Origin of the sequence: Bradyrhizobium sp. NBAIM18 (assembly GCF_020193825.1) — a bacterium.
GTDB classification, from domain to species: domain Bacteria; phylum Pseudomonadota; class Alphaproteobacteria; order Rhizobiales; family Xanthobacteraceae; genus Bradyrhizobium; species Bradyrhizobium yuanmingense.
Window position 1 is genome coordinate 733317 of sequence record NZ_JADYVO010000001.1, and the last position, 57377, is coordinate 790693.

At 61.7% G+C, this 57377-nt stretch carries 54 protein-coding genes (2 of these 54 cut by a window edge); 19 read left to right on the plus strand and 35 right to left on the minus strand.

Annotated features, from left to right (window positions below):
- The 5 genes from I6F17_RS03495 to I6F17_RS03515 form a co-directional block, all read right to left on the minus strand.
- On the minus strand, positions 1-885 hold the 5' portion of the coding sequence (locus I6F17_RS03495; protein WP_225123903.1) for an ABC transporter substrate-binding protein. It extends 273 nt beyond the left edge of the window; only the first 885 of its 1158 coding nucleotides appear in the window; it begins with the start codon at positions 883-885; its stop codon lies off the left edge, out of view.
- A gap of 73 nt (positions 886-958) precedes the next feature.
- Positions 959-1534 carry an alkylhydroperoxidase domain protein gene (locus I6F17_RS03500; RefSeq protein WP_036027469.1) on the minus strand — a complete coding sequence of 192 codons (576 nt, stop codon included), beginning with the start codon at positions 1532-1534 and terminating at the stop codon, positions 959-961.
- An 11-nt stretch (positions 1535-1545) separates the two neighbouring features.
- Positions 1546-2145, minus strand: coding sequence for a CMD domain protein (locus I6F17_RS03505; protein WP_225124034.1), 600 nt, complete (start codon positions 2143-2145; stop codon positions 1546-1548).
- Between the two features lie 38 nt (positions 2146-2183).
- Positions 2184-3221 carry a putative FMN-dependent luciferase-like monooxygenase gene (locus tag I6F17_RS03510; protein ID WP_225123902.1) on the minus strand — a complete coding sequence of 346 codons (1038 nt, stop codon included), beginning with the start codon at positions 3219-3221 and terminating at the stop codon, positions 2184-2186.
- Between the two features lie 160 nt (positions 3222-3381).
- Complete coding sequence (locus tag I6F17_RS03515; RefSeq protein ID WP_036027487.1) at positions 3382-4164, minus strand: MetQ/NlpA family ABC transporter substrate-binding protein; 783 nt, start codon at positions 4162-4164, stop codon at positions 3382-3384.
- A gap of 333 nt (positions 4165-4497) precedes the next feature.
- On the opposite strand from I6F17_RS03515, the gene I6F17_RS03520 reads away from it, so the two are divergent.
- Entirely contained in the window at positions 4498-6285 is a 1788-nt protein-coding gene (locus I6F17_RS03520; protein WP_225123901.1) for a peptide ABC transporter substrate-binding protein, read from the plus strand.
- Positions 6286-6570: 285 nt separating this feature from the next.
- Here the strand turns inward: I6F17_RS03520 and I6F17_RS37890 are convergent, their stop codons facing one another.
- From I6F17_RS37890 to I6F17_RS03575, 11 genes are all read right to left on the minus strand, one after another.
- On the minus strand, positions 6571-6849 hold the full coding sequence (locus I6F17_RS37890) for a DUF2934 domain-containing protein (protein ID WP_225123900.1): 279 nt from the start codon (positions 6847-6849) through the stop codon (positions 6571-6573).
- Positions 6850-6978: 129 nt separating this feature from the next.
- Positions 6979-7164, minus strand: a complete 186-nt coding sequence (locus tag I6F17_RS03530) for a hypothetical protein (protein ID WP_036037644.1) — start codon at positions 7162-7164, stop codon at positions 6979-6981.
- A complete protein-coding gene (locus I6F17_RS03535; protein ID WP_081493716.1) occupies positions 7161-7322 on the minus strand; it encodes a DUF2934 domain-containing protein in 162 nt (53 codons plus the stop codon). The genes I6F17_RS03530 and I6F17_RS03535 overlap by 4 nt, the downstream gene beginning before the upstream one ends.
- A 292-nt stretch (positions 7323-7614) precedes the next feature.
- Positions 7615-9639 (minus strand): S8 family serine peptidase, encoded by a 2025-nt coding sequence (locus I6F17_RS03540; protein WP_225123899.1) that lies wholly within the window; start codon positions 9637-9639, stop codon positions 7615-7617.
- Between the two features lie 47 nt (positions 9640-9686).
- Entirely contained in the window at positions 9687-9917 is a 231-nt protein-coding gene (locus I6F17_RS03545; protein ID WP_036037642.1) for a hypothetical protein, read from the minus strand.
- Between the two features lie 60 nt (positions 9918-9977).
- Positions 9978-11126: a hypothetical protein gene (locus I6F17_RS03550; protein ID WP_225123898.1), complete on the minus strand. Its 1149-nt coding sequence runs from the start codon at positions 11124-11126 to the stop codon at positions 9978-9980.
- Positions 11127-11223: 97 nt separating this feature from the next.
- Positions 11224-12048: a BTAD domain-containing putative transcriptional regulator gene (locus I6F17_RS03555; protein WP_050996197.1), complete on the minus strand. Its 825-nt coding sequence runs from the start codon at positions 12046-12048 to the stop codon at positions 11224-11226.
- 449 nt (positions 12049-12497) lie between these two features.
- On the minus strand, positions 12498-13673 hold the full coding sequence (locus I6F17_RS03560; protein WP_036037618.1) for a Gfo/Idh/MocA family oxidoreductase: 1176 nt from the start codon (positions 13671-13673) through the stop codon (positions 12498-12500).
- 15 nt (positions 13674-13688) lie between these two features.
- Positions 13689-14744 (minus strand): sugar phosphate isomerase/epimerase family protein, encoded by a 1056-nt coding sequence (locus I6F17_RS03565; protein ID WP_225123897.1) that lies wholly within the window; start codon positions 14742-14744, stop codon positions 13689-13691.
- A gap of 145 nt (positions 14745-14889) precedes the next feature.
- Entirely contained in the window at positions 14890-17010 is a 2121-nt protein-coding gene (gene mdoH / locus I6F17_RS03570; RefSeq protein ID WP_225123896.1) for a glucans biosynthesis glucosyltransferase MdoH, read from the minus strand.
- Positions 16998-18503, minus strand: a complete 1506-nt coding sequence (locus I6F17_RS03575; protein ID WP_036037612.1) for a glucan biosynthesis protein G — start codon at positions 18501-18503, stop codon at positions 16998-17000. Before I6F17_RS03575 ends, mdoH begins: the two co-directional genes overlap by 13 nt.
- A 153-nt stretch (positions 18504-18656) precedes the next feature.
- Here I6F17_RS03575 and I6F17_RS03580 point away from each other — a divergent pair, with 153 nt between their 5' ends.
- Positions 18657-18794, plus strand: coding sequence for a hypothetical protein (locus I6F17_RS03580; protein WP_225123895.1), 138 nt, complete (start codon positions 18657-18659; stop codon positions 18792-18794).
- A gap of 23 nt (positions 18795-18817) precedes the next feature.
- The gene (locus tag I6F17_RS03585; RefSeq protein ID WP_225123894.1) at positions 18818-19642 is read left to right on the plus strand and encodes an SDR family NAD(P)-dependent oxidoreductase; all 825 of its coding nucleotides are present in this window, start codon (positions 18818-18820) and stop codon (positions 19640-19642) included.
- Positions 19643-19876: 234 nt separating this feature from the next.
- Here the strand turns inward: I6F17_RS03585 and I6F17_RS03590 are convergent, their stop codons facing one another.
- From I6F17_RS03590 to I6F17_RS03605, 4 genes are all read right to left on the minus strand, one after another.
- Complete coding sequence (locus I6F17_RS03590) at positions 19877-21589, minus strand: tetratricopeptide repeat protein (protein ID WP_225123893.1); 1713 nt, start codon at positions 21587-21589, stop codon at positions 19877-19879.
- Positions 21590-21722: 133 nt separating this feature from the next.
- On the minus strand, positions 21723-22031 hold the full coding sequence (locus I6F17_RS03595) for a hypothetical protein (RefSeq protein WP_225123892.1): 309 nt from the start codon (positions 22029-22031) through the stop codon (positions 21723-21725).
- 1008 nt (positions 22032-23039) lie between these two features.
- Complete coding sequence (locus I6F17_RS03600; RefSeq protein WP_225123891.1) at positions 23040-23429, minus strand: hypothetical protein; 390 nt, start codon at positions 23427-23429, stop codon at positions 23040-23042.
- Positions 23430-24410: 981 nt separating this feature from the next.
- Complete coding sequence (locus I6F17_RS03605; RefSeq protein ID WP_225123890.1) at positions 24411-24632, minus strand: hypothetical protein; 222 nt, start codon at positions 24630-24632, stop codon at positions 24411-24413.
- A gap of 495 nt (positions 24633-25127) precedes the next feature.
- Here I6F17_RS03605 and I6F17_RS03610 point away from each other — a divergent pair, with 495 nt between their 5' ends.
- Positions 25128-25466: a hypothetical protein gene (locus I6F17_RS03610; RefSeq protein ID WP_225123889.1), complete on the plus strand. Its 339-nt coding sequence runs from the start codon at positions 25128-25130 to the stop codon at positions 25464-25466.
- Between the two features lie 78 nt (positions 25467-25544).
- Here the strand turns inward: I6F17_RS03610 and ftsH are convergent, their stop codons facing one another.
- Positions 25545-27386, minus strand: coding sequence for an ATP-dependent zinc metalloprotease FtsH (ftsH, locus tag I6F17_RS03615; RefSeq protein ID WP_225123888.1), 1842 nt, complete (start codon positions 27384-27386; stop codon positions 25545-25547).
- Between the two features lie 206 nt (positions 27387-27592).
- Between ftsH and groL the strand changes: the two genes are divergently transcribed.
- From groL to I6F17_RS03645, 6 genes are all read left to right on the plus strand, one after another.
- Positions 27593-29215, plus strand: coding sequence for a chaperonin GroEL (gene groL / locus I6F17_RS03620; RefSeq protein ID WP_036037603.1), 1623 nt, complete (start codon positions 27593-27595; stop codon positions 29213-29215).
- A gap of 69 nt (positions 29216-29284) precedes the next feature.
- Positions 29285-29488 (plus strand): ChaB family protein, encoded by a 204-nt coding sequence (locus tag I6F17_RS03625; protein WP_225123887.1) that lies wholly within the window; start codon positions 29285-29287, stop codon positions 29486-29488.
- Positions 29489-29601: 113 nt separating this feature from the next.
- The gene (locus I6F17_RS03630) at positions 29602-30123 is read left to right on the plus strand and encodes an Hsp20/alpha crystallin family protein (RefSeq protein WP_225123886.1); all 522 of its coding nucleotides are present in this window, start codon (positions 29602-29604) and stop codon (positions 30121-30123) included.
- 78 nt (positions 30124-30201) lie between these two features.
- Positions 30202-30345: a BON domain-containing protein gene (locus tag I6F17_RS03635; RefSeq protein WP_036037629.1), complete on the plus strand. Its 144-nt coding sequence runs from the start codon at positions 30202-30204 to the stop codon at positions 30343-30345.
- Positions 30346-30405: 60 nt separating this feature from the next.
- Positions 30406-30585, plus strand: coding sequence for a hypothetical protein (locus I6F17_RS03640; RefSeq protein WP_036037599.1), 180 nt, complete (start codon positions 30406-30408; stop codon positions 30583-30585).
- A gap of 150 nt (positions 30586-30735) precedes the next feature.
- A complete protein-coding gene (locus tag I6F17_RS03645; protein WP_225123885.1) occupies positions 30736-30936 on the plus strand; it encodes a hypothetical protein in 201 nt (66 codons plus the stop codon).
- 201 nt (positions 30937-31137) lie between these two features.
- On the opposite strand, the gene I6F17_RS03650 is transcribed toward I6F17_RS03645, so the two are convergent.
- From I6F17_RS03650 to I6F17_RS03660, 3 genes are all read right to left on the minus strand, one after another.
- Positions 31138-31323: a hypothetical protein gene (locus I6F17_RS03650; RefSeq protein ID WP_157785119.1), complete on the minus strand. Its 186-nt coding sequence runs from the start codon at positions 31321-31323 to the stop codon at positions 31138-31140.
- Positions 31324-31345: 22 nt separating this feature from the next.
- Positions 31346-32167 carry a universal stress protein gene (locus tag I6F17_RS03655; protein ID WP_225123884.1) on the minus strand — a complete coding sequence of 274 codons (822 nt, stop codon included), beginning with the start codon at positions 32165-32167 and terminating at the stop codon, positions 31346-31348.
- A 136-nt stretch (positions 32168-32303) separates the two neighbouring features.
- Complete coding sequence (locus I6F17_RS03660) at positions 32304-32753, minus strand: host attachment family protein (protein ID WP_225124033.1); 450 nt, start codon at positions 32751-32753, stop codon at positions 32304-32306.
- 129 nt (positions 32754-32882) lie between these two features.
- On the opposite strand from I6F17_RS03660, the gene I6F17_RS03665 reads away from it, so the two are divergent.
- Both I6F17_RS03665 and I6F17_RS03670 read left to right on the plus strand, forming a co-directional pair.
- On the plus strand, positions 32883-33569 hold the full coding sequence (locus I6F17_RS03665; protein WP_036037594.1) for a CBS domain-containing protein: 687 nt from the start codon (positions 32883-32885) through the stop codon (positions 33567-33569).
- Positions 33570-33611: 42 nt separating this feature from the next.
- Positions 33612-33824 (plus strand): hypothetical protein, encoded by a 213-nt coding sequence (locus tag I6F17_RS03670; protein WP_036037592.1) that lies wholly within the window; start codon positions 33612-33614, stop codon positions 33822-33824.
- 31 nt (positions 33825-33855) lie between these two features.
- Here I6F17_RS03670 and I6F17_RS03675 read toward each other — a convergent pair whose 3' ends face one another.
- Both I6F17_RS03675 and I6F17_RS03680 read right to left on the minus strand, forming a co-directional pair.
- The gene (locus I6F17_RS03675; RefSeq protein ID WP_225123883.1) at positions 33856-34104 is read right to left on the minus strand and encodes a hypothetical protein; all 249 of its coding nucleotides are present in this window, start codon (positions 34102-34104) and stop codon (positions 33856-33858) included.
- Positions 34105-35352: 1248 nt separating this feature from the next.
- A complete protein-coding gene (locus I6F17_RS03680; RefSeq protein ID WP_225123882.1) occupies positions 35353-36816 on the minus strand; it encodes a trypsin-like peptidase domain-containing protein in 1464 nt (487 codons plus the stop codon).
- 477 nt (positions 36817-37293) lie between these two features.
- Between I6F17_RS03680 and ppsA the strand changes: the two genes are divergently transcribed.
- Positions 37294-39705, plus strand: coding sequence for a phosphoenolpyruvate synthase (gene ppsA / locus I6F17_RS03685; protein ID WP_225123881.1), 2412 nt, complete (start codon positions 37294-37296; stop codon positions 39703-39705).
- A gap of 10 nt (positions 39706-39715) precedes the next feature.
- Here the strand turns inward: ppsA and I6F17_RS03690 are convergent, their stop codons facing one another.
- Positions 39716-41056 (minus strand): agarase, encoded by a 1341-nt coding sequence (locus I6F17_RS03690; RefSeq protein WP_225123880.1) that lies wholly within the window; start codon positions 41054-41056, stop codon positions 39716-39718.
- Between the two features lie 194 nt (positions 41057-41250).
- Between I6F17_RS03690 and I6F17_RS03695 the strand changes: the two genes are divergently transcribed.
- The 4 genes from I6F17_RS03695 to I6F17_RS03710 are packed head-to-tail and all read left to right on the plus strand — an operon-like array spanning position 41251 to position 45628.
- Positions 41251-42585: a GH1 family beta-glucosidase gene (locus I6F17_RS03695; RefSeq protein ID WP_225123879.1), complete on the plus strand. Its 1335-nt coding sequence runs from the start codon at positions 41251-41253 to the stop codon at positions 42583-42585.
- Positions 42582-43556, plus strand: a complete 975-nt coding sequence (gene glk, locus I6F17_RS03700) for a glucokinase (RefSeq protein WP_036037579.1) — start codon at positions 42582-42584, stop codon at positions 43554-43556. The genes I6F17_RS03695 and glk overlap by 4 nt, the downstream gene beginning before the upstream one ends.
- A 1-nt stretch (position 43557) precedes the next feature.
- Positions 43558-44508: a 1-phosphofructokinase family hexose kinase gene (locus I6F17_RS03705; protein WP_225124032.1), complete on the plus strand. Its 951-nt coding sequence runs from the start codon at positions 43558-43560 to the stop codon at positions 44506-44508.
- A gap of 34 nt (positions 44509-44542) precedes the next feature.
- Positions 44543-45628: an SbmA/BacA-like family transporter gene (locus tag I6F17_RS03710; protein ID WP_225123878.1), complete on the plus strand. Its 1086-nt coding sequence runs from the start codon at positions 44543-44545 to the stop codon at positions 45626-45628.
- Between the two features lie 67 nt (positions 45629-45695).
- On the opposite strand, the gene I6F17_RS03715 is transcribed toward I6F17_RS03710, so the two are convergent.
- On the minus strand, positions 45696-46883 hold the full coding sequence (locus I6F17_RS03715) for a methionine adenosyltransferase (RefSeq protein WP_225124031.1): 1188 nt from the start codon (positions 46881-46883) through the stop codon (positions 45696-45698).
- Positions 46883-47767, minus strand: a complete 885-nt coding sequence (locus I6F17_RS03720) for a formate/nitrite transporter family protein (protein ID WP_036037573.1) — start codon at positions 47765-47767, stop codon at positions 46883-46885. Before I6F17_RS03720 ends, I6F17_RS03715 begins: the two co-directional genes overlap by 1 nt.
- Positions 47768-49610: 1843 nt before the next feature.
- Here I6F17_RS03720 and I6F17_RS03725 point away from each other — a divergent pair.
- Together I6F17_RS03725 and I6F17_RS03740 are read left to right on the plus strand one after the other, a co-directional pair.
- On the plus strand, positions 49611-49997 hold the full coding sequence (locus tag I6F17_RS03725; RefSeq protein WP_225123877.1) for a hypothetical protein: 387 nt from the start codon (positions 49611-49613) through the stop codon (positions 49995-49997).
- A 1593-nt stretch (positions 49998-51590) separates the two neighbouring features.
- Complete coding sequence (locus I6F17_RS03740; RefSeq protein WP_346656602.1) at positions 51591-52496, plus strand: TauD/TfdA family dioxygenase; 906 nt, start codon at positions 51591-51593, stop codon at positions 52494-52496.
- Between the two features lie 187 nt (positions 52497-52683).
- Here the strand turns inward: I6F17_RS03740 and I6F17_RS03745 are convergent, their stop codons facing one another.
- The 6 genes from I6F17_RS03745 to trbK-alt all read right to left on the minus strand — a co-directional run.
- Entirely contained in the window at positions 52684-52914 is a 231-nt protein-coding gene (locus tag I6F17_RS03745; RefSeq protein WP_036006848.1) for a DUF2274 domain-containing protein, read from the minus strand.
- A 4-nt stretch (positions 52915-52918) separates the two neighbouring features.
- A complete protein-coding gene (locus I6F17_RS03750; protein ID WP_225123875.1) occupies positions 52919-54130 on the minus strand; it encodes a TrbI/VirB10 family protein in 1212 nt (403 codons plus the stop codon).
- Entirely contained in the window at positions 54127-55161 is a 1035-nt protein-coding gene (gene trbG, locus I6F17_RS03755) for a P-type conjugative transfer protein TrbG (RefSeq protein ID WP_225123874.1), read from the minus strand. Before trbG ends, I6F17_RS03750 begins: the two co-directional genes overlap by 4 nt.
- Positions 55158-55841 carry a conjugal transfer protein TrbF gene (gene trbF, locus I6F17_RS03760; protein ID WP_225123873.1) on the minus strand — a complete coding sequence of 228 codons (684 nt, stop codon included), beginning with the start codon at positions 55839-55841 and terminating at the stop codon, positions 55158-55160. Before trbF ends, trbG begins: the two co-directional genes overlap by 4 nt.
- A 93-nt stretch (positions 55842-55934) precedes the next feature.
- On the minus strand, positions 55935-57161 hold the full coding sequence (trbL, locus tag I6F17_RS03765) for a P-type conjugative transfer protein TrbL (protein WP_225123872.1): 1227 nt from the start codon (positions 57159-57161) through the stop codon (positions 55935-55937).
- A protein-coding gene (trbK-alt, locus tag I6F17_RS03770) for a putative entry exclusion protein TrbK-alt (protein ID WP_036006838.1) crosses the window boundary here: on the minus strand, positions 57158-57377 show its 3' portion. The gene runs 152 nt beyond the window's last position; the window shows 220 of its 372 coding nt (coding positions 153-372); its start codon lies beyond the right edge, outside the window — the gene reads right to left on this strand; its stop codon occupies positions 57158-57160. The genes trbL and trbK-alt overlap by 4 nt, the downstream gene beginning before the upstream one ends.

Consider the following 57377-nt stretch of genomic DNA (forward strand, 5'->3'; position numbering starts at 1 on the left):
AATGAACTTCCTCACCTCGGGCCGCGGATCTTGCGGAAAATAGCGCGTGCCGAGATGGACGTCCTCGACCGCCTCGCCCCCGAGCTCGATGAATTTCGGCGAATACACCGAGCTGGCCGCGCAGATCGTCTGCTTCAGGCCGACCTGTCGCGCCTGGCGCGCGATCAGCGCGCCGTCGGAATAATAGGAAATCAGGATCAGCCCGTCCGGGTTGGCGTCGCGCACGCGCACCAGAGTGGAGCGGAAGTCGCGTTCCTCGGCGATGTAGCCCTCGGTGATCGCGACCTCGGCGCCGTATTCCTTGGCCGCCTTGACGAAATGGTCGCGGCTGGTGCGGCCCCAATCGGTGTTGAGGTGCAGCACCGCAAGCTTCTTCAGACCGAGCCGCCTGACGGCGTAGGACGCCAGCAGCGGCTGCTCGTCGGCCTGGCTCACGGACGTGCTCCACATGAAGTCACCGCCCTTGGTGAAGTCGGGGTGCGAATTGGTGAAGCCGAACTGCACCAGGCCGCCGCGCTGATAGATCGGGGAGGCCGCCATCGAGGCGGGACTGGAGAAATCGCCGAGCTCCATGACGATGCGGGGATCGGAGACGAATTTCTGGGCGATCGCGACCGACTGGCGCGGATCGCTCTGGCTGTCCTCGAACTGGTAGGCGAGCTTGCGGCCGTTGATGCCGCCGGCGGCGTGAATCTCGTCGAGCGCGAGATCAAAACCCTGCTTCCACTGCGCGCCATATTGCGCGTTCGGTCCCGTGAGGGGGCCGCTGACGCCGAGCAGGATCGGCTCGGCGGATTGCGCCAGTGCGGCGCGCGAGAAGGCCGTGCCCGCCATCATGGCGGCGAGCGAGCCTTTGACCAGGGTACGACGATCGATGTTGCTCATTCACGGCTCCATCCATTCAATGTTGATACGAGTCAGTTGATGCGAGCAGCAATTCTCGTGCCGGTGAGATTGCCTATTTCGAGGGCTCGCCGAGCGACAGCATCAGCCGGTTCGCCCAGTTGAAGAACGCGGCGCCGTTGATGACGTCGACGATCTCGGCATCGTCGAGACCGGCGCGACGCAGCTCGGCGATATTGTCGGGGCCGAATGCGATCGGCGTTGCGGCCAGCGCCACCGAGGCCTTGACCACCGCATTCCAGCGCTCACCGAGATCGGCCCCAACGCCCTCGTCAAGCAGACGCTGCACGTCGTCGCGGCGCTTGGAATAGGTGCTGGCGAAGCGCGCATGCACGGAGGCGCAATAGATGCAGCCGTTGTAGCGCGAGGTCGCCGCAGCTGCGAGCTCGCGCTCGGCGCGCGGCAGGCCGTCGGCGACGTTGTAGAAGATGTCCTTGTCGGTCTTGGTGCGGGCTTCTAGCACTTCGGGATCGCGCACCAAGAGACGAAAATATTCCGACTTGGCGCGGGCGCGGTCGACGAGGCCGGCGTAGTGCCGCTCGGTCAGCTCGGCCTCGGGCAGAGGGTCGATCCACGAGACCCAGCCGAGCTCGTCCTGGGTGAAGGCGACGGGCGGATTGACGGTGCTCATGATTGGACCTCCTACGCGTTCGCTGCGGCGAGCGTGCGCAGGCCGCTGACGACGCGCACCTGGAACGACAGGAACGCAACGAGCTGGGACAACGTGACGATGCCGGTGGATGACCAGCCGGCAGCCAGTAGCGCCTTCATGTCGGCGGACGCGGCATCGCGCGGGTGGAAGACAAGCAGATGCGCGTGCTCCAATGCTGCGACCAGCCTGGCGCCGAGGACAGGCTTGCGCTCCGCGCTGACGCGATAGATCAAGCCGGCCTTGTTCTCGATCGACAACGGACCGGCCGGATAGGCGCCGTATGGGCCGGAGGTCTTGCCGCGCTCGATCTCGGCGTTGATCGCATCGAGCAGAGGCGCGCCATCCGCAGTCGCGGCAAGCTTGTCGCGATAGAAGGCGGCGACGGGGGACTCGCCATGGAGCCCGGTCGCGAAGGCCGCGACCACCGCGCGCTCGGCAAGCGAAAAATCGCCGGCCTCGATCGGCTCGAACAAAGCGAGATAGCTCTTCTGCGCATTCTCGCGCGCCTGCAGGCGGCGCGCGCGGATGGCGTCGAGTGTGGAGCCGGGCTCGATCCCGGCGAGCGTGTCGATGATGTCTTGCGCACCCATCATTCAGCCTCGTCCAACGCGATTTCTATTCATTCCGGCTAACCTGCGAGGGCAATGTCTTTGGCGGCCGTCCGGGTCCAGCCCAGCGCCGGGGCGACCTGGTCGGCGACGAGCTCGATCGAGCGCAGGACGTCAGGATGCGGCGCATCGACCGAATGCACCTGGAAGACGAGATCGGTCACCCGTTCCAGCGTGGCGTCGGTGCGGAGCGAGGCAATGACGTGGTCGGCATCGCCGACATGGGTGTCGAACGCGGTGATCATCTCCTCCAGCGTCTCGCCCGGAGGGGGATGTCCGCCCTTCATGAATTGCGGCAGCGCGCGGCGCAGTCCGATATTGGCGAGGCGCAGCGCCTCGCGATGGTCGTCGGCGACGAAGATGCTGCGCGAGGCCATGATGCGCGGCTCGCAGCCCGGCGGCAGCGCGGCGAGATAGGCGTCGATGATCGGGTTCTGGATCTCGGCGAGCGTCGCGTTCGGCGCGTCCTTGGCCCGTGGCTGCGTGCGCGAGAGCAGGAGGCCGTCGCCGGCCTTGCCGGCGCGGGCGCCGCCGGCAACGGAGAACGTCGCCTGCCAGATGCGCTTATCCAGTTGCGGCCGCTGCGGATAGAGCGTGTCGCCGCCATTGAGCGGCTCGCCGGTCAGGGCCTTGCGGACGATGTCCAAATTGCGGGCAAAGATCTCGTTGCGCTGGGCGCTGTCGAGGCCGAAAGCGGCGAAGGCCGACGGATTGCCGCCGGTGCCGACGCCGAGCTCGAAGCGGCCGTTGCAGAGAAGATCGAGCACCGCGGCGTCCTCCGCCACCCGCACCGCGTTCTCCAGCGGCAGCGTGACGATGCCGGTGCCGAGGCGGATGCGCGAGGTCTGCGCGGCGACATAACCCAGGAACGTGAAGGGCGACGGCAGGCCGCCCTCGCGCTCATGGAAATGATGCTGAGCGATCCACGCGGAATCGAGCCCGGCCTTCTCGGCGCGCACGATCTGCTCGGCGGCGAAGCGATAGCGGTCCGCCGCCGGCGCCTCGTCGAGCAGCCGCGTGAAGAAGCCCAGACGTTTCAGGTTGGCAAAGCGTTTCATACAGTCCCTGTCGGGCGAGGATGGGCCCCGATGATGTCGGTTGCCGCAGCTCCCGACAAGCGGGCATTACGCAGGGCACATACGCAAGATTCCTGCGCAAGGCTGATCGCAAGGCTGCCCGCCGGATCGCCTTGATGTGGACTCTGGGCGGGCAGATTGCCTACCAGCTCGGCAGCACCGCGCCCTTGAACTTGGTCAGGACGAACTCCTTGACCTCAGGCGTGTGGTAACTGTCCACGAGGATCTTGACCCAAGGCTTGTCCTTGTCGGCGCTGCGCACCGCGATCAGGTTGACATAGGGCCCCTTCGGGTCCTCGCGCAGGATCGGATCCTTGACCGGATCGAGGCCCGCCTGGGTTGCATAGTTGGTGTTGATCGCGGCGGCATCGACGTCGTCGAGCGCGCGCGGGGCCTGCGCCGCGTCGACCTCGATGAACTTCAGCTTCTTGGGATTGTCGGTGATGTCGAGCACGGTCGGCTTGAAGCCGGTGCCGTCCTTCAGCTTGATCACGCCCTTGTCGCGCAGCAGCAGCAGCACGCGGCCGCCATTGGTCGGATCGTTCGGGATCGAGACCTTGCCGCCAGCGGGGATATCGCCGAAGGCCTTGTGCTTCTTCGAGTAGACGCCGATCGGGAAGTTCACGGTCAGACCGACGGATTCGATCTTGTAGCCGCGGTCGGCCTTCTGGTTGTCCAGGTAAGGCTGGTTCTGAAACGAATTGGCCTGGATCTCGCCGGCATCGAGCGCGGCGTTCGGCACCACGTAATCGGAGAACTCGAGGAGCTGGATGTCGAGGCCCTGCTTGGCGGCGATCGGCTTCACGGCTTCGAGGATCTGCGCATGCGGCCCCGGCGTCACGCCGATCTTGATGGTCTCGGCCGCGGCTGCGGCGGACCATGCGGCCAGCACGGCGGAGAGAATCAGGGGAAGGCGAAACGGCATCTTGGTCTCCTTGGGTCTTGCGGCAACGGACCCGTATTCCCTTTTCTGCGGTGCGAAATCAATGAAATGGAAATCCATATTGTTCGCGGCTCGGGGCCAGCCTTTCTCCATTCGGCCGCAAACGGAAAACGAATGCAGAGTGCGACAAAGTGCGCGCGCGTAACCCGGATGAAGCGCCGCGCAAGCAGGGCTGCTGCCGCTCGTGGCAAGAATCCCGGATTGCACTTTCGTACCATCCGCACCCGGGCCGGCGTCCTTCTCTTTGACTCCACCACGCCCGACGTGCTGAGTTAGCGCGCACTGAGCCGGTGGCGACGAAGTGGGGATCATCCAATGAACGAGAACGAAATCCGCAATCTGGTCGCAGAGGTGAAGCAAGGCACGCTGTCGCGGCGCTCATTCATCAGGACAATGGCCGCGGTCGGAATCGCAGCGCCGATCGCCAGCCAAATCCTGGTCTGGCACGACGTCGCGATGGCTGACGCCACGTTGCCGTACAAGCCGGCCAAGGCCGGCGGCGGCGGCACGCTCAAGATGCTGCTCTGGCAGGCGCCCACCCTGCTCAATCCGCACTTCGCGCTCGGCACCAAGGACCAGATCGCCTCGCGCATCTTTTTCGAGCCGCTCGCCGGCTGGGACAAGGAGGGCAACCTCATCCCCTGCCTTGCCGCCGAGGCTCCGACCAAGGCGAACGGCGGCCTTGCGGCCGACGGCATGAGCGTGATCTGGAAGCTGAAGCGAGGCGTGACCTGGCATGACGGCAAGCCCTTCACCGCCGACGACGTCGTCTTCACCTGGCAATACGCCGCGGATCTCGCCACCGCGGCCTACACCACGGGCTCCTACAAGGACATCAAGGTCGAGAAGATCGACGACCACGCTGTCAAGGTGATCTTCCGGGCGCCGACGCCGTTCTGGGCGGATCCGTTCGTCGGCTCGGTCGGGATGATCCTGCCGAAGCATCATTTCGGCGAGTATGTCGGGGCCAAGTCGCGCGAAGCGCCGGGCAATCTGAAGCCGGTCGGCACCGGCCCGTACAAATTCGTCGAGTTCAAGCCGGGCGACATGATTCGCGCCGAGCGCAATCCCGACTATCACATCAAGAACCAGCCGCATTTCGACATGGTCGAGATCAAGGGCGGCGGCGACGCGGTGTCCGCGGCGCGCGCCGTGCTGCAGACCGGCGAGTACGACTTCGCCTGGAACATGCAGGTGGAGGAGGAGGTCCTCAAGCGCATGGAGGCCGGCGGCAAGGGCAAGCTCGAGATCACGCCTTCAGGCAATGTCGAGTTCATCATCCTCAACACGACGGATCCCTGGACCGAGGTCGACGGCGAGCGCTCGAGCGTCAAGACCAAGCATCCGACGCTGTCCGATCCCGCCGTTCGCCGCGCGATCAACTTCCTGATCGACCGCGATTCGATCCAGAAGTTCATCTACGGCCGCGGCGCCATCGCCACCGCGAGCTTCGTCAACGCGCCCAAGCAGTTCAAGTCGCCCAAGCTGAAATACGAGTTCGACATCGACAAGGCCAACAAGATCCTCGACGAGGCCGGCTGGACCAAGGGCGCGGACGGCATCCGGGAGAAGGACGGCAAGAAGCTCAAATACGTATTCCAGACCTCGACCAACGCCCCGCGACAGAAGACGCAGGCCATCATCAAGCAGGCGTGCCAGAAGGCCGGCATCGACATCGAGATCAAGGCGGTCACCGCCTCCGTGTTCTTCTCATCCGACGTCGGCAATCCCGACACCTACTCGAAATTCTATGCCGACATGGAGATGTACAACACCACGCAGCCGCAACCCGATCCGGAGCGCCTCTTGAACCAGTGCGTGTCCTGGGAGATCGCCACCAAGGACAACAAATGGCTCGGCCGCAACAATTCGCGCTATTCCGACCCCGAAGCCGACAAGGCCTACAAGGCCGCGCAGAACGAGCTCGATCCGGTCAAGCGCGCCGCGCTGCTGATGAAAGTCGACGAGATCTTCTGCGAGGCCAACGTATTCCTGCCCCTGCTCTCGCGCCACGTCGTCAACGCCGGCGCCAACAATTTGATGATCGACATCTCCGGCTGGGACACCATCACCTGGAACCTGGCGGCGTGGCATCGGACCTGAGGGGCGCGTGAGCGCGCCTATGGTTGCAGCGCAGCGCGGGATTCAGAACGAGACACCGAATCCTTTCCACTGTGTGCTCCAGAACACAGCGGAATCGCGCAACCTGGCCTACAAGGATCGGGCATGGCCGCAAACAAGGTAACGGCGGTACGCACGAGGCTGGGAAGACGATCAACAGCTACGGACTTTGTGACGCCGCCAGGGTGAAGAACCCGGCGGCTTTTTCCTTGCTCGCGCGACCGGCACCTGCGAACCGCGCGCAGAGGACGGAGATACCGCCTGGCGCTATGAAGCGCCCGAGCTCTTTCGCTCCTCCCGTTCATCTTCGATCTGACGTTCGGCTTCCAGCCAGAACTCCAGCTCGCGATTGCTCGGCCGTCCCGCCTGCTCCCAGAGCTCATAGGCGCGTGTACGCACCTTGCCACGCCGCATCATGCGAAGCAGCTTTCGTTTCAGTTCCTCCGCGAAGCTCCTGAAGCGTTGTCCGGTGGTTTCGTCCCTGACGAGCGAGGCCGCTCGCGTTGCGAGTTCGATCTGGTGCTCTAGCTTCTTCTGCTCGTCCACCACCGAAACTGCCGTGGAAAGAATTGTTGTCGGAGCCGTGCGGACACTAAATTCCTTTCCGGGATGGTCCGTTCCCTGAGGTGCAGCGTTTCGGAAGTGACCAGCCGAGCAGGGATCGGTTGGGCGCCGCTAGTGCCACGTCGTGTCGGCTTCGACGATCACCACCCTGATTTCAGGATCCTCAGTCGTGTTGCAGGTGCAGGGCATGCCTTCACCGCAGCGGCAGCCGCCGAGCTTCTCGCTCCAGACCCGGAGCGGATGGTTTTCGCAGACCCATCCGAGACCCTGGCAGAATGGGCAGGTCTTGTCGGTCACAGCGTATCTGGCGTCCGCAGCGTGTTCGACTTGTCCTCGTTGCGCAGCTCCTGCTCCGCCGCGTGCCAAAATTCCTCCTCGCGCCCTTCGGGCTTGCCCGCCTGCTCCCACAATTGGTGCGCGCGTTCTCTGATCTCTTGCTCGGTCGGCTCGGACAATGGCTCCTCCTGCTTGGAAGCACGGCCCCACCTTGGGGGGTATGGGGGGCTTGGAGGCGGGGCCGTGCAGGCCAGCGATCGGCGGCGATGCTGACCCGCGGAGTCAAGTTTCGATCGGGCGCGAGAGTTCCAAGCTGCGCCTGTGCGGCACGACGCCGCGAAGGAAAATCCAGGACGCGGCAAACAATCCACCATGTTCCCAAGGCGAGCGGCCGCAGCAATTGCCTCAAGGCAGTCGGCACTCGGGGCACAGCTGCTGCTGTGCCCCTTTCTGAGATGACAAGGACGCGCGTTAGAGCAATCCCACCCTGTGCATGATTTCCCGGATCTGCGCCGGATTCGGATCCACCATCATGGGCGCGACTGCCGCGCCTGCGGTCTGTGCGGGACCGTGAGCGACGGAGCTCGATCCGTTCTTGATCGGATCGACGGACTGCAGATTCATTGCGGCCGCCGTTTGTGCCGGACCGCGCGCCACGTGGATCGCACTGCCGTGCACGGGATCGGCGGACCGCGGCGGCGACCCCACGGGAACCATGCTCGGCGCTTCGACCGACTGCAATCCAAGCAGACGCCGCAACGTTGCCAGCGCAGGGTCGTTTGCGGTAGCGGCGGCGATCACCGGGGCGACGCCGGTTTCCAGGCCGAGTGCCCGCATCACGTTCGGCAATCCCGCGCCGGTCCGATTTGGGTCGCCAAACTGCAGCGGCGTCGCGGTTTCCTTCAGAATTTGGAACAGCCGCTCGACACGGCGTGCGTCGCGATTCTGAAAGTTGCCTTTGGTGAAGTCCGGATGATGCGCCAGCACCAGCGCGGCTAGGCCCGTTACATGGGGAGTCGCCATCGAGGTGCCGTCCCATGCTCCGAAGCCATCGGCGGGAAGCGACGAGACGATCGCCACACCAGGCGCGCAGACGTCGACCTCCGGACCGAAGCAGGAGAACTTTGCCGGAAAATATCCGTCGCGGCTCTGGAAGCCGTCGAGGGCCTGCTGCGAATGATAGCTGTCGTTGGGGAATTCGCCCCACTTGCCGATCGCGGCAACCGCCAGGCAATGCGGCGTCGACGCGGGAAACTGCACCGGCCCCGAGGAATTGCCCGCGGCGATGATGCAGGCCATACCCATTTGCTTGGCCCGGATGATGCGTTCCTCGATAATGCGCGAAGGCTCGCCGCCGCCCAGGCTCATATTGGCGACGTCGATGCCATGCTCCATGCAGTAATCGAGCGCGGAGACGAGATCGCTGAACCGGCCGCCGGGGAAGATGCGGCAGACGTGGATTTCCGCCGCGGGAGCGAAGCCGCGGATGCCGCCACCGGCGCCGACGGGTCCGCCAGCGATGATTCCAGCGCAATGCGATCCGTGGCCGATGGTATCGACGGTCCAGGCCGCCTTGTCGGTCCCGACGATACTGGTGCCTGCCGTGATGCCGTGCAGATTGCGATGGGTCGGCGCCAGGCCGGAATCGATGACTGCGATCTTCATGCCGGCGCCATCGAAGGACGGAGGCAGACGATCAAGGCCCATCGCGCGCTCACCCCATCCCATCAATTGCTGGCCGGGGAAATTCCGCAACACCGCGCCGAGCGCCCTGACAACGATCCGGTTGACGCTGTTAGGAACGAGCTGCGGACGATCGAGCCAGAAGGTCCAGTAGTCGATCTTCGGTTTGACCAGGATCGAGCGGATGGTCTCGGGTCTTTCGCCTTGCAGGGTCACTGTGGCGCGGCCGGTGGCGTCGGTGATGCCTTGGGCCGGCCACATGCTGCCGAACACATAAACCTCGGCTTCAGGCAGCGGACCATCCTGGCCCAGCACTTCGATCGTGGTCGTGAAGCCGTCGGCCAGCGGTGTCAGCACCCCCGGATTGGGCAGCTGCGGCGTGGTCGGATCGAGCATGTAGCTCAGCCGCTCGTCGCGCTCCACCGCGCAACGCTGTCCCGCCTGGGTCTGCAGCAACTTGGCCTTGTCAGGAGTCATCTTGGCGAGGACCAGCGGGCTGAGCGGCACTTGTCCGAGCTCTGCGCTCTGAAATCCGAACAGGCGCGGCGGAGAGACCGTTTTCACCACTTCGATGTCGGGACTGTTGCTGAGCTGCTGAGTCAGGAAATCGACGCTGAAGGTCGCAAGCCCGGGCTGCTGCTGCGGCGCGATCATGAATTGCGCCGGACGCGCTGCGATCGTTGCGGGCTCCTGCCCCCGTGACGATGATGGAGCGGTGCCCTGGTCCGGAACGGACCCGTTGCCGTTCATCGCGGCTTCGGTCGCGTCGTGCTCGCCCTGCGTGGAAGTTCCTGATTTGCCTTTCGTGGCCATCTGCGGCCTCCTTGATGTTTTGCGTGTCCAATGTTTGCCCACCGACGTCAGTCGGCATCAAATGGCTTCAGCGCTGAATCCGGTTCGACCACCAGCGTGGCAAACGTCGATTTCAGGCGATCGGCCTGTGTCGTCGTCATCGACAGGATGACGACATCGGGTGCGACTTGCGCGACTCGCTTCACGCCGGGTTCACGCTGCAAGTGTTCGTTGAGCTGACCGGATTGGACCGGCTCTCCCTGCACGATGAATTGCTGCGACGCGGTTGAATCGGCCATCTGGTTTCCATTCACGTCTAGGCGCAGAGGGCGGGCTTGCGCCCGCCCCAAGCGTTGGGTCTAGTGCATCGTGCCAGCGGGCTGGCCGGCGTTGAAGACTCCGAGTTGGCGGCCGATATCGAGACCGGTCTGGGCACCCTGACCGATCTTCTTCAGCACGCTCCAGAAGCCCTGCAGCTCCAAGTCGGAGACCTGCGCCGCCGCGGGCTGCAAGCCGGGCTGGGCGCTGAACACGCCGAGCTGCTTGCCGACATCCAAGCCGGTCTGCACGCCCTGGCCGATCTTCTTCAGCACGCTCCAGAAGCTCTGCAGTTCCATGTCGGAGACTTGCGCCGCCGCGGGTTGCAGGCCGGGCTGGGCGCTGAACACGCCGAGCTGCTTGCCGACGTCCAAGCCGGTCTGCACGCCCTGGCCGATCTTCTTCAGCACGCTCCAGAAGCCCTGCAGCTCCATGTCGGAGACCTCTGCCGCCGCGGGCTGCAGGCCGGGCTGGGCGCTGAACACGCCGAGCTGCTTGCCGAGGTCCAAGCCCGTCTGCACGCCCTGGCCGATCTTCTTCAGCACGCTCCAGAAGCTCTGCAGCTCCATGTCGGAGACTTGCGCCGCGGCAGGCTGACCGCCGGGGCCGGCACTGAACACGCCGAGCTGGCGACCGATATCGAGGCCGGTCTGGGCACCCTGGCCGATCTTCTTCAGCACGCTCCAGAAGCTCTGCAGCTCGATGTCGGAAACCTGCGCCGCGGCGGGCTCCAAGCCGGCCTGGGCGCTGAACACGCCAAGCTGCTTGCCGACATTCACGCCGGTCTGCACGCCCTGACCGATCTTCTTCAGCACGCTCCAGAAGCTCTGCAGCTCCATGTCGGAAACCTGCGCCGCCGCGGGCTCCAGGCCAGGCTGGGCGCTGAACACGCCGAGCTGCTTGCCGACATTCACGCCGGTCTGCACGCCCTGGCCGATCTTCTTCAGCACGCTCCAGAAACCCTGCAACTCCATGTCGGAGACCTGCACGGTACCTTGCATGTCCGGACCGGCTGAGAACGGCAGGAAGCCACCACCGATGTTGCCGATCGCGCCGCCGATCTGCTTCCCCTTCTTGCCGCCGAGCAGGTTGCCGATAACGCGTCCGGCCGCGCCGCCGAGGATCGAGCCGAAGATCCCCTGCGGGTCCAATTGGCCGTAGTCCTCAGTCTGTTGCTGAAATCCAGTCATGTTCAAAATCTCCTGATGAAGTGCTTGAGCCGTGAGCGACACGCGCTCCCCACAGGGAGGCGGGATCACTGCGCACGATTGTGCGAGCGGCTGAAGGCTACGACAGGGATCGTGATGCAGGCGTCACGTCGAGCGTGAAAGTTGCGTCAGAATTCTTATCGCGAGGCAATTTGAGTGAAGTAGATCTCACAGCGGCTCGGAACGTGTGCCGGATTTCGAGCTGCAGCCGTTCCGTCTCTCGCTCCGGCGCTGCGCGAACCTCGCGCCACAGTACGGAGCGGCAGAGATCGTACTGACGGAGCGCATCGGTCCGGCGGCCTTGCTGCGCGTAACAGCGCATCAAAATGCGATGGATCTCTTCCTGCAACGGGTCGATTGCGAGGATCCGTAGCGCGAGTGCGATCGCGATATCCATGTGTTCACGCCCGCCGGAGTCGAGCAGGCCCGCAAGCGCCCGCATCGCCTGGGTCCGCAGTCGCTGACGCTCGGCAGACAGCCAGGCCTCGAATTGGCATGATGTCGAGCCGATGCCCTCGAGAAGGTCGCCGCGATAAAGCACCGCCGCGCGGGCCAGACGTTCGGGATCCCCTCCCGTCAAAAGCCGCTCGAATTCCCCGACATCGGTGCTGATGCTGTTCGGACAGATGCGTATATCATCGCGATCGGCCAGGATCACATCCGAATATCGCGGCAGCTCACGCCGCAACGTGAGCAGGGCTTGCCGAAGACTGGCGCGCGCGCGATCGCCGAAATGACCGTCCCACAACAGCGTCGCGAGCTTGCCGCGCGAAATGGCGCGAGGAGAACTGAGCGCCACGTAGCCCAGGAGAGTTGCAGCCTTGCGACTGGGGATCAACACCGACTCGCCGGTCGCACACACGACCTCGACACCGCCGAAGAGATTGATCTGGAGCAGCGACATTGTCCTTTTCCTTCGGTCATTGTCTTCTGTCCCTCATTCTATCCAGGGGCGAACATTCTTCTTATGATCATGATCACTAGGACACGGACAGCGCCGATTGGCCGCACATCGTCGATCAGACCGGATGCTCTTACTGGCACCATACAATCTAGGTTAGACAAAGCAATGGAACTCGCCTTGGCTCCGCGTCAGCAATTTGTGAGAGCGGAAATTTCAGATGTGTGAGGTAGCCCATAGTCAGCATGCAAATTGCAGGCGCCACAATTGCTCGCATTTGATGCATCTTTCGTGCGGACGCCGGACGCCGCAAGCTGTCGCATGACGTGACGCACCGAATGCCGTGCAAGTTGTCTCACTCGGCGGTACTCGACAAAGCGAAGTCATGGGTCATGATTGCATCCATATAGAGCAGATCCGTCGGCAACGGGTTCCGCGGCTTCGCGACCGCCTTACGTCATCCGAACCCAGACGCCATTACCCGCGGACGACTTCACCGCAGCATCGATCAACTTCACGCCGGCGAGGCCATCCTCGACCGTCGGGAAGACGACATCGGGATGCGGCTTTTCACCGGCCGCTGCCGCGCGGATGGCGCGCGCCGCCTCGGCATAGATCGTCGCGAAGCCTTCAAGGTAGCCCTCGGGGTGCCCCGATGGAATGCGTGTGATTCGACCCGCCTCGCCCGATGCGCCGGCCCCGCCGCGGGTCAGGAGCTGCCTGGGCTTGCCGTAGGGTGTGAACCACAGGTGGTTCGGATTCTCCTGCGCCCATTCGAGGCCGCCTTTGCTGCCGTAAACGCGCAGCGTGAGCCCGTTCTCGTTGCCGACGGCGACCTGGCTCGCCCACAGCATGCCCTTGGCGCCGCCCTTCCACTTCAGGAGGATCTGGACATCGTCGTCGAGCCGCCGCCCCTCGACGAAGGTCGACAATTGGGCGAGCAATTCGTCGAGCTCGAGCCCGCTGACGAAGCAGGCAAGATTGTAAGCATGGGTGCCGATGTCGCCGATGCACCCGCCGGCGCCGGACCGGGACGGGTCGGTGCGCCATGCCGCCTGCTTCTGGCCGGTGGTTTCCAATGGCTCGGTCAGCCAATCCTGCAGATACTCGGCCTTGACGAGACGGATCTCGCCGAGATCGCCGTTCGCGACCATGGCGCGCGCTTGCCGGATCATGGGATAGCCGGTGTAATTGTGCGTGACGACGAAGATCCTGCCGGTCTTCCTGACCAGCGCCACCAGTTCCTCGGCCTCGGCTACGGTCGTCGTCAGCGGCTTGTCGCAGATGACGTGGATGCCGGCTTCAAGGAAAGCTTTCGCGACCGGGCTGTGCAGGTGATTGGGTGTCACGATCGAGACCGCCTCGATGCCATCCGCCCTCGCCGCTTCAGCCCGCGCCATCTCCTCGAAGGAGCCATAGGCCCGGCCGTCAGCGATACCGAGCTCCTTTGCGGACGTCTTGGCGCGAACCGGATCCGACGCGAGCGCGCCGGCGACCAGCTCGAACTGGTCGTCGATGCGCGCGGCAATGCGGTGGACCGCACCGATGAAGGCCCCCTGGCCCCCGCCGACCATGCCGAGGCGGATACGGCGATGGCCGCCGGTTTCATTGCTTGCTTCGATCGCCATGTTGCACCCTCTCTTTTAGGAGATGCCGAGCATCTTGCGGTTGGCAGCCGCGTCAGCGCCGCTGCCTGCGAAATCGTCGAAGGCTTTCTCCGTCACCCGGATGATATGGTTTCGGATGAACTCGGCGCCTTCGGCCGCGCCTTGCTCGGGATGTTTCAGGGCACACTCCCACTCGAGCACCGCCCAGCTGTCGTAATCGTATTGCGTGAGCTTGGAGAAAATGGCGCCGAAATCGACCTGACCGTCGCCGAGTGAGCGGAAGCGGCCGGCACGGTCGACCCAGCTCTGGAACCCGCCATAGACGCCCTGGCGGCCGGTCGGGTTGAACTCGGCGTCCTTTACGTGAAACGCCTTGATGCGCTGATGGTAGATGTCGATGTAGTCGAGATAGTCGAGCTGTTGCAGCACGAAGTGCGAGGGATCGTAGAGCAGGTTCGCGCGCGGATGATTGTTCACCCGCTCGAGAAACATTCCGTAGGAGACACCGTCGTGGAGGTCCTCGCCAGGATGGATCTCATAGGCGAGATCGACACCGTGCTCGTCGGCATAGTCGAGGATGGGCCGCCAGCGCCTGGCGAGTTCGTCGAAGGCGGTCTCGATCAGGCCGGCGGGACGCTGCGGCCAGGGATAGACATAGGGCCAGGCAAGCGCGCCGGAGAACGTCGCCTGCGCACTGAGCCCGAGCCGCCGGGACGCCAGGATGGCGCGCTTGACCTGATCGACGGCCCATTCCGTGCGGGCCTTGGAATTGCCACGCACGTCCGGCGCGGCGAAGCCGTCGAACGCCGCATCATAGGCCGGGTGAACGGCGACGAGTTGGCCTTGCAGATGGGTCGAAAGCTCGGTGATGGAAAGGCCGTGCCGAGCCGCAACACCCTTCACCTCGTCGGCATAGGTCTGGGACTCCGAGGCTTTGTTCAAGTCGAAGAGCCGCCCATCCCAGCTCGGAATCTGAATCCCCTTGTAGCCAAGCGAGGCGGCCCATCCGCATATCGCATCGAGCGAATTGAACGGCGGCGCGTCACCGGCGAACTGAGCGAGGAATATCGCAGGCCCTTTGATCATCTTCATCGCGTGCTTCCTTCCTTGGACGTTTTTGGGGCGCTTTTCCGCGCACACTTGGTTCGAGGATGCCGGCCATCAAGGGAGAGAGCAATACCGGACTATGCAACGAGAAAAGCTTCAAACGGCCGCAGGACAGATCCAGGCCGCAGCTTCATCGCTTCTGCAACACGGCGGAAAGCGCCGGACCGTCGTTCAAGATCGAGAAGATTTCCCGCGAGGATAGATGCTCTGCGGCCTCCTCGAAAGTTTCGCTTGCATCGACCTTGGCACGGCCGACCGCCAGGTTGGCGTCGACCGTATCGGGCCTGGTGGCGCGAGGAGGCAGCAGCTGCGCGAGGTGGAAGGCCAGGAGCGCGGGGTCTTGGCGCAGCTCCACCAAGGCGGGGCTGCCCCCTACGTCTGCCGACGCGCTGAGTTCGTTCGCTCGCCGCAGCACGGAAGGCGGCTCTCGTTCTTCGGGAGTAACAAACAATCTTCCGGAGGCGGGCATGGCGGTCAGCGCGCCTATGGGAACGGCGAACAGCAGCCCAACGATGACCGGCGACATCCAGAGCAGAAGGGGCAGCGAAACGGCGTAGGCGCTTGCGGCCATCGCAACGCCGCACAGGGTCGGAACGCCGTATTTCCGATAGAGCTCGCGGCGCTCCACCGTGCCGTCGTCGCGCCTCTGCGTCTGCCAGCCGGCATCGCGGCCGGCCAGAATCTCGACGACGGCGATCGACTGAAAGATCATCATCACCGGCGCCATCAGCGCGGACACGACGATTTCTGCGAGAACTCCGGCCGAAGCACGCAACGCGCCGCCGAACTGGCGTCTCACCGAGCCCCGCATCCAAACGAGGACCAGGCTGAGCAGCTTCGGCAACAGCAGCAACCCCATGGTGGCGACGAACACCCAGATGGCGAGCACGGGATCCTGGGCCGGCCACGTCGGAAACAACGAGAACCCCTTCGGAAAATACTCCGGCCGCACGAAGCGGGCCTGCAGCGAGATCAGCATTCCCAGCAGCAGGAACAGCAGCCACAGCGGCGCCGTCAGATACGCTCCTATGCCCACCGTGAAATGCAGGCGCGATACCCAGTGGAGACCCCGCGCTGGCACGACAGCCAGATGCTGAAGATTGCCCTGACACCAGCGTCGGTCGCGCGCCGCAAAATCGAGCAGCGAAGGCGGCACCTCTTCGTAGCTCCCGCCGAGCGTCGGCAGCATGTAGATGCCCCACCCGGCCCGCCGCATCAACGCAGCCTCGACGAAATCGTGGCTCAGGATGTGCCCGCCGAATGGCTTGCGCCCGCGCAACTGCGGCAGCGCAGCCGATTCCGCGAACGCCTTCACCCGGATGATCGCGTTGTGGCCCCAGTAATTACCTTCCGAGCCGTGCCACCAGGCGACGCCGGCGGCGATCATCGGTCCGTAGAGGCGGCCCGCGAATTGCTGGACCCGGCTGAACAGGCTTCGCGCGTTGACGACCATGGGGAGCGTCTGGACGAGGCCGGCGCTCGGATTGCTCTCCATGGCATGGACCAGCCGGACGATGGTCTGCCCGCTCATGAGACTGTCGGCGTCGAGCACGATCATGAAGTCGTAGGCGCCGCCGAACCGCGTGATCCACTCGGAGATGTTGCCGGCTTTCCGAGCCGTGTTGTCGGCTCGATGGCGATAGTACAGCCTTGGCGTTCCGACGGCTTGTCGCAGCACGAGGAGCGCTTTTTCCTCGGCGACCCAGATGTCGGGATCGGTGCTGTCGCTCAGAACGTACCAATCGAACAGCCTTCCTTGGGACGTCGTCTCCAAGGATTCGATGATCGCGCGAAGCCGCGCCGTCAATCGGTGCGGATCTTCATTGTAGGTGGGAAGCAGCATGGCCGTGCGGCTTGCGATCGCAGGCAGCTCCGCGTCCGGGGCGAAGGCGCCCGGACGGTGGGCCAGCAGCACGAAGAAGCCGGCCAGCGCGGAGGCGAACGAGAAGGCGACCCAGGCGAGCAAGACCAGGAAGAGCGCCAGCACCATGGCTTCAAGGATGGTGACGCCGCCGACCTGCAGCACGCGATACATCTCATATCCGCCGGCCCCCGTAAGCGCCGCCGTCGAGAGCAGGATGAGGCCGCGCCGCCAGGCCATTGCGGGGGCAATCGGCGCAGGAATACGGTCGGGTACCCGGCTTTTTCCGAGGTCGCCAGGAGCCATCGGAAGGGGGGCCTCCGTCGGCAGCAGGCGCTGGGTCGCGATATCGCCGGCAATCGGCCGCGGTGCAGTGCTCAGGGTGCCCATCGGTAGACCCAGATTTCCGACAAGGGCTTGTCGCCTTCTGCCAGAAATGCCCGCAGTTCGATCGGCTCGCTTTTCACCTGGCACTGGAAGCTGAGCCGCCACCCACCCGTATGGGGATTGGTCTGCGTGACGATGTTCTTCACTTGGGACTTTTCCGCCGTCACAACGCCTTTGACAGCGGCCGGATCGACGCCCTTGAGGTTGTCGCCGAGCAGATCGAGCACGAACAGGCGCGCATCCTCGCCCCTCGCCCCGATGCCGCTTCGCGTGAATCTGGCGAGCGAATGCGGCTTCGGGCTATCCGGCCCCCAATGCAGCCGATAGGTGTAGTTGTGTTCGCCCTTGGCCCGCAGAGGGTTTTTCGGCCGCCAGAATGCGGCGATGTTGTCGTGAACCTCCTCCTTGGTCGGGATCTCGAACAGCGTGACGCCGCCCTCGCCCCAATCGCCGATCGGCTCCATCCAGAGACTTGGACGTTTTTCGAAACTGGATTCGATGTCCTGGTAGGCGAAGAAGTTTCTCTCCCGCTGCATCAGCCCGAAGCCACGCGGATTGAGATCCTGGAAGGTGCTGATCTGGAGGTCGCGAGGATTGCTGAGCGGCCGCCACAGGCTTTCGCCCTTCCCGTTGAAGATCGCAAGGCCATCGGAATCGTGGACGGAGGGGCGGAAATCGTCGATGTCGTTGCGGTCGTTCGGACCGTAGTAGAACATGCTGGTCATGGGCGCGAGCCCGGCCCGCTGCATCTCGACGCGCGGGTAGACCGACATTTCGACGTCGAAGACGGTCGTCTCCCCGGGGCGCACCGTGAACCGGTAGCTCGCGGCGCAGCTCTTGCTGTCGAGCAGAGCATGGATCACCAACGATGTCGCACCCGGCGCCGGCCGCTCGAGCCAGAAGGCCTTGAAGAGCGGAAATTCCTCGCCCTTGGCTTCGCCCGTATCGATCGAAAGTCCCCGGGCGGAGAGCCCGTACGTCTGCCCCTTGGCCACGGCGCGGAAATAGCTCGCCCCTAGGAAGACGCAGACCTCATCGTAATAGTCGGGACGGTTCATCGGCGCATGGATGCGGAAACCTGCGAACCCGAGATCGCTGTCCTCGAACGAGGGGACCTTCTCGCCGAAGGAGAAGTCCGCCTTGCGGTACTTGAGCTCGGATGACTTTCCGTCCGCGACCTCGAAGATGTTCACTCTGTTCTTGTAGAAGAAGCCGCGGTGGAAAAACTGCGCTTCGAACGGAAGATTCTTGCCGCGCCAGAGCGCTCGCTCGGGCAAAAAGCGGATCGAACGGTACTGATCGTAGTCCAGGTCCTTCAATCCGCTCGGCAGCTTCTCGTCCGGCGCCTCGTACGGTTTGCCCGCCAGCATCCGCGCCAGGTCCCTCACGGTGGACGGCCCGAAAATGTCATCCGAAGGGGCGGCCAGACTGCATCGGGAGGCAAGCAGCAACGCCGGCAGCACTGCCGACCCTTGAACAAGCTGGCGTCGGTTCACGTGCCCTCCCCGATCGTTACTGCTGCCCCGGCCAAGCAAACCCCCGTCACGCCCACGAGTTCCAGCGGGTCCGGCGCCCAGCTCGAGGAGCGGCCAAATAGAGGTAAGCTAAATGCCCAAACCGGATGAAATTCGCCGTCCGGCAGTGTCTCTGTGCGAACGCGTGCCATCGAGGGCGCCAGCGCCGTCTTCAAGATCCAGGACATGCCCAAGCCGGTGCTCCGCACGCGGGTGGCGCCGATGTGCCTGGTGCAAGCGCTGGCGACCGGCTTCAATGTCGCAGCTGAGTGACATTTCATAGCAGGAAGAGGATCATGGCATCGCCTGACAGGACGAGGATTTTGGCTGGGCAGGTGGCCCTGGTGACCGGCGCAGGGCGAGGGCTCGGCCGCGCCTTTGCGGAAAAGCTCGCCGCGCTCGGTGCCAGCGTCGCGATACACGGCATGCGCGAGAACGGACCGGCCGAATATGGCGAGGGCACCACGCTCACCGCCGTTGCCGCGGAGATCAGCCGAGAATTCGGCGTGAGCACCGTGCGCGTGCTTGGCGATCTCACCAGGACCAACGATATCTCGCGGGTGATTGCCGAAACCGAGGCCGCTCTGGGTCCGATCGACATCCTCGTGCACAATGCGGGCGGCGATATCGCGGCTGCGGGTGGCAAGCCCGATCCGAACGATGCCGTGAACATCAAGGAAGCCGACATACGGGCCGTGCTGGAGCGGAACCTGCTCTCGACCATCCTGACCTGCCAGGCGGTCGCGAAGGGCATGATGGAGCGGCGGCGCGGCCGCATCGTCACGCTCGGCTCGGTCGCCGCCTTCAAGGGCCGCACCAACGGCTCGATCTATGCGGTGGCGAAGGCCGGCGTGACGCATTACACGCGTTGTCTTGCCGATCAGCTCCGTGCCTACGACATCGCCGTCAACTGCATCGCGCCAGGTGACACCCGCACCGGCCGATTTCTTGGCACCCGAGCGGTCGACCCCAACCGGATGGTCGAGACCGGGACGCTCGACCGCATCGCCACCGTCGACGAGGTCGCGCGCGTGGTCGAGTTTTTTGCAGGACCCATGGGTGCCTTCGTCTCGGGCCAGGTGTTGCGGATCGACGGCGGTGGACAAGCGTGGCCGGCGTGAGCGGCCGAAAATGTCACCTTGTCGCAAGTCCGATTGTCGGGCGATGCGTGACCCGCGGACAGGGCCCTTGCGCCGATGGACGAAGGGGCAACATGCCTCCGACAGGCGCCACAGGCGACCTAGCAGCGCCGTTCGTCCGCGCAAGGATGAGCCGGCATGGCGGGGTGTACGATATTCCGAATTTCGGCTCAATCCCGTGAATTTTGGCCGGCGCGACAGCCAAAGCCTTGCGTCTCATTTCCCGGCAACGAAGTAAAAATCCTGCCGGCCCGAGACCGATCCGTAGCTGAACGGCTTTTGTGCACGATTGGTCGCCTCCATGACGTCGTCACGCACGACGTCGAACAGCCGACGCACCTCGAGGCCGGGCTTGCGCATATTGTTGACGAACGCCGTGGCGAACGGGCTGTTCCTGCCCTCTCCGTCGAGCGCCATCTCTCCGTCCTTGGCGGCATACACCACCAGCGTGCCCGCCTCGGGCTCGATCGCCGCAAGGCCGCGCGACACCGAACGCGACGCCAGCGTCATGGTGCGCTTCATCTGGTTGGCGAAGGGATTGTCGCGGCAGGCATCGAGGACGATGAGGCGCAGCCGCTTGGCGCGTTCCGCCGCGTTCAACACCTGGTCCAGCGCCACGGCTTCGAAGCTGACGTCGCGGTCGGAGGCGATCTTCGCGTCGATCGGGATCAGATAGTTGACGCCGCCGACCTCCATGCCGTGACCGGCGTAATACACCATCGCCCAGTCGGCGATTTCCGCCTGCCTTGCAAAGTCGCGCAGCGCCGCGGTCAACGCATCCTTGCGCAGATCGGTCAGCAGCGTGACGGATTCGAATCCGGTGAGCCTGAGCGTTTCGGCGACGAGCGCCGCATCGCGCGCCGGATTGGCGAGCGCTGCGACATTCTCATAAGCGGAGTTTCCGACCACGAGCGCGATGCGCCTGTCATTTCGACTTGACGGTCCCGGCAGCGCGATAACCGACGTGGTGGTGGCGGGAACGGTCTTGATGGACGTATCGTCCAGCGCGGCGAGGCGTTCGCGCGCCTTGTCCATCGCCCATTTCGCGCTGTCGTACTTCTGCGGGGCAGCCAGAGCTGCGTTGAAGTCGGCGCGGGCCTTTGCGACCTCGCCCAGCTTCTCGAACACCATTCCGCGGTTTACCAGCGCGCTCTGATGTTGCGGATCATTGCGCAGCGAATCATTGAAATCGGCGAGGGCCTGATCGTATCTGCCCTGAAGGAGATAGATGTCGCCGCGGTTGTTGTAGGCCAGCGTCGTCCTCGGCAAAAGCCGGATCGCCTCGCTGAAATCGGCCATGGCACGCTCGGACTGGCCGGTGTCCCGATAGGACAGTCCGCGATTATTGAACGCATAACCGTAGGTCGGGTCAATGCGAATGACCTCGGAGTATTCGGCGATCGCCCGGGTGTGGTCGCCCTTGCCGGCATAGAGCCGCCCTCGATTGAAGTAGGCGAACTTGAACCTCGGATTGATGCGGATCGCTGCGTTGTAATCCGAAAGCGCGCGCTCGGAATCACCTGCAGCGGCATAGGCCATGCCGCGGTCGTTCAAGGCGTTCGGATTGTTTGCATCAAGCCGGATCGACTGGGTCAGGTCGGCGATGGCCCGATCCACCTCGTTCCGGCGAAGCAGGGCGGCGCCGCGATGCTGCCAGGCAAGCGCGTATTTCGGATCGATGCGGACGGCCTCGCTGAAATCGGAGATGGCGCGATCGTAGTCGCCCTTGTCGCCATATTCGGCACCGCGATTGTCGAACGCCACGGCGTCGCGCCCGCCGCTCTTTGCGATCAGCCGCGAGCACGCGGCGATGCGGTCGTCATGGCCGCGCTGCGCGCAGATGGTCCGATCGTCTGCGGCCGCACGATCAGCGGCTGCCAGAGACGTGAAAAAAATGAAACTGAAAACCAGTGCAATCCGATTCCGCATGGTCGCCACCCTGCCTCCGAGCCGGCAGTATAGACGGGGAAAGGCGGCGACGCCTGTGATGGTGATCACAGAACCGGTCGCTTGCTTCCCGGGTGCGGCGCGGAAGCATGCTCGCGGTCGCTTCGGTTGCCTATCATGGGCTAGGCTTGGGCGAAGGCGTGGGCGAAGTGCTGGCCTCCGGCTTCACGACGGCGCCGTCACCATGAGGCACGCAGGTTCCGATATTGCTCAACAAGCGCTTGGCTTGCGCATCGCGGGCTTTCGAATAGTCGCGGCGCCGCTCGATGTTCATCGCCGCCCACTTGTCCCAAGCATCGAAAGCATCAGCATAGTGCTTGCGCATCTGCTCTTCCGCCGAAAGGCAATCAGCGAACTTGTCAAACACCAGGTCTGTGTTGACAGGCGTCACGCCGCCGACCAGAACCACCAGCATCCATTTCATCGCGGTTCACCCATGCTTCGGGATGCAAACGGCGAACAAAGCTCGGCGGTTCCCCGGGTGGGGCAGGGCCTCAAGATCAGGCAGACACGGCGCCGCGCCGCGGTCGCCCCAACCACACTTACCATTCGCCACTCAGCCTTGATCCCAAATGCCGGACACAGCGCCGCATTCTCGCGGCTGAATTCGCCCGAGTTTTGCCTGGTCACTCCACCCTCTCAAAGCCAAGAGGGCACAGGGAAGGCCGGGTGCTGACATCGCACCCGCGGTCTGCTGCGCAAAATGCACACGCAGAAAACCGCACAGCAGCATACAGGTGGTGCCAATCACTCGGCCTTCCCTGCGCGATGGTCGGACGGCTTATGCCGTGCTCTCCCGGGAGCCGAGTTCGTTCTGGCCTCCCTCGCCCTCACGGAATTCACCGGCCTCCGCGCCGGTTGACGCGAGATGCCGCCTCCGCAAGAGCTTGACCGTAGCAACGACGGCCAGGACCACACGGTTTTGCCGTACGCACGGCCCGCCATTTCGCCGCAGTATTTCCAGCCCCGTCGACGAAGCCGGAAACTTACCAACGAGACGAGACCTAGCAGCGCCGTTCGTCCGCGCGCGGCCGCGAGCTCTCCGGGGACTACCCTCCCTGCCCGCACCTTTCGCGCCCGACGCTGCCGCGTCCACCGCAAGCCGGCTCGCGATCAAGACGACGACGCGATCGCCCCTCAAGGATGAACCGGGATGGGCAGGGTGTACGATATTTCCGAAATTCGGTAAAGGGGAATATTTTTGTGGGGAGGGGTTGACGGAGGTCGAAACGGGGTAGCTGGGCCATTCCTCACGGAACGGCTCATCATAATCGATTGGGCTAATACAAGGATGGGTAGAGCGAAAGCGAAACCCATCAAGATGTTTTCCGATGCCATGGAACGATGGGTTGGCAAGGGCCCTACCCGTCCCTGCGATCGATAGGAGCTAAAAGCCTGCTGTTACGGATTTAAGCGCCGCCCGCTTCAAAGATCACGGTTCGCGATCCAATATCTCCTTCAGGGCTTTGCTCACTTCGTCGCACAGTTGCCGGAGCTGCCTCAGTTCTGGATGAACCGAGCTGTCGATCGATACCTTCGGCAATCCTCGCGCTTGTAGTGTGGCATTGAAGCCATCAATGCGCAGAAGCAATTCTCCGATTGAGTTGCGCACATGCCGGTTCATCAACACTAGCACGCCGCCCGCCGATCTTAGGTCGGGCGAAATATCGATAAGCGCCCTGTCTAGGTCAACGAACGCGTTCGGCCCCATCTGGAGCCTACTAAGCGCCACCGCATCTACGCGGCTGATTTCGATAAACAAGTTAAAAGCCGCTCCAAACTTCCGTCCGTATTCGATGCCGCGGCGCATGAGGTCGCGCACGTCATTGTCCCGCATCGGCTCTGACTTGAAATTGAACCGCTTGTAGTACCGATTATCTGGTGCTGATGCGGTGCTCGGGACCTCGCCGCGGGGACGTCTAAGACATACACCACATTTCCAGTCCCCTTGCTAATGAGCGTTACCGGCTTGATTAGCAGGTCTTCGATCTGGGGGACGATATTCGACATGAGGACATTTTCGATTTGCTCGCGTGAAACTACTTTTGGATCGAGCCCATCGTCAGTGCCGTCCGGCTTGTTTCCGATCTCCTTCATGCCGTAGATGATGATGCCACCGGATGCGTTAGCCGGGGATTCGTCGCACGATCATAGTCGTCGCACTGCGTGATATCTGAACACGCGCTTAATCTGACCTTACGAGGTCAACTGCGACTACAAGGCCATCGATGATAGGTTCAAATCGGGGAGCCGCAACCACCGATATCGACAATCCATCCGGGTGGCGATCTGACCGAGGGCACTCCCTGTGTCCTCGCCTCAAACTTTTGTCCGGCCGGGTAGGCCAGAATTACGTCCTCTTGAAGGTAGTCGGGACGAGGATCTAGGTCCCCGGACGTCGACGAGCGAGCCTAGTTCGGCGGCCTAAGACCCAGACCCATTCATCCAGGTGAGCACGACATCGGCCTGACGTACCTTCGCAAATAGCTCGTCCCGCTCGCGGCCGGGCTTCAGTTTGCCCCCCAGCTCACGGAGCCATTCGGCCCACGCCCGAAAGGCGGTCCTGGAACGATGTGGTTTGCCGGATGCGCTGCCGCTTCATGATGCTTCACCCCCTCGAGGCACCTTGTGTTCAGGACCGGATTAGCGGAGCCGAGCATGTCCGCCCGAGCGCTTCGACATGAGTTGAGGATTGGTTGGCTTGCGGCTTTGCGCGAAATCAAGGTGCGTCAAATTCGGCGGGTGAGCTTTCTGAGCTCGTGATATCGCCCGCGGACGTGCGGCCCAATCGCCATGGCTCTGCTCAGGCCACGCTTGGATAAACCTGTTCGCGGTGTACCTCTCGGCCGCTTTCATCGATGACGACGATCCGAAGATCCGGATTGCCCACGGGTCGCTCCTCGCGCACCTTGTCTGCCAGACGCTTGCTGTGTGCAATGGCAGCGCCGTCGCTCACCAGTTCCAGTCCAGCTCTGTCCCGAACGGGAACGCCGTCCTTCATGTCGAAATAGTACATGCGCGCCATGTCAATCCTGCGCTCAAATATGCTCCAGCCCAAGCAAGAGAAAGGCCGCCGAGGGTGTTGGGAGACGGGCCTCGGCGGCCGCTTGGGGACGTAACCGTGGGCCAGTCACGCCCAAACACATTAAGCCTGCTCTCCCGGGCTTGGCTTGATCGGGATCAATGGTCATCTCGACGATCGTCTGCTCCGGGCTCCGCGACAGTTCACCTGTCGTCACATTGGCGAGATGAATCCGCGCGCAGCTGTGCGATCCACGACGCCGCCCCTTCCAGCAGACCTTGTGGAAAGGGTTCGCTGGCGAGGCGTCCATGCGGTGTTTGGCCGCCAAACAGGATATTGGCCATAGGCGCCAGCGGATCAGTCCCAGGAGGCCGACCGGGGTTGCTGAGCCCCCCGTATCCAAATACCGTACTGACGCCTCTCCGTGCTGCCCCTCCTTCGCGGCCCATCCATGTAGTGGTATCATTTGACAGTTGCGCGCGTAGCGGGGAGCACGGCATGCATTGGTACGTCGCCCGGGCAAATGTCGATCACTATCTAGACCTATTGAGAGACACGAATCTCACGGCGCCGCGCAGAAGTACCACTATCGCGCTGCTCATCGCTGAGCTGGACCAGCTGAGCGAGAACGCCGAGCATCTGGAATTTGCCGAAACCAGGGTGGCAGGAAGCCGCCAACAAGTCGCGCAAGCAGCCGCCCGCCGCGATTCTCTCTCTTTCGGCACATCAGAGCGTGAAGACGCGGAAAAACACCTGATCCACCTCGAAAATGTTCATACGGTGCTGGATGATTTCTGCCACCGCCTTCGTCACAGGATCGGATCGCGCCATGATTAACATGGGTCCGACGATCGCGGTTGCGGCGTAGAAGCAAGGTGCGAGCTATCGAGCTGCTGATGTCCGGCCCGGTTGCGATCAGGCGGCGATGGACTTGTTCTTATCGATGTTCTTGCCGAGCAGTGGCGTAAATTGCTCCGCCGTCACGGTTTCGTTTGCAATCAAGAGTTCAACCCCCGCGTCGAGGTCGGCACGGCGTCGCTGCAGGACATCGCGGGCACGACGATCGCCCTCTTCGATCAGATTGCGCACGGCAAGGTCAATCTCGCGCCCAGTGGCTTCAGCGGCAGAAACGACCGCGTCCTGGACCGCGAGAAATGCCTGAGGCTTGGGGGCATAAGTGCGCTGGCCTACCGTCTCGTCCATGCCGTATTTGGTCACCATCTCAATGGCCACTTCGGTTGCACGTTGAAGATCGTCCGCCGCCCCGGTCGAAATCGCACCGTCAAAGATCAGGCGCTCCGACGCGCGACCACCCATCAGCACCGCGATACGGTTCTTCAGTTCGTCAATCGTGAGCAGGAACCTGTCTTCGGTTGGACGCTGAATGGTGTAGCCAAGCGCACCGATCCCACGCGGAATGATCGATACTTTCTGCACCGGGTCCACGCCCGGCAGGCTCGCAGCCACAAGAGCATGGCCCATCTCGTGATATGCGACCCTGCGCCGCTCATCCTTGCCGAGTACCCTGCTCTTCTTCTCCACTCCGGCGACGATCCTCTCGATCGCCGTGACGAAATCGGCGAAGGAGACCTCGTCACCGCCCCGCCGGGTCGCCGCAATCGCGGCCTCGTTGACGAGATTGGCCAGATCAGCTCCCGTAAAGCCGGTCGTGAGGCCGGCCACCTTCTCCAGATCGACGTCCTCTCCCATCCGGATCTTGCGGACATGCACCTGGAGAATCGCGATGCGCCCGGTCTTGTCCGGCCGATCCACGAGGACCTGCCGGTCGAACCGTCCTGCCCGCAGTAGCGCGGGGTCCAGAATCTCGGGGCGATTGGTCGCCGCCAACAGAATGACGCCGACGCTCGGATCGAAGCCATCGAGCTCGGACAGGAGCTGGTTGAGGGTCTGCTCCTTCTCGTCGTGGCTCGAAAACGACAACGGCCCGCGGCTACGTCCAAGCGCATCGAGCTCGTCGACGAAGATGATGCATGGCGCCGCTTTACGAGCCTGCTCGAATAAGTCCCGCACGCGTGCAGCGCCAACCCCGACGAACATTTCGACGAACTCAGAGCCCGAAATTGAGAAAAATGGCACGCCAGCTTCCCCGGCCACAGCGCGGGCGAGCAACGTTTTGCCGGTTCCAGGTGGCCCCACCAGCAGAATCCCCTTCGGCACATGCGCACCCAGTCGGCCGTAACTCTTGGGGTCCTTCAGGAACGAAACCACCTCCTGAAGCTCGAACTTGGCGTCATCGACGCCAGCGACGTCGGCGAAGGTGACCTTGATGTCTTTCTCGACATAAACTTTGGCACGAGACTTACCGATCGCCATCAGTCCTCCGAACCCTTGCCCGCCGGTCATGCTGCGCCCGATCCAGTACCAGATCACGAAGAAGGCGACGATCGGGAAGATCCAGGACAGTAAGCTCTGCAACAGTCCGCTTCCTGGAACCCCGGTGACGCTCACGCCCTTTTGCGCGAGCTTGTCGGCTAGGGCCATATCGACTCGCGCGGTGATGAACGCGGACTTTCCGCTTGGGAGCTGTTCCTTCAGCTTCCCCTGGATCATATCGGGGCCCACGGATACTTCGGCGACCTTTTCCTGGGCGAGCAACTGCTCAAACTGACTGTAAGGAATGGTCTCGATCGAATTATAGGTCGTGGAAACAAACTGCAGGACGGCGAGCAGCATGCCGCCCGCGAATATGACCGCGATCGCAATGGTCTGCTTTCGCGACACCTGACCTGGCTCCACCTGCTCCTCCCATCAACATCCGCGGGAGTTGAAATGGTAACGGGAGAGGGCCCACCGCAGCTTGATTCAGGTCAACCAATGGCCGACACGGCTGACGACCGCAGTGTCGGCATCCACGAGCTGTTGACCAAGATCAATTTCCGATGAGCGCAGTCGTACACACTGGCTGGCGAACCATCGGCAACGGCACACCCGAGGGTATTTCAATGGCGCATAAACAAGTTCTGTTCCATTCAGCGGCTCGCGAGAAAGTCCTGCGCGGCGCGTCCCTACTCGCGGACGCGGTGCGCGTTACGCTCGGCCCGAAGTCGAAATCCGTTCTGATTCAGAAAGGATGGGGCGCACCAATCGTCTGCAACGATGGCGTGACGATCGCAAAGGAGTTCGATCTCAAGGACCCCGAAGAGAATCTCGGCGCCCAAGTGCTTCGCCAGGCCGCCGAGAAAACGGGCGACGTCGTCGGAGACGGCACCAGCACCTCGACCATCCTCGCGCATGCCATCCTTTCAGACGGCGTCCGCAACGTTGTCGCCGGCGCGAGTGCAATCGACCTGAAGCGTGGCCTGGATCGAGGGACGCAGGCCGCCATCGCGGCGCTTCGGGCGATGGCAAAGCCGGTGAAGTCCAAGGCCGAGAAAGCTCAGGTCGCGACGATTTCGGCCCACAACGATACTTCCATCGGTGACCTGGTCGCCGAAGCAATCGAGAAGGTCGGCGGTGATGGTGTGATATCGGTCGAGGAATCCAAGACGACGGAGACGTTCCTGGACGTCGTCGAAGGGATGAAATTCGACCGCGGCTTCCTGTCGCCCTATTTCGTCACGGATGCCGACCGGATGGAATCGGTGCTGCAAGATCCATACGTACTGCTCTGCGACCACAAGATCGGTGCATTGCGCGACCTCGTGCCCCTCCTCGAGCAGGTGGCCAAGAGTGGCCGGTCGCTCCTCATCATCGCCGAAGACATCGAAGGCGAAGCTCTGGCGACGCTCATCGTCAATCAGCTTCGCGGCGTGCTCAAGGCGTGCGCGGTCAAGGCGCCCGGGTTCGGTGATCGGCGCAAGGCCATGCTGGAAGACATCGCAATCCTGACCGGCGCGCAAGTGATCTCGGAAGAGATCGGCCTGAAGCTGGAAAGCGCTACCCTCCAGCAGCTCGGGCGCGCCGCTCGCGTCGTTGCCGACAAGGAGAACACCACCCTGATCGGCAGCGGCGGCGACCGTTCGCGCATCGACGCGCGGCTGGCGCAGATCCGGGTCGAGATCGAGAAGACCACCAGCGACTACGACCGGGAGAAGCTCGAGGAACGGCTGGCGAAGCTGTCCGGCGGCGTCGCCGTGATCCGGGTCGGGGCACCGACCGAGGCCGAGATGAAGGCGAAGAAAGAAGCTCTCGACGACGCCATCAGCTCGACCAAAGCGGCCGTTGCGGAGGGCATCGTGCCTGGCGGCGGTCTTGCGCTGCTTCGAACAGTGGCAGCCGTGGCCAAGGAAGAAGCGGCTTGCGAGGGTGACGAGCGAACCGGTGTGCAGATCCTGAAGCGCGCGCTCGAAGCGCCGGCCCGTCAGATCGCCGAGAATTCCGCTACGGATGGCGGCGTCGTGGTCGCGCGGATGCTCAGCAGCGAAGGCAATCTTGGCTTCGATGCCGCCCGCAAGGTGTATGTCGATCTCGTGGAAATCGGCATTGTCGACCCCGTGAAGGTGGTGCGGACCGCACTTGAGAACGCCGTCTCGGTGGCGGGCGTCCTGTTATTGACGGAAGCGACGATGACGGAAATTCCGGAGCCGAAGCGCGAGCGGTTGCCCGAACACGACCTCGCGATGTAGCTGCGGCGGCTTCTTGCGTCAGCCCCTCGAACAGCGAATTGAGATCGGACAGAAGTCTGGGACATCGAGATGCCCTACCGTTCGAACAGCGAACTTCCATCGGGCGCGCGGCACCATCTGCCACCTCATGCCCTCGACATCTACCGGGAAGCGTTCAACCACGCGGGCGACCTTCGTCAGGAAGAAATCGCGCACCGAACGGCATGGGCGGCCGTGAAACGCTCCTATGTGAAACGTGGCGACCAGTGGATACCGAAATGGCCCGATGCGTAGGCATCTGATCGCGCCTGCACCGCTTTCCCATTTGAGCAAGATCAACCAACGCTCTATCGCTCGGACTATTCTTCTGCTGACCGGATGGTCAAACCTCAATGGAGAAGGCGATCATGGCAACCGAGACCAAATTACCTATCACCAAGACGTCCACCGCGCCCGCCGCGGCCGGCGAGACCTGGCAGCCGTTTCAGGCGCTGAGAAACGAGATCGATCAGATCTTCGACGATTTCGGCAACGGCTTCTGGAAGCGGCCGTTCCGGTCGCTTGCCCGACTGGAGCGTGATCTGTCGAAGAACTTCAACGCGCCGGCCGTCGACATCGCCGAGAGCGACAAGGCTTACGAGATCACCGCGGAACTTCCCGGCCTCGACGAAAAGAACATCGACGTCAAGCTCGCCAACGGCGGTCTCACCATCCGCGGCGAAAAGAAGGAAGAGACTGAAGAGAAGAAGAAGGACTACTACGTCTCAGAGCGCCGTTATGGCTCCTTCGAGCGCTACTTCGCGCTGCCGGACGGTGTCAATGCCGACAAGATCGAGGCAACGTTCAAGAACGGCGTGCTCAAGGTCGTCCTGCCGAAGACAGAGGAAGCCCAGAAGCCGGCCAAGACCATCAGTGTAAAGGCTGCCTGAGTGCCCCGCCGAGATGAGGCTGTGCCAGCCGCAGCCTCGTCTCATTCGAGATGCTGGTCAGCAGATATGAGAGCCTAGGTGAATGTCCGTAACGGCGTCGTGCATCTGCACGGCCTCGTCACCACCGATCAAGCTCGTCGGGCCACGATCGTGGCCGCCGAGAACACCGCCGGCGTCAAGAAGGTCGACGACCATCTCTGTGACGTCCGTTCTGGATTGTAGGTGAAGTCGCTGGAGAGCATAAAGGCCATTGGCTGAAGGGCGGCCTGCATCGAGGAGACCATGCTTGGATGGTTCGTTCGGGTTCTTTTTGCACTGGCAGCGCCGATCACGGCGCTGTTCGTGGCTCGTGACGCGCTGAACTTCGGGCTGATCCAGACCATGGTGACCATATTGCTGGTCACCGCGTTGATCTGGCTGATCGCTGCATATGCCGGGCGCGATCGGAAGGCGCCTCACTGACCCGCTCGGTGACTTCTGACCCGAACTAACACTTCGGAGTGCCGCCGGTCGCTTGAGGTTACGGGGATTTCCTTAAGTGATGCTCCCGGATTTCGCGCGAAACGCTCATGCTCTAAGCATGAGTTGCCAGCACGTACCGAGGGGCCTGCAATGAACCACTCGATTTATACTGCGGACAGGACAACACACCTGAAGGTGGTCGTTGCCGCACTAATGGCCGGCATTGCCATCGTCATGACCGCGCTGACGGTTCAGCTGAACCGTCCCGGCATCGACGTGCAGAAGTCAACAAATCTGGCTGTCCAGCTAGCTCACCCAGTCCACGTTAAGATCCAAGTGGCGCAACGTTGATCGAAGCCTGACGTCGGGACATCCAGGTGACCAACGAGGCAATCAAGGCGCTGATGATATTTGCACCTAGTCGACCACCTCAACCAAATCCAGCAGTAGCTCAGCCTGCCCTCTGACCTCCCGCTGCAATGGCAGAGATGCATTGCGAGGACGTCAGCATCGGCTTTGCGGGCCAAAGCGCGGAAGCCGGCGGCCTGCGGCTTAGGGACGCTTGGCCCGATCATGCAGCAGCTCAAGCGCCTCCCGCACCTCGTCGTCCTCCAGGGCGTCCTTGATCGCCCCATCCAGCCGTCCGGTCTCCAGGACTCGCTCACCGCGATGAACTGCGGAGATATCCACTTTCTGCTGGACCACACTTTCTTGCGCCGCCTGAGCGTCTTTTTCCATCGCGCGCCCCTGTGCGTTCAACTCAATGCGACATCAGCAGGCAGACCGGTGCCTGCTGCAGCAGAGTTTGCGTCATGCCGCCAAAAATCCATTCTCCCAACCGACTATGTCCATAACCTCCGGCGACGATCAGGTCGGCGCCGAGATCAAACGCCAGTCGAACAAGATAGTCTCCATCCGGCTCCGCCGTATGGACCCGTATCTCGTGCTGGCACTGCACTCCGTGCCGCCTGAGATAGCCGGCCACGTCGCGAACCCGCTTGCGAGCTGCATCCTGATCGCTCGACGTGCAGATTTCCGCGATCGTGACCTGGGAGGCCCTGGTCAGAAACGGCATCGCGTCGCGAACGGCAAGGCGCGCCTCCCTCGTGTCCTTCCAACCGACCACGATGCGGTCGCCGGACAATTCCGTCACACGCTCCGGCACAGACAACGTGGGGCGGCCCATTCGCAGCATGGCTCCGGCGGGATCGAGGAAGCGGGCGTGGCGGGCCGTGTGCGGCCGGCGCTTGACGATCACAAGGTCCGCCGCGCGAGCCTGCTCGACCAGAAATTCGGTCGGATAATCAAGGGCCCAGCGCCATTCGATCGACTCACTCGGCAAGCCAAGCACCTTCTTGAACCAAGCCTCCTTTGCCGAAAGCGTCGCCTCTAAACGCTTGATGTCCTCTTGGGTGGTCTGCTCGATGATCACCCCTTCCGCCGCAAAGGGAGGCTCCACAGCCACCGCCGAAACACCCAGGACGGCCGATCCGAAAGTCCTTGCGACACTCCCCGCGACTGCAACTTGCCCCGCCTCCTGTTGCTCGGAATCGACGTAAACCATGACGCTTGCGACAGACATGATGATGCTCCGGCAAAGTGTGCGATGGACCATTTATCGCCCTGACATCAGCGCACCGCTTGACCGAAATCAAACAAGGCGACCTTACCCATGATGTGGGGGATGAGGATGGCTGTCGTCCTGCGCGATCCTCTCCCTAGGCCGCATCTCGCAGATGCTTTTCGATGTCGCCGACGGGATGCTTTGTCAGGTCCTTGTCGAGTTCGGCCACCACGCGACGTCTCACGTCGTCATGAAAGGCCGAGCGAAGCTCCGCCAGCGTACGGGGCGGCGCAACGACAATCAGGGAGGTCGCATGCTCGCTGCGAAGGAGGCGTTCTGCGGCAGCTGCGACCTGTCTCGCAAAGCGCTCCTCTTCCAGCTCGTGCCAATCAGTTATCTCCACCGCACTTCTCTGTCCCGAATGCGAGCCCTTGCTGACTCGGCCCGGGCGATCACTGCCGTGGGAATGAGCGGACGGGTTCTCTCTCTCGAATACCGCCTCCATCTTGAGATTGGGGAACCTCTCGTCGCCTTCGTTGCGCAGGAACAGCGCCTTCCGCCCGTCGCCAACGAACACGACCGCCCGATGTGGTATCCTCACCATTTCGGCCTCCTCACTGCTCACTTTTGATTCCTATCGCCGAGAAGATCGTGCTGCTTGATCCCGATCAAACCGGGCAACTCACGATCGTGCAGGATCGTCCGCCACCCAAGGGCGATATGGAGGTTTGCCATGCAAGCACGAGACGTGATGGTGTCACCGGTGACGACCGTTGGGCCGACCGCGACCGTCCGCCAAGTCGCACAAATGCTGCTAGAGCGTCGGATCAGCGCTGTTCCGGTCGTCGACACCGACAACAAGGTTATCGGAATCGTGAGCGAGGGCGATTTGCTGCACAGGGCCGAGAGCGGAACCGAGCGCTCCTCCTCCTGGTGGCTGAGCCTGTTGAGCGGCGATGCCCAACTTGCGACCGACTACGTCAAGTCACATTCGATCAAGGTGCAGGACATCATGACGCGGGATGTTGCGACTGCGGCACCCGAAACGCCCCTGCATGAGATCGCCATGCTCCTCGAAGAGCGTCAAATCAAGCGCGTTCCCATCGTCAACCAGGAAGGCCAGCTCGTCGGAATCGTCAGCCGAGCCAACCTGCTCCAAGCCATCGCGAGCGCCAGGCCGAAGCTCGAGATATCGTTGCCCGATTCAGTCATCCGAAACAGATTTTTCGAGGAAATCAGGAAGCAGCCCTGGGCTCATACATTCAACCTGAATGCAACGGTGCAGAATGGTGTGATCGATCTCTGGGGCTTCGCGCCGTCGCTTGCCGAGCGTACAGCCATTCGTGTCGTCGCAGAGGCAATCCCCGGCGCAGTGGCCGTGAATGATCATCTGCTGGAAACACCTACTTTCATCTATTGACCAGCGCACCGGCTGGCCAGCAAACAAACGAACGAGACAACCATGGCTCACTTCACTGTTCGTTTTTTCAAGAACGTCATCGGTGATCAGGGTAAATCCTGCGAGGTGTGCCAGCGTACCGTGGACGTCGATGCACGAGATGCTAACGAGGCGGCCACAATAGCCCAGCAGGAATTCTGCGAACTTCGGGAGATCAATGACTGGTCGCTGCACGCCGATCGCATCGACGTGCAGCCGGCGGATTTTCCCTCATGACGCAACGGCATGCAGGGACCATAATTTTGGCTTAGATGCTCGGCTCTGCCGGATGTCTCCGCCGGATTTCGGCTGCAATGCGTTTTCTGAACAGGACCGCAGCATCGGCGAAACTGGCGACACACTGGTGACCTCGAGCGAAGTTCTTCAGACGGCCAAGCGCAGCATCGTTCAAGCCGACAAATCGCTCATAATCTTCGCGGCTGATCTGCACATAAGCGCCAGCCTGCAGCTCGTTCAGCTCGGCATCGAGCTCAGACAGCGTGAAGTTGCGGCGCACGACTCCCCTTCAATCCAATGTCAAAATGGTAATCACAAGGTGAAAGAGCTCCCATCCGAAGGCGACCAGCAATACCCCAATGATAAGTATCTTGCCGTACCATGAAACCGTAGGGCTAATACGAACAAGTCTTTGAGGCGTTTTCCTTGCTGCCGTTGGCCGGGGGTCACCTCTCGTTGGCGAACTTGCTGCGGCCTTGTCAGGCTCGACCATAGTACGATCTGCGATCATTGTTCCCATGACGTATTCTTTTCGAGCCTACATTTGGAGCGTTAGGAGCATCGGGATCTGGTAGCACCAGTGATGATCAGCAAAATGCGGCACCGGAATCCTCCTCGTCAGAGGTCGAACACAGGAAATGGGTGGGGCCGACTACTTCAGCTATGCTGAAAGGGGAGCTCCACTTGCTTCCGAGACAGTGCATTCAACGCGGACATCTCCTCCGATAAGCGAGATTCGATGTAGTGACGCTCGACGTCACTAAGCCTCGTTTTAAGTAGCCTTTGGTAGCGATCGATGTATTTACGATGGACGTGGATAAGATCGAGAGATTCCATGCCCCCCTCCCTTCGTTACCTCGTAAATGTCTAGGGCCGATCTGCAGCCTGGGATTTGAGGAGGATCAAGTTCGATGGCGTAAGTTCAAGCGGATGGCAGCGCCGACCTTTCCACCCTCGCTCGTGAACTGCGAAGGTGAATGCAGCATTTCCCTGGTCCAGTCCTCGCTTCATTCCAATGGATCGATTGGCCCGCGCGCACGTCGCAACTCTGTCTGCGCGGGCCAGATCGTTAACCATCTTTCAGTAGCAGACGCGCACGCGGCGCCACCGCCTACCATCCCACACGGTGCGGCGGACGCAGGGGCTGTAGTACACGGTCCCATATGGAGCGAAATAAGGTGCCGGCGGATAGTAAATAGGAGCCGGATAGTACGGATACGGGCCCCAGTATGGCGCCCCGACGGCCGCCCCGGCCAGAACGCCGACAGCGAACCCACCCATCACTCCCGCGGCGATCCGCCCATTCCGCGCCTCTGCACCCGTCGGCATCGACGCTCCCGCAACAACGACTGCAGCCGCCGCCAACGCACTCAATTTCCGCTCAATTCGCATAACTGTCCCCTGCCCGAAGCTTGGCGGAGAAACGATAGCAACTGAATGAAGTGCCTTTGTTGCGCCTGATCAAAGCTGCGGCTATCAGATCTCGGCTGTCGTCCGGCCAATGCAAGGTGGATGCGCTAGCCGCAACTCAGGTGATCGAAACGGCGACGAAGCTGATAGCACCCGAGCGCTTGACGCGAAGCAGTATGGTGCGTTTGCCTTGTGCCCGGGCTTCATCAACCATTTTATTGAGGTCGGTCGCGGCGCCGAGCGGTCGACCGCCCACGGAGAGAACGATATCGCCGACCTGTAAACCATCATTCGCCGCGGCGCTGTCCGGCTTGACTTCGAGTATCACCACGCCGGCGTCGCCGGCGCCGGAGATCGAGCGTGCAGGGGCAAGGGTCAAACCTAATACCGACTTCTCTCCGGCGTCCGCTTGTTTCTCCTTCTTGACCTTCGCTGCACGCGCGAGTTCGGCTACAGTCAGCTCGATCGATATCAGCCGCTGGTTTCTCAGAAGGCGAAGATTGATGACGGTACCAGGAGCGATGGCCGCAACTGTTCTGGCGAAATCGCGTGGATTTTTCAGCTCATGCTCGTTCACGGAAATGATCACATCACCAACTTCGACGCCCTGCTTCGCCGCCGGCCCTTCGTCCAGCTGCGCAACTAGCGCCCCCTGAACGTTCCTCAAGTTCAACGCATCAGCGATCCTTGGTGTGACCTCCTGGAGATAGACGCCCACCCACCCCCTGGTGACGTGACCTTTCTCTCGAAGCTGGCGAATGACCAGACTCACCGTCTCCGCGGGAATATCGAACGCAACTCCGATGGACCCGCCTGAGGGCGAATAGATCGCGGTGTTGACCCCGATGACCTCCCCGCGCGTGTTGAACGTTGGTCCGCCGGAATTGCCCTTGTTGACCGGCGCATCGATCTGGATGAAGTCGTTATAGGGCTCCTCTCCGATGTCTCTCCCACGGGCCGAAACGATCCCGGCCGAGACCGTGCCGCCAAGCCCGAAAGGGTTGCCGATCGGCAGCACCCATTCGCCAATCCGAGGTTCCCTGGCGGCGAGACGCACATAGGGCAGATCATCCGGCGCGGAGATCTTGATGAGCGCGAGATCGGTTTGCGGATCGCTGCCCGTGATCTTGGCGGGATAAATCTTGCCGTCATCCATGGTTACGTCGATGTCGACACCGCTCGCCACGACATGCTCGTTCGTGACGATATAACCGTCGCCCGACACAAGAAATCCCGCCCCGACCGTCAGATCGGAACCAGGAGCTGGATCTGCCGGAATTTGCAGACCGAACTGGCGAAAGAAGCGATCCAGAAACGAGCCTGGCGGCAGCGAACCCCGATCGACATCGGGGCTCCGCGGACCGCCTTTGACACGGATGCCAACAACCGCCGGCCTCACCCGCTCGATGACTTCCTCGAATCCGACGGGAGCGCTGGCGCCCACGGCATCGACTTCGGCAGCCAGCAATCGACTGGCTCCAACCAATACAAGCGAGGACGCGATCACCACACCGAGCAATATGCCGACCTTGCCGATACAGGTGGCCGCAACCACGCGCGAGCTAAGGTCTCCGGGCGTCACTCTCGTACCTCATAAATCACAGGCGACTGCGCAATGCTCAACAAGCTTGACCTAGTTGTCCTCCATCGTCTTGATTTGCGTCAATCGGTCGGGCCCCGCCAATGTTGTTGGAAAACCTCGACGCCGAAAGCGTGCTCGATCCAACTCGGCATCGGTCCTTGCCGCGCGAATGATGCGATCGCCAGTCGACGCGCGCATCTGAAGAAACGCGATCGCCGGGATAGACAGTACCCATTCCCGGAGCCGAGATCGAAAGTAACGACCGCAACACAGCCGGACCGCCGCAACGCCAGCCGGTATGATCATCGCATTGTCGCGGAAGAAGATCGTGGTCTGTACGTCCACCTGATATGCATCGCCAAGCCACGTCGACTGCTCCGGAGGCGATGGTCAACGCACGCGTCGCGCGCCAATAGGCAGGTCGGGACGCTTGATTTAGCTCAAGCGCGGAACGCCATGACATGATCTGCTGCTTCCATGACCGGGCATATCAGATCATTTTGTGAGATCGGCTTGGCCGACGTGGGCCTGGTTGGAGGCAAGACCGCTTCCCTGGGCGAACTGTACTCGACGCTCTCCTTACAGGGAATTGCGGTCCCCAACGGCTTCGCGATCACGGCCGACGCCTATCGCGAAGCGTTGTCGCGGGACAACGTTGCGGGCGAGCTGCATCGGCTCCTGGACGCGATCGACAAGGGCAATATCAGGCAGCTCGCCAGCAAGGCTGCGAAGGCTCGCGCGATCATATACGACGCGATGGACATGCCTCTCCTTCGCAGGCAGGTCATGGACGCGTATCGACAGCTCGAACGCGAGGCCGGGGCCGGCGTTGCCGTCGCCGTGCGCAGTTCTGCGACCGCCGAGGATCTGCCGACGGCGAGCTTTGCAGGCCAGCACGAAAGCTTTCTCAATGTGCGCGGGCCGAAGGACTTGTTCGAGGCCTGCCGGCGCTGCTTTGCCTCCATCTTCACCGATCGCGCAATCTCTTACCGCATCGACAACGGCTTCGATCATTTCAAGGTCGCGCTGTCTGTCGCCGTGATGAAAATGGTTCGATCCGATCTGGCGGCCAGTGGCGTGGTCTTCACGCTCGATACCGAATCCGGCTTTCGTGACGTCATCTTCGTCACGGGCTGCTACGGCCTCGGCGAGACCATTGTGCAAGGCCAGGTCGATCCGGACGAGTTCTATGTCCACAAGCCGACGCTGAGCCAGGGATATCGCCACGTGCTGCGGCGCCGGCTCGGAGCCAAGCAGATCCGCATGGTCTACGGCAAGCGTGGTGGCGAGCATGCAACGCTTACCCGCAAGGTCCCCGACGCGGAGCGCCAGAAGTTCTGCATCTCCGACACGGAAGTGCTGAGCCTTGCCGAGATCACCGTCCGGATTGAAGCGCACTACTCCAAACACGCCGGCGCGGCGATGCCGATGGATATCGAGTGGGCCAAGGACGGCGCTGATGGAAAGCTCTATATCATTCAGGCCCGCCCCGAGACGGTTGCCTCGCGGCGCTCGACCGACGTCTACGAGACTTACAATCTGCGGCAACGAGGCTCGGTTATCGTCGAGGGGCGAGCGGTTGGAGAGAAGATCGCTTCAGGACGTACGCGCCGCGTCGTGTCCGCGCGCGACCTGGCAGCGTTCAGGCCAGGCGAGATCCTCGTAGCGCCCGCCACCAGTCCCGATTGGGAGCCGGTCATGAAGATCGCGGCCGGCATCGTCACCGACAAGGGCGGTCGTACCTGCCATGCGGCGATCATCGCCCGCGAGCTGGGTATTCCCGCCGTGGTGGGGACCACGCTCGCGACGGAACGGATCAAGACCGGGACCGAAGTCACGATCTGCTGCGCCGAAGGCGACGTCGGCAACGTCTATCAAGGCAAGGTCGCGTTTGACGTAACCAGGACGCCCCTGAGCGAGCTGCGGCAGCCGCGTACGGCCATCATGGTGAATGTCGGAACGCCGGAGATGGCATTTCGCACGGCGATGCAGCCCCAGGCTGGAGTCGGCCTTGCCCGGATGGAGTTCATCATCAGCGAGCATATCCGCATCCATCCCATGGCCTTGCTCAAACCGGACAGGGTGAAGTCAGCCAAGGCACGGGCCGAGATCGCGCGCCTCGTCAGAGGCTTCAAGACCCCGGTCGATTTTTTCGTCCAAAAACTGGCGGAGGGTGTCGGCACCATCGCAGCAGCATTCTATCCGAAGCCCGTCATCGTGCGGCTTTCCGACTTCAAGACCAACGAATATGCCAGCCTGCTTGGCGGAGACGGCTTTGAGCCCAAGGAGGAGAATCCGATGCTGGGGTTCCGCGGCGCCTCCCGCTACAGTCATCCCGCCTACATGGAAGGATTTGCTCTGGAATGCGCCGCGCTCCGCCTCGTGCGACAGAAGATGGGTCTCTCCAATCTGCGCGTCATGGTGCCGTTCTGCCGAACCATCGAGGAGGGCCGGCGCGTGATCGCGACGATGGCCGCCAATGGGCTGAAGCGTGGCGAAGACGGCCTCGAAATTTACGTCATGTGCGAGATCCCGAATAACGTCATCCAGATCGACGCCTTCGCAGAACTGTTCGACGGCTTTTCGATCGGCTCCAATGATCTCACCCAGCTCACGCTGGGAGTCGACCGGGATTCCGACATCGTGGCTTTCGATTTCGACGAACGCGATCCGGGAATGCTGGAGATGTTTCGGCAGGCGATAGTCGGCGCCAAACGCAACGGCCGCCATATCGGCATCTGCGGCGAAGCACCTGCGAACTATCCGGAGATCGCGCGGTATTTGACGGGGCTTGGCATAGACTCGATCAGCGTCAATCCCTCGAGCGTGTTTCGCACTATGGCCGTGGTGGCCGACGCCGAGAGCGAGTCGCCGAAATCCGAGACGTGACAGCTCACACTCAAACCAGAGCCGGGACGGCTGCGGCGTGGATACGCTCGGCCGCAGCGTTGACTTGGGTCATCGTCTTCGTCAGCTCGTGATAGACCCGATCGTCGATCGTCACCATGCCAAAATTCGAGTCTTCTCCGTCGAACCGGCCCTGCGCAGGCTGGTCGGCATGCTCGAACCAATGATAGCCGACCAGATTCGGCTTACTCAGGGCGGCCGCAACGTAGCCCTCGAAAGCCAGGGCGCGGTCAAGCTGGGTGGCCAGCCGTGGCCCGGCTCCTTTGGTATTCGGCAAGCCTGCGTCGTCACCGCGGAAGGAGAATTCGGAGATCAGGCACGGCTTGCCCGTTGCTGCATAAGCGTCGATGGCCGGACCCGGGTCGAACTCGTAGCAATTGAACGAGATCACATCGAGATGGCGGCCGGCCGCCGCGATGACGCCTGCCGGCGGCTGATAGCCGAACCGCGATCCGAGCACGAGATGATTGGGATCGGCCACCCTGATCGCCGAAACGCAGAGTTCGAAATATTTGTCGGCCACGACGGCCACGAAGGCATCACAATCTGCGGAGAACGCTTCGCGGACGGGATCTGCCAAATTGGCTTTGGTCTCGAGCGCATCGTTCAAGACACCGGGCCGAAGCCTGACGAACGGCGCCACGACATGTTCGATCCTGCCGAGCTCCTCCCAGGATCGCGCTTGTGTGCGCCAAACCGCATTGAAATGAGCAAAATCCCGGTAATGCGCCTGCAGACTCGAGAGTGCAGCCACCTTACCCGGTCGGCGGGACGGCAGGTTCAGGAACAGCGTCAGAAGCTCGTCGGTACCGCGCCAGTCGGGAGACCAGTAGAGTTCGTTGTCGATGAAGGTGCCGAGCAAGCCCGGATCATTGCGCCGGTGTCTGCACCGAAGGTTGGCGCTTGCGCGGATATGCGCAGAAAACTCGGGATCGAAGACGTCCGGAAAGACCTGATCGCGACGATGCAAGCGGAAGGATGCGCCGAGCGCCGCGGTCGGGGTGGCCGCCAGCAATTGCGATCCTGAGCTGGCAACAAGGTCGTCTGACCAGCAGCCAACTGTGTTGAATTGCCAGCTTGCCAGCCGGTCGGACACAGCGGTGCGCCAGATCGGCAGGCCTCCGTACTTGCTCCGACAAGCCTCTGCGTAAGGCACGCGTTCGGTCCCGCCGATGTGATCCTGATCGAAGCGGACCGTATTGACCCCCTTCGAGAGAAATCGGCCGCCAGCCGGATCGACAAGCCAGAATACGCCGTCGATCTCGGCAACGCGAAAGAAGCCGCTTCCACTGAGGTCGTCGTCGACGACCCCTCCCCATCTCGTTCTTCGCAAGCGCGGACCCCCAGCAAACAGTCCAAGAATTCAGATTCATCGCACGGTCCGGCTCGGGCTTCTTGACCTGTCTCAATACCACCCGGAACCGGCATGACTACCAATGTCACAGGGAAACAACGAGCCTGAGATCAACCGGCTGGGTGCGCAACAGCGCGGGGCCCATCGATCGACCAGGACCAAGCAGGTCGTCCATGTCGACAACGCAACTGCCGAACACTGCGAGCCTGCGCCCCGACTTCATCTGGGGCGTTTCCACCTCGAGCTTTCAGATCGAAGGGGCAACGCGGGAGAGCGGCCGCGGACTGAGCACCTGGGACGTTTATTGCCAGACCGGTGAGATCAAGAATCACGACACCGGCGACGTTGCCTGCGACCATTATCATCGTTACCGCGAGGATGTCGGCCTCATGAAGGCGCTGGGCGTGCAGGCGTACCGGTTCTCGGTGGCCTGGCCGCGCGTCTTGCCGCTCGGACGCGGGTCGGCCAACGAGGCTGGCCTGTCATTCTATGACGGGCTCATCGACGAGCTCTTGGCAGCCGGCATCGAACCGTGGCTGTGTCTGTACCATTGGGACCTGCCGCAGGCCCTTGAGGAACGCGGCGGCTGGCTCAATCGGGAATCGGTCCTCTGGTTCGCCGACTATGCGGCTCTGATTGCCGCGCGCTTTGGCGATCGGGTCAAGCGCTTTGCGACCTTCAACGAACCATCGATTTTCAGCCTGTTCAGTCGTTCGCTCGGCAAGCGGGATCGCAGCAGCGAGGACAAGCTCCACTGCATGATCCACAACGTCAATCTCGCCCATGGTGCGGCAGTGGATGTGCTTCGAGCCAACGTGATCAACGCCTCGATCGGCTGCATCCATAACCGCCAGCCATGCCGTCCCTCGAGCGCAAGCGAGGCCGATGCAGCGGCTGCGGCACGCCTCGACGTGTATTGGAATGCAGCGTTCCCTGATCCGCAGTGCCGCGGAGAATATCCGGCATCGATGCGGGCCGCGATCGAACCGCATATGCAGTCAGGCGACCTGGAGCGGATCTGCCGCCCGGTCGACTGGTTCGGACTGAACCATTATAGCCCGGTGTACGTGAAGGCACGGACGGATTCGATGCTGGGATACGATCTCGGCGAAAAGCCGGCCGACGTCCCCTTGACCCCGATCGGATGGCCGATCGAGCCCGACGCTTTCAGCCAGACTTTGCAGGCGGCACACGCGCGATATCGCCTCCCCATCTACGTGCTCGAGAACGGCTACGGCGATGCCGGTCAGCCCGACGAGACCGGTGCGGTGATCGACATCGGCCGGATCGAGTTCCTGAAGGCCTATATTGACGCGATGAACGAAGCCGCTTCCCGCGGCGCCGACGTTCGCGGCTATTTCGTTTGGTCGCTCCTCGACAATTTCGAATGGGACTCTGGGTACAGCATCAGGTTCGGCTTGACCTACGTTGACTATGCCTCGCAGCGGCGAACTCCGAAATCGTCGTTCGATTGGTATGCCGTGGTAGTCGGGGGAATGCAGCGATGAAAGCAACCCCTTCAGGCCGGACCACCCTGCTTGCAGATATTGGAGGAACCAACGCGCGGTTTGCACTGCTGATTGACGGTACGCTCTGCGCCAAGGCCCATATGTCCGTCAAGGACTACGCCACCTTCCAGCAAGCGCTCGCGGCCTATCTCGGCATTCCAGCCAAGGCCGGCGGACCGGATCACGCGATCCTTGCGGCTTCCGGCGTGGTCCAGAATGGCCGCTGCGCGCTCACGAACAATTCCTGGGTCATCGATGCAGAGGAGTTGCGCCGAACTTACGGACTCTCGACCGTACGCCTGATCAACGACTTCGAAGCGGTCGCGTGGGCCCTGCCTCGCCTTGGCCCCAACAGCCTGCTGCAGCTGGGTGGACAGCAGCGCCTACCAGGAGCGCCCCTCGCTGCAATCGGCCCCGGTACCGGCTTGGGAATGGCCATCAGCATACCGCACGCAGGGGGGCATATCGTGTTGTCCAGCGAAGGAGGCCATTCCACGATTGCGAGCGGCTCCTTGCGCGAGGATGCCGTAATCGAGCATTTGCGGCAACGCTTTGGCCATGTGTCTGCCGAACGCGTTCTGTCAGGCGCAGGACTGGAAAACCTCCATGACGCAGTAGCTACGATCGACCGCGCGGCTCTACCGAAGCGCCGTGCGACGGATATCACACGGGCCGCAGCCGATGGGACTTGTACAACCAGCCGCTCCGCCGTGGACATGTTTTGCGGGATGCTGGGATCTGTCGCGGGCAATCTGGCACTCGCGCTGAATGCGCGAGGCGGGATATTCATCGGCGGCGGCATTCTGCGTCACATGCCTGACTATCTCGCAGCGTCCCAGTTTCGCCGGCGCTTCGAGGAGAAGGGGCGGCTCCAAAAATTCCTCCAATCGATACCGGCCTACCTGATCCTGGATGACGACGCTGCGTTCATCGGCCTTCGTCATCTGATGGAGGTCGAAGGCCTTGGCTGACATGCCGCACATCGTGACCCTGACCATCAATCCAGCTGTCGATATCTCGACCTCGGTCAAGAAGATGGTGCCCTACACGAAAATGCGCTGCGCCGAACCTCAGCGCGATCCAGGTGGTGGCGGAATCAACGTAGCCCGGGTCCTGCAACGGCTTGGTCTTGAAGCAACCGCAGTCTATCCGGCCGGAGGCTCAACCGGGCAGACCCTGACGGCGCTGGTTGAACGCGAGGCCGTGCGGAGCATCGTGATCCCCACGTCGAACGACACCCGCGAAGACATCACGGTTTTCGACGAGACAAGCCGGGAGCAATTTAGACTGGTGTTCCCGGGCGCCCTCCTCAAGGAGCTTGAGTGGCAGCAGTGCCTGGACACAATCTCGCGCGTCAGTCCGCAGGCCGCGTTCGTCATCGCAAGCGGCAGCCTGCCCCCAGGGGCACCGGCTGATTTCTACGGCAGGGTCGTCCGGGCGGCGAAAGGGGCCGCCAAGGTGATCGTGGATACATCCGGTGCTTCGCTCAAATCCGCGCTGGAAGCGGGTGTCTATCTCATCAAGCCCAATCTTCGGGAGTTTCAGGAGCTCACCGGGATCAGCTGCGCCGACGAACCCTTGCTTGTGGAGGCCGGTCGGCGCCTGCTCGGCCGCTATCGCATCGAGATCATTGCGCTCTCGATGGGGCCCGGCGGGGCTCTGCTCCTGACGCGCGACATCGCCTTGCGCGCGAATGGCCTTCCCATCGAGCCCGTCAGCGTTTCTGGGGCTGGCGACAGCTTCCTTGGGGCGATGGTGTCGAGCCTGGCCAATGGCGACAACCTCGATATTGCCCTGCGCTATGGTGTTGCCGGCGGCTCCGCGGCGCTGCTCAATCCCGGAACGGAGCTTTGCCTCGGAGCTGACGTTCATCGCCTCGCCGCAAATGTGACCATCACAACTATCGCCGGCCACCATGCTTAGCAGCGTCGGATACCGAACGCCTGGGGAACGGAAGTTGTTACTGCGCTTCTGGAAAAGCGCGCGCGGCTTCTGGACTGGCAAGTCGGCAGGCTGGGCGTGGCTGCTCACCGTGCTGCTCATCGCGACGGTGCTTCTGCAATTGCTGACGCAATACTCGTTAAACTTCTGGAATCGCGACTTCTTCAACGCCGTCGAGCGCAAGGACGGCAAGGAGCTCCTGAACCAGGTGATACGATTCATCCCGCTCGCCGCGGCCGGCCTGTCGCTCGCCGTCTTCTCGGTGTGGGGGCGGATGACGCTGCAGAGGATGTGGAGGGCTTGGCTCAGCGACGAGCTCTACCGCTACTGGCTGGAGCGGAATCGCTTCGTGCGACTGAACTTCGTGGCGGGAGACTATCAGGCTCCCGAATACCGGATCGCGGAGGACGGCAGGTTGGCAACCGACCTCCCGGTCGACCTCATACTCGGGCTTCTCGCCTCCGTCCTGGCTGCAGCCACCTTTATCAGCGTCCTCTGGGTGGTCGGAGGCAATCTCAGCATTGAAGCAGCGAGCCTCGCTGTGACCATCCCCGGATACCTGGTGGTCGCGGTCGTCGTCTATTCGATCGTCGTGGCGACCACGACGATTCTGATCGGCCGACGACTGACGCACGTGCTGGAGGAGAACAAGCGGGCCGAAGCCCAGTTGAGGGCCATCGGGACCCATGTGCGCGAACGCGGAGAGGGCGTGGCACCCGAAGCGGAAGGCGAGGATGGACTCCGTACCATTCGCCCCGCCCTCAAGGCCGTGATTGCGGCGTGGCTGGACTATTGCTGGCAGCTCATGCGCCTAACGGTCATAACTCACACCAATTCGCTGTTGACACCGGTAATCGGGTTGCTGCTCTGCACGCCCAAATATGTTGCCGGCACGATGCTCCTCGGCGAGGTCGTTCAGGCGGCGGCTGCGTTCGTCGTGGTCCAGAGCGCCTGCAGCTGGTTCACAGACAACTATCCACGTCTGGCGGAATGGGCTGCGTCGGCGAACCGCGTCGCATCGCTTCTTCTCGCGCTGGACGAGATCGATCACCCCCTGGATGACAAGCCAAGCTCGATGCGTGACTTGAAGCGGCCGAGTTAAGCCGTCGAACAATGCAGTCGTCGCTTCTGTACCTTGGTCGGAAGTCGAGATCGCGCGTGACGTACGCTCAAAAGACCATCATTCTTCCGGCCATTACCTCATCGATCAGTTCAGGAACACGAGCCAGTCGGTCTGCAACGATCCCGTAGGTCGGTTCCCTCTGCTCTTCAGGCAGCCCCTCCTCAATTCTTAACTTCACTTGGACAAGAGCCGGCTCTGACACGGGAGCGCCTATCTTACTCACCATGAAGCAGTGCGCTTCATTCACCCCCGGAAGTTCTGCAACCAGCGCTTCCGCCACTCTCGCTGCAAGAAGATTGTAGATCTTTCCCACATGGCTGACAGGGTTCTTGCCAGCAGCAGCTTCCAAGCTCATTGGCCGGCACGGGGTGATCAGGCCATTAACTCGATTGCCACGGCCAACCTGCCCGTCGTCGCCAGCTTCGGCAGATGTTCCAGTCACGGTAAGATAGATATTGCCAGACTTGGCGTCGTTGGCAGCATTGACGAAGATTTCGGTATCGGGAAATCCATGTTCAATCGCGTACCCCCGGATCCGTTCGACGAGCGCTGCTTCCTGTTCCAAATATTTGTCGAGTCCAGAGATATAACGTCCGATCATGGCGCAGGCGATCGTAAGCGTAAGCTGCGTGCCGGTTCGTACTGCCATTATCTTAATGTCTTCTCCCCAAGCCGGACGGTCAGCGATCCGATCACGCTGATGCAGCCGCTGCTCGATAGCGAGGACCAGCCGCTCAACCGCGCTTAGCGGGGCATGACCCACTCCGAAGGAGGTATCATTGGCAAGCACGCTGCTCTCACCTCCACGCGCAAACAGAGATCGCAAGTCTTTCGATCCCTGCTGGATCAGCGGCTCGACTTGAACATGGCGATCACTATCGAGTGCGTGAAGATTCTCCTTGAGCCACGCTTTGGAACCTTCCGCCGCGATAGCACTGATAGGTATCTCATCGTTACCAACGCGGGTGATCGCTCGTCCCGCCAGAAAGATCCTGATCGGAGCGGTGATGCTGCCGCCCCCGAAGGCTGGGACGGATTGCCCGCCGCACAGCAGCGCTTTGTCGACGTTATGATGGAGGATGTGACCAAAGCGGCTCCGGTACTCCCGGCAGAGATTGCGCGACAGCTCCTCGGCCAGCGCGTCGCAAATCGTATCAGGATGACCAATACCTTTGCGCTCGACCACCTCAACCTGGTTGTCCCCACGAAGACCCGATATCACGATGGGAATCATCAAGCCGGCCCCTCGCTGCTGATCTTCCTTCCGGATTTCCGCAAGTAGATGAGCCAATAGGTGATACCGACCAAGACCCCGCCAATCATGTTGCCGAGTGTCACCCAGATCAGATTCGATAGACCGCCGAGGACCGTCAATTGTGGGAAGGAATAGGACGTTTTCCCGATCAGGCCCCAAAACGAGCTATCCGCCCCGAACTTGGTAAGCAGCCCAAAGGTCAGCAGATACATATTGGCGATCGAGTGCTCGAAACCTGCTGCCGCGAACGCAGCAATCGGGAAGACAATCGCGAGGATCTTATCCGTCGTCGACCGCGCGCCATAGCAAAGCCAGGTAGCGAGGCAGACAAGTACGTTAGCAAGAACACCGTGAATGACCGCCTGCATTGCTGACAGGGAAGCCTTGGCATTGGCGCCCGCCAAAGCGGTCATACCAACCTCCCCGTTCCCATGGACGTGACCGGCGGCCAGAAAGACGAGCACCGCTATACTGACAGCACCGGCGAAATTTCCGATGTAGACGAGGGTCCACGCCCGCAGGAGTGCACCTGCTCCGACGCGACCGCTCGCACAAGCCATGATCATGAGATTGTTGCCGGTAAAGAGCTCCGCGCCGCCGACGGTGACCAGGATGAGCCCAAGCGAAAAGACGGCGCCGCCCAGAAGACGTATTACCCCGTATGGCAGCACTCCCTCAGCACCCGCCATCACCACGACGGAGAACATTGACCCGAAGGCAATAAAGGCGCCGGCGAGCACGGCCAGTGCCATCAAGCGTCCGGTTTCAAGGTGTGTTTTGTCGACGCCTATTTGCTCCGCTCGTTCCGCCATCTCTCGCGGCAACAGTGCATCGATAGAGCTGTGGTTTGATGGTTCAGACATGGGGCACCCGGAGCGACACCCATTTTGAGTTCGGCTTGATCGTCAGGTGATCGGTCGGGCACGTCGTCAAAGCGCTGCACCGAGCTCTCAACCTTGTCGGAGCGCCGTCCCACATTGATCTTTGGCCCATGCTCTTGGTCCCTTGCTCGCGCCGAGCCGTCATCAAAGCCCGCGAACTTCGCCTGCGCGGCTTGCCGTCTCGCCCGCCGAGCTCGATGATCTCCGCGGTAATCTCCTCCTGCCGCACAATTCGCTCCGTCGCTTGCAACGTAGCAAGCTGATGCTCGACCTGGGTCCTTGCTGCAGCCATTGCTTCCATGCGAAGCCTCGTTCTCGGCTGCGAATGCGTGCAAGGTCGTATTGCAAAGCTGCGCGTGCAGGTAGTCCGCAGTAAGCTCGATCAGAAGTGCCTCCGGCAGGTGCAGGCGATCAGCGAGGCCGCCTTGCCTTCCCGCGCGGTCGAATACGAGGTTCGGCAGCAAACCCAGCCATCGTCCCAGCATACGCATCTGAAGATGAGTAGGTTTCGGCCCATTGGCTCGGCGTCCCACGTGCCTCGCTTGGCCAGTAGCGCCTGTCGGAAATCGTCGCCCCTGCACGAGCCTCGATTGAGAACGCCGAGATGAGCAGCAGCCCGATGAAGCAGCCCGCAAAGGTCCTCGTCATATCTTGCCTCAACCTTATTACCGCTCGGATCGTTATCCGTATTTCTCGTAGCCTTAGGCTATGAGTCTTTCGCGGTGGAGTGTTGAGTTAGATCAACCGGTTCATTCGGGCTTGCCGGATGCGTCGTATGGAATGAACGCCATAACATAAACTACATCATTTCGTTCGGTCCGTTCCGCCTGAACCCCGCCGAACGGATGCTGATAACGACGCGGTGGGGCCTCCGCGGGCACGCCCTGAACAGAAGTCTGACCCACACTTCTGAGCGATTATAGACGTCGTGAGAAACCAAAGGAGATGCGTCAGCAAGTCCATGGCCGTTTCGCAGGAGCGGCGACACGACGGATCTTAAGGCCGCGGTGCAATTGGGATGCGCGTTGGGTTGATGTCCGACTATGACAGCAGGACGGCCTTGGTCGCCTTGGCCCCTTCGCTGACCTCAAGGCCGCCGGTCCGCTTTGCGCCAAGACCAGCGCACTTCGACCGGCCCGAAGCGCCTCGTGACTCACGAAACTCCGTTATCGGATTCAAAGAACTGAGGGCCTACTCTCGGCCAAGACGCGCCACCAGACGCCGTCCGCTTCCATCAGGGGTGCAGGATCACAGGAAATCGTTGTTTAGCGTGCAAAATCGCAGGATTGGTAGCGGGGGAGCGCTACCGCCTACCCCCACACCGACCAAACCTACGATATCTTATCCAACCGTCCGCGTAGGACTTTTGCGGAGAGCTCCCAGCGCGGGCGTCGACGCCTCAACTGCGTCGTCACTCCGGCTCAGACCGGATGATCCGTGAATGATGGCTGAATGGGCCTGCCGCCGAATACCCGATGTCGCGGTGTCGCCTTCACACGACGCGGACGAGGTTCCGCCAACAGTGCGAGGACACCCCCAAGCCGGCTGTGCGAGGATCTCCGCCCTGGCACGCTGCGTGGCATTCATAAATGACGACGACGCTTGAAAGGCCAGTGATGTACGCCAAAACGATCGAGCAGGGCCGTTTTCCCGCGAGTAAGGCGCGCCCTCGTGCGCGAAACGTCTCGAACTCAAAATGGAGCCGTTGACCTCGCCTGAATGCCAAGGCGATCGAGCAGAAATACCGCAGATCAAGGACCTTCTATGCTGATTATCATCATGACTACCATGCTAACGTAGCCTTGCTACTTGCTTGGGGCCAACATTGTCATCGCAGGAAATTTCCTTCCAGTCGACTGCTGCAGCCGATCGGGATCTAATCTTCGCAATAATCGAGCGTCATCGCGAGCTGTTGGCGCATTACGATGCGGCCCTGTCCGTATCGGCGAAGCTCGATTCGGGACCCGAGTTTGATGCCGCCGAGGAAATCAGCTGTCAAAGGAACCATGCTCTCGCGGAGCATGGGAACGTGCTCATCCGTTCAACCCCAACCACGATCGCGGGCGTGATTGCTCTGACGCGTTACGTCGGCAGCCTACAAGAGTGGGATCTTCCCGATGATGACGCGTGGTATCGGACTTTCTTGGAAGCGCTGGCAGACGCGATCGATGGAATCACCATGGCGCAGCGGCTTGGGCAAGATGGCAATTAAAATGGCGCTCGCTTTCATCTTCCGCGGCATACTTTTCTGGGTGGCAATCGCTGCGCTTCTCTATTTCGTGTGGAAGTTGCCCTTCTGAAGTCTGACGATTGGGGGCTCGCCCGAGCCAGTATCGAGGCAATGAGGAGGGGCGGCTCTTGAACCACGATACTCGCCGGATCCCTGGAAGATGGATGCGAATTATGGCCTTGCCCGAAGCTGATCCTTCTTAGGATCGTCGACCACGACGCCTTTGCCACCGCTGCGCGGCAGGCGCGCCTGCTCCACTGCTGCAGAAGGGGCATCGCTTGAGAAAGATCAAGAGAACTGCGCCCAATTGAGGCAGCAATGTGCCAGGGGGCCGTGCCCATAGCCTCACGAATAGCTGCACGGTCGTTCCGCTAACAGCGCTGAAGTGCCCGAGAAAGCATCCGTTTCCTGGAAATTGGGATACTTCCGGACCTTGCGGAACAAACGACCACAGGAGCCGCTTTGGACCAGCCCCTACCGCCGGTGCTGCGACGTTCTGCACCATGGCGGCGGCTCAGTCTGTTGTCCAGTAGACAAAGACGCTGGGCAGGCCGCCGGCGAAGTGAACTTAGCTATCCGCAATCGCGCATCAATCGGACCGCTCTGCCGATCTTCACTGGCGCAGAGGTTTGCGAGACGTCATCCTGGTCTCCCAGCAAACCACAAGCCGAACATATGCTGCCGACATGGAATTACATCGCGGTCCACGCCCATGGGCGATTGAATTCTTCGAGTATCTCAATCGCCTGCTTCAGATCGTGACGCGATTGACGAACCTCCATGAGACGTGACGTGCGACGCCGTGGCCGGTCAGCGATGCTCCCGCGGATTTCATCCCGATCACCATGATCGGACATGAACCACCGCCCGCGCCTGATCGCATTGGTTTCGCCCACCGGCCTAAGCGGCGAGCAAACTGGCACAGGACCAGTATATTGCAGCTTTGTCCTACTTCAGGACGAGACGATAATGTGCATGACCGTCGCCAAGAACGCCGCTCGAGAGAATGATCGTACATCTGCAACTCTCACAGCTCTCCAGCGACGTAGGGAGATTAACCCGGGCCGTCAATTAACTCACGAATTTGCCAATGGAACAGTCAGCTTGAGCTTACTACACTATGTGGAGAGTTGTCGGTTTTCCGACAGGGGCCAAATCCCGTGTCAGGTCGAGTACAGCGGGCATAGTACGCGAACTCTCGAAAAGCCCATTCGCGTTGTGGCTTGCCCAGCGCCGCCTGGCATGGTCACTGCCTAAAACGAATCGATCAAGAAGCAGAGCCACAAAGCAGCAATGCTCACGCTTTCCACCGCATCTCACCCTCGAGGACCGGTCAGCTGATTCAGCTCACTTAACCGGACATTACCCGCTATAAGCATCCGAGACATGTAGACCAGCAAATACTCTCGAACCCGTTGATATGGCACGATGACGTTCGATGACTCGCAGCAAATACCACGATTCGTTCAGTGCCTATTGTCGAGGACATGTTGGTCTTTCGATTGGCACGATGCTTGCTGAAGATCATTCGCTCCAAGGGGGTGCGGGAGACCTGCCAGGGCCTGGAAAAGCGAGATCAGCGCAATGACTTTGATAGGTGGCGTCATTCCGAGCGCGGATATTGTGAAACGAGCAGCGCGCATCGGTGCCGAAGTCAAAAATATCAAGCTGTCAGGCGATCTACCGGATCACGCGATAGCTGCGATCAACAGCTTATTGCTAGAGCACAAGGTGATCTTCTTCCGCAATCAAGGACATCTCAATGACGCTGAGCAGGAGCGCTTTTCCGCTCGTCTGGGAAAGGTAGTGCCACATCCGATACTCGGCGCTACCAAGGGGGCGTCGCTCCTCGAACTGGACTCCACTCGCGGTGGCGGTCGCGCCGACGTTTGGCATGCGGATGGGACCTTTGCCGACGCCTATCCAAAGATCTTGGTCCTGCGGGCCGTGGTAATGCCAACGTTCGGAGGCGACACCGTGTGGTCTAACACAGCTGCCGCTTATCTTGGTTTGCCGTCGCCACTACAACGGCTCGCCGAGGGCCTATGGGCCGTTCACAGCAACGTTTTCGATTACGCCGGGATCGCGCGTCTCCGCGAGGTCGACAAGAAGCACTTTGAGGAGGTGTTCACCAAAGCGGTTTTTGAGACGGAGCATCCCGTCGTGCGCGTCCACCCCGAAACAGGCGAGCGGACGCTAGTGCTCGGCGCCTTGGTGAAGCAGTTTGTTGATGTCCCCAAATACGACGGACAAAAGCTGTTCGACCTATTTCAATCTCACATCACCGCGCCCGAAAACACTGTGCGCTGGAACTGGTTAGAGGGGGATATTGCGATATGGGATAACCGCGCAACGCAGCATTACGCCGTCAACGATTACGGGGACCAGCATCGCGTCGTACGTCGGGCCACGATCGAGGGTGAGGTGCCTGTCAGCGTCGATGGCCGGAGCAGTGTAACGCGCCTGAAGGTGACCGAATGACTGCACGACGACGCGCAGCGCTCTCGGGCTGAAATCGAGAAAACCTGGCAATCTGACTTCTTTAAGGCAAACGCGAAAACACACTCTCCAACGCGATATCTCAGCTCTTAGCGCCAACGCGGCAGCGGCTAGCTTGATGCACGCAAACTATTTAGCGTCGACCGACGGCTTCGAGGAAACTTGAGCATCACTGTCCTTCGCCAGCGGTTTCCCGTTTCAGCTTAGAAAATCCTCGATCAGTGGCCATAAAGCGCGCCAACATAGGGGCGATGAGTTTTGTCGGATCGACCACTTGACCACCCTGGCGAGTAAGGGCTTCTGCATATGCAATGAGATCACGATGCACCGCCGCAGGCAGCTCCACACTTACTTTGACCGGCTTGTCGTCTGGAAGCTCTCCTATTTTTAGTTTTGGCATGTTGTCACCCTCTATACGGTGTAAGTATCAGGTCATGATTGACAAGAACACGTATTGGGAAGCCAGGTCGCACGGTTAGAGTGGGTTGAAGGCTGAGGCTGCGGCGAACCACCTGCTGCCCCGTCTGGTTTAGTGAGTCCGACGCGCCGTGTCGCAATGCCTGGATGATTGCACTGTCGTTGCTATTGGAGTCCGAGCCGGCGCCCAATTCGGTCCCAATCGCCAGAAGCGTCGATAGTGCCGCAGCATTGAACAACTCGCCCCAGTGATTGTCGACCTGATCTTCGAGACCTGCGTATCCGGCAGTGTCAGCGCCAGACTGCCGCTCGAGAACGATCGACCGTCCATTCGGCATGATCAGCCGTGTCCAGACGAGCAGGACGCGGGACTGGCCGAAAGTGACCTGGCTATCGTATACCCCGATCAGGCGCGCGCCCTGCGGTACCAACAAGAACCGACCGGTGGGCGTATCGTATACGTTTTCCGTCACCTGCGCGGTGATTTGGCCTGGAAGATCTGATCTAATCCCTGTGATCAGCGCTCCCGGAATGACCGTCCCGGCCTGCACGATGTATAGTGAGGCGGGCCTGGTGACGCGGTCAGCGCTGACCGTACGGCGATCCACGGAGGCGTTCACGAAGGCAAGCTTTCGGTCCTGACCGCTTTGTGCAGATGCGTCATCCCCGGTCCCCGTTGGATTCGATGGCACGACGCGATCGCTTCCAACAAGCGCCGCGGTGGGCGGACGTACTTCACGTCCGTTCGTCGAAGCGAATAGATGACTGATGCGGGCTGCCTCGGTCTCTTGATCCCGGCGCTGCTGGTCCGGATGAGCGCCAATCGCCGGCGACTGGCCTTGAGCGGCAAGCATCGGTCGACCGAGGTCCCCGGGGAGCGGCGGACCAAGCTGCGGGATTGGCTGGCGCGGAACGCCAGCATAATCCTTCGGCAGGGTCGTAATACCGTCGGCAACATTGTGATGGTCTGTGCTATAAAGCTCCTCCGCCGCCTGATTTCGGGAGCGATTATGCTGCAGCGACCACAGCACAGCCCCACCGATGACAAGCAGGACGACCGCGCTCCCGCCGGCCAAGAGCTTCCGCGACAACCGCGTCACGCGCGGATGCTCTGCTCTCAAGCGGAAGCTTTCCGACCGCTCCACTTGTGTCTCCGTTGGAACTGTTTTCTCGTGATCATTTCCATTGCGGGTGTTCATGACGACGGCCTCCCGTCGGTCCGGACAATACGGACCTTCTGCTGGTGCTCACCGCCGAGCCGGAGTTCGGCGGCTGCAAACAGCCGATCGACGATCAATACGTTACCGTAGGCGCGATAATTGACGAGCTCGGTCTTGCCCTCCGGGCCGATGACAAAGAGCGGTGGCATCTCGCCCTGCACGATGCCTTGCGGGAATTCGACATAGACCTTGCGGCCATCGTCATATGCGGCGATCGGCCGCCAGGGTGGACTGTCCCCTTCGATGACATAGCGGGAGATGCGCCGCGCCGGCTCCGGAAGAACGGGTTTCAGAGCAACTGAACGCGACTGCTCGCGCACTGCTTCCGGATAGTACCAGGCAACGGATGGCATATATGGCCGCTCGCGGGAGCGCAGTTCGATCAGGTAGGTCCGCCGATCGGTATTGACGACCAGGTTAGTCTCGATCGAAGCTCGGGTTGGCTTGACGAGGATATGGACGCGCCGTGTGTCGCCGCTCCCGCTCTCGGTATCGCCCACGACCCAGCGTACGGTATCTCCGGCCGCGATCGGCCCTGATCCCGTCAACTGTTCTCCCTCCTCTAGCGCGATATCCGTGATCTGCCCCGGTGCGGCGTAAATTTGATAAAGCGCCCCGGGACTGTAGGCGTAGATTTGTGCCGCGTTGAAATACCCCCGCTTGCGCGGTTCAACACGGGCCGCACTGTTTGCCATCTCAACCCGGCTCACCGGCTCTATGTTTTCCTTCCCTCCTGACTTACCGCCGAAAGCTGGCTTCCAGAGGGGTGGAACGTGAAGCGGTCTCGGTTTGTCGTCGAGAGCCACCGGTGGTGCCGGCAGCGGAGGAACTTCAGCGTCATAGCTGATCTCCGGCGGAATGTAGGTCGCGCATCCACCAAGCATCGACGAACAAAGCAGGAGAGCGTGGAAACTTGCTCGCTTCGCGAACACGAACTTGGGCCGAGTCGAATTGAGCCCGCTTTGCGCACCTGGATGCTTCGAATGAACGTCAGACGGCGTCTTGGTCACTGACTCAACTCCTTTGACCAGTTGATGGCGCGGACGTAGACGCCAAGGGGATTCTTGCGCAGGCGTTCGGCATCGCGCGGCGACTCGATTGCGATCGTGAGAATTGCTGACCAGCGTTCGGTCGAACTCAGCGAACCGTTGTCGTAACTGCGTTCAGTCCATGCGACCCGAAAGCTCTCCGAAGACGCGCGAATGACGCTCGAGACGTCTACGGAGATTTGAGCCTTGCCCAGTTTGGCAAAGGGGTCATTGTTGCGTGCATAATCGTTGAGCGCAGCCGCGCCACGATCCGTCGTAAAATCATAGGCCCGGAGCCAATTCTGGCGCAGAACGATACCGTCGGCCGGCAAGCCTCTGACGTCCTCGATGAACCGCGCCAGATGGTAGGCGATCTGAGCGTCAGTAGGTTGATAGTCGATGTTGGCCGGCGCAACCCTTTGGGCTTGGCCGAGATGATCGACTTCTACTACCCAAGGCGTGATCGATCCCTGGCTCGATTGCCAGACAAGGCTGCCAGCGAGACCGGCTGAAAGCATCAGGCAGCCGAACGCCATTAGGCGCCAGTTCTTGGCCTGCACGCGGGCAGATCCAATGCGTTCGTCCCAAACCTGCGCTGCCTTTTGGTACGGCGTAATCGGCTCGGGCATGCGCCCGTAGTGAACTGATGGTCGTTTGAACATCGCTGGTTGCCCCCTGATATCGAGTGATTGGTTTCAAGTCTTGCGATAGAAGGTTTGAGGCGCTGCTGTGCGGCGGAGGTGCAGTGGTGCGTCTCAGCGTTCTCCTTCGGACAAATCGACGGAGGAGCCGCTGCCACCATGATCGCCGGAGCGGACGGCGTGGCCAGCGGCGGAGGCACCATGCCGAATCATCTGAACACGTTTCATGCGGCGAGCCCAATCAGGCTGCCCTTCGGCCGGAGCGCTCGCGCTCTGGTCGCCCGCTTGGCTACCTCCGAAGGCAGCCGCTGCTCGACGCAATGGACTCGTCGCAGCCGAAGCGCCAGCCTCCGCGACGCCGGCAAGGCCGCCGCTTCGATAGGCGGCTGTTGCTCCGGTTATGACAGCGCCGCCACCGCGCGCGGCGCCTGCAACCGCACCGCCAGCGAGACCGGCACCGCCAGCAGCAAGTCCCGCACCTGCCGCAACAATGCCGCCAGCAGCAAGGCCTGTTCCAATCGCGGCGCCGGCGCCGAGTTGAGGTCCGCCCGACACTAGGCCGTTTGCGATACCCGGACCGAAGATGCCGAGGCCCAGCAAGGAAAGCGCCGCGAGCACCAGCGTCATTGCGTCTTCGATGGTCGGCTGTGCACCGCCGAAACCTGCGGTGAACTGCGAGAACAGGGTGGAGCCGATGCCGACGATGACGGCCAGGACCAGGATCTTGATGCCGGAAGATATGACGTTGCCCAGAACGCGCTCCGCCGCGAAAGCGGTCTTGCCAAACAAGCCAAAGGGAATGAGCACGAAGCCGGCCAGTGTCGTGAGCTTGAACTCGATCAGGGTGACGAAGAGCTGGATCGCCAGAATGAAGAAGGCGAGCAGCACCACGACCCATGCGAACAGGAGAACGACGATCTGGACGAAATTCTCGAAAAAGCTGATGTAGCCCATCAGGTTGGAGATCGACTCGAGGAGCGGCCGACCGGCATCGAGACCGACTTGAGCGATCTTGCCCGGTCGCAGGAAATCCCCCGCCGCCAGGCTTGTGCCGGACGCTTTCAACCCAAGGCCCGCAAAGCTTTCGAAGACGATGCGCGCCAGGCTGTTCCAATTGCTGATCAGGTAGGCAAAGACGCCGACAAAGAGCGTCTTCTTGACGAGGCGTGCGATGATGTCCTCGTCCGGCCCCCAGCTCCAGAACAACGCGGCAAGCGTGATGTCGATCGCGGCAAGCGTAGTTGCGAGATATCCCACGTCGCCACCCAGCAGCCCGAAGCCGTTGTCGATATAACGCGTGAACGTTTCCAGGAATTGGTCAATGATCCCCGTACCAGTCATGGCTTGCTCGCCTCAGGGGCCGCCAGGTTCGGATATCCGTGCGGGATCCGGCTTTGATCCTTTGGAGCGAGCGCCACGCCGGCGGCGGAATCGTCGCGGCCTGGAACTGCGCCACCGTCTTTCTTGCCAAAGAAGCGACGGCGGTTTTCGGCCCAAACCTGCTTGCAACGCTCATAACCCGCTGCGTGGTCCGCAGTGACGTTGCGGCAGCGCGCG

Coding starts and splice junctions, on each gene's coding strand:
- I6F17_RS03555 (WP_050996197.1), bottom strand. CDS start 12,048: ATGTCGCTGCTCCAGATCAATCTCTTCGGCGGTGTCGAGGTCGTGTGT.
- I6F17_RS03625 (WP_225123887.1), top strand. CDS start 29,285: ATGCCCTACCGTTCGAACAGCGAACTTCCATCGGGCGCGCGGCACCAT.
- I6F17_RS03655 (WP_225123884.1), bottom strand. CDS start 32,167: ATGTCTGTCGCAAGCGTCATGGTTTACGTCGATTCCGAGCAACAGGAG.
- I6F17_RS03605 (WP_225123890.1), bottom strand. CDS start 24,632: ATGGCGCGCATGTACTATTTCGACATGAAGGACGGCGTTCCCGTTCGG.
- I6F17_RS03750 (WP_225123875.1), bottom strand. CDS start 54,130: ATGAACACCCGCAATGGAAATGATCACGAGAAAACAGTTCCAACGGAG.
- I6F17_RS03720 (WP_036037573.1), bottom strand. CDS start 47,767: ATGTCTGAACCATCAAACCACAGCTCTATCGATGCACTGTTGCCGCGA.
- I6F17_RS03545 (WP_036037642.1), bottom strand. CDS start 9,917: ATGGCCGATTCAACCGCGTCGCAGCAATTCATCGTGCAGGGAGAGCCG.
- I6F17_RS03640 (WP_036037599.1), top strand. CDS start 30,406: ATGCTTGGATGGTTCGTTCGGGTTCTTTTTGCACTGGCAGCGCCGATC.
- I6F17_RS03645 (WP_225123885.1), top strand. CDS start 30,736: ATGAACCACTCGATTTATACTGCGGACAGGACAACACACCTGAAGGTG.
- I6F17_RS03715 (WP_225124031.1), bottom strand. CDS start 46,883: ATGATTCCCATCGTGATATCGGGTCTTCGTGGGGACAACCAGGTTGAG.
- ppsA (WP_225123881.1), top strand. CDS start 37,294: ATGACCGGGCATATCAGATCATTTTGTGAGATCGGCTTGGCCGACGTG.
- I6F17_RS03660 (WP_225124033.1), bottom strand. CDS start 32,753: ATGGTGAGGATACCACATCGGGCGGTCGTGTTCGTTGGCGACGGGCGG.
- I6F17_RS03590 (WP_225123893.1), bottom strand. CDS start 21,589: ATGCGGAATCGGATTGCACTGGTTTTCAGTTTCATTTTTTTCACGTCT.
- I6F17_RS03560 (WP_036037618.1), bottom strand. CDS start 13,673: ATGGCGATCGAAGCAAGCAATGAAACCGGCGGCCATCGCCGTATCCGC.
- I6F17_RS03610 (WP_225123889.1), top strand. CDS start 25,128: ATGCATTGGTACGTCGCCCGGGCAAATGTCGATCACTATCTAGACCTA.
- I6F17_RS03595 (WP_225123892.1), bottom strand. CDS start 22,031: ATGAAATGGATGCTGGTGGTTCTGGTCGGCGGCGTGACGCCTGTCAAC.
- trbF (WP_225123873.1), bottom strand. CDS start 55,841: ATGTTCAAACGACCATCAGTTCACTACGGGCGCATGCCCGAGCCGATT.
- groL (WP_036037603.1), top strand. CDS start 27,593: ATGGCGCATAAACAAGTTCTGTTCCATTCAGCGGCTCGCGAGAAAGTC.
- I6F17_RS03540 (WP_225123899.1), bottom strand. CDS start 9,639: ATGGCCACGAAAGGCAAATCAGGAACTTCCACGCAGGGCGAGCACGAC.
- I6F17_RS03665 (WP_036037594.1), top strand. CDS start 32,883: ATGCAAGCACGAGACGTGATGGTGTCACCGGTGACGACCGTTGGGCCG.
- glk (WP_036037579.1), top strand. CDS start 42,582: ATGAAAGCAACCCCTTCAGGCCGGACCACCCTGCTTGCAGATATTGGA.
- I6F17_RS03630 (WP_225123886.1), top strand. CDS start 29,602: ATGGCAACCGAGACCAAATTACCTATCACCAAGACGTCCACCGCGCCC.
- mdoH (WP_225123896.1), bottom strand. CDS start 17,010: ATGGGCACCCTGAGCACTGCACCGCGGCCGATTGCCGGCGATATCGCG.
- I6F17_RS03585 (WP_225123894.1), top strand. CDS start 18,818: ATGGCATCGCCTGACAGGACGAGGATTTTGGCTGGGCAGGTGGCCCTG.
- I6F17_RS03500 (WP_036027469.1), bottom strand. CDS start 1,534: ATGAGCACCGTCAATCCGCCCGTCGCCTTCACCCAGGACGAGCTCGGC.
- trbL (WP_225123872.1), bottom strand. CDS start 57,161: ATGACTGGTACGGGGATCATTGACCAATTCCTGGAAACGTTCACGCGT.
- I6F17_RS03550 (WP_225123898.1), bottom strand. CDS start 11,126: ATGACTGGATTTCAGCAACAGACTGAGGACTACGGCCAATTGGACCCG.
- I6F17_RS03745 (WP_036006848.1), bottom strand. CDS start 52,914: ATGCCAAAACTAAAAATAGGAGAGCTTCCAGACGACAAGCCGGTCAAA.
- I6F17_RS03695 (WP_225123879.1), top strand. CDS start 41,251: ATGTCGACAACGCAACTGCCGAACACTGCGAGCCTGCGCCCCGACTTC.
- I6F17_RS03705 (WP_225124032.1), top strand. CDS start 43,558: ATGCCGCACATCGTGACCCTGACCATCAATCCAGCTGTCGATATCTCG.
- I6F17_RS03520 (WP_225123901.1), top strand. CDS start 4,498: ATGAACGAGAACGAAATCCGCAATCTGGTCGCAGAGGTGAAGCAAGGC.
- I6F17_RS03510 (WP_225123902.1), bottom strand. CDS start 3,221: ATGAAACGCTTTGCCAACCTGAAACGTCTGGGCTTCTTCACGCGGCTG.
- I6F17_RS03515 (WP_036027487.1), bottom strand. CDS start 4,164: ATGCCGTTTCGCCTTCCCCTGATTCTCTCCGCCGTGCTGGCCGCATGG.
- I6F17_RS03670 (WP_036037592.1), top strand. CDS start 33,612: ATGGCTCACTTCACTGTTCGTTTTTTCAAGAACGTCATCGGTGATCAG.
- I6F17_RS03650 (WP_157785119.1), bottom strand. CDS start 31,323: ATGGAAAAAGACGCTCAGGCGGCGCAAGAAAGTGTGGTCCAGCAGAAA.
- I6F17_RS03565 (WP_225123897.1), bottom strand. CDS start 14,744: ATGAAGATGATCAAAGGGCCTGCGATATTCCTCGCTCAGTTCGCCGGT.
- I6F17_RS03505 (WP_225124034.1), bottom strand. CDS start 2,145: ATGGGTGCGCAAGACATCATCGACACGCTCGCCGGGATCGAGCCCGGC.